We start from the raw sequence: 56,540 nt of genomic DNA, 5'->3' as shown, positions 1-56,540 counted from the left end.
GACGGATCGGGTAACCGGCGTTCGCCAGGGCGTCTTTGACCGCGCCGATGGTGGTCTTGCCAAAGTGGAAGATGGAGGCGGCCAGGACCGCGTCCGCGCCGGCGGCGACGGCCGGCGGGAAGTCCTCCGGCGCGCCCGCCCCGCCCGAGGCGATCACCGGCACGTTGACCGCGGCGCGCACGGCGGCGATGAGCTCGGTGTCGAAGCCGCCCTCGGTCCCGTCGCTGTCCATGGAGTTGAGCAGGATCTCGCCGACGCCCAGGTCGGCGGCGGTCCGGGCCCACTCCAGGGCATCGAGGCCGGCGGAGCGGGTGCCACCATGCGTGGTGACCTCGAAGCCCGACGGGGCCCAGTCCTGCTGCTGCGCGGTCCGGCGAGCGTCCAGGGAGAGCACGATGCACTGGGAACCGAAAATCTCCGCCAACTCCCGCAGCAGCTCGGGGCGGGCGATGGCCGCGGTGTTGACCGAGACCTTGTCCGCGCCGGCACGCAGCAGCGCGCGCACGTCCTCGGCGCTGCGCACTCCCCCGCCCACGGTCAGCGGGATGAAGACCTGCTCGGCCGTGCGGCGCACGACATCGATGAGGGTCCCGCGGCCTTCCTTCGACGCGGACACGTCGAGGAAGGTCAGTTCGTCGGCGCCGAGCTGGCCGTAGCGGGCGGCCAGCTCCACCGGGTCGCCGGCGTCGCGGAGGTTTTCAAAATTGACGCCCTTGACCACGCGGCCGTTATCGACGTCGAGGCAGGGAATGACCCGCACAGACAAGGTCACGGGAGCACACTCCTTCGGAATTTTTCTAACAGTGTGTTTTAACAGTGTGTTTACTGGTCTGGTGGCTGCTGTTTCAGTTGTCAGCCTGGTTGGCGCGGATGGAATCCAAGATGGTCGCGTGCACCTGCGGGGTGCCGACCACCATACCGGCCGAATGCACGGACCATTCCTCGCCGTAGGGGTCGGTGACCAGGCCGCCGGCCGAGCGCACAAACAGCGCGCCCGCGGCGTTGTCCCAGGCGTGCGGGGAGAAATTCACCGCGCCGTCGAAGACCCCCTGGGCCACGAAGGCACTGTCCAGCCCCACGGATCCCGTGATGCGCGGGCGCAGACCCTTGCGCTTGAGATCGTTGAAGATGGGCGTTTGCAGGTGCGACGAGCAGCCAACGTGCCCGCGGGCCTCGTCGAAGCCCAGGGCGTCTTCCCCGCCGCCGAAGCCGCTCGGCGGGCCCCCGACGGAACGCAGCGGCGCACCGTCAGCCGCCGCTACCCGCCGGCCCAGCAACGGGAAGTCCGCGACGGCCACGACGGGCTGGTGGTCCTGGACGAGCGCCACCAGGGTGCCGCACAGCGGGTTGCCCGCCGAGTAGTTGGCGGTGCCGTCGATAGGATCGACCACCCAGACGGTCTCGGCCAGCTTGCCGCCGGATTCTTCCCCGTAGACCGGGATGCCGGTCAGCTGGGTCAGGCGCTGGCGCAGGTTGGTCTCGATGGCGATGTCGACCTCGGTGGCGAAATCGCCCTGGCCCTTGAACTGGGCCGGCTTCGCGCCTAGCCCGGTGCGGAAACGATCGGTGGTCTCATCCACGATGGCCTCGGCGAAGGCCAGCAATTCCAGCGGCGATGTCATGACGTACTCACTCATCCTCGGTCGGGGTTTATCCTGCGGTGTTTTGTTTCGGGCTTATCCTCTGTCTTCCGAGGAATCAAGGAGGTCGATGGGGGTCTCTGCCGGCAGCGGTTCGACCTGGGCCACGGCCTTAAGGGCCTCGTCCAGGCGGAAGCGCCCCTCGTAGAGGGCCTTGCCGATGATCGCGGAGTCGATGCCGCGGTTGAAGAAGGTGGCCAGCTCCGTGACATCCTCCAACGCGGAGATGCCCCCGGAGGCCGTCACCGCGGCATCGGTAGCCATGGTCACGTCCTGGAGCAGCTCCAGGTTGGGGCCGGTTAAGGTGCCGTCCTTGGTGACGTCGGTGACCACGAAGCGCTGGCAGCCGGCGGCGTCGAGGCGCTCGAGGACCTCCCAGAGGTCTCCGCCGTCGGACTCCCAGCCGTTGCCGCGGGTGCGCCACTCGCCGGCCTCTTCCCGGACCGCCAGATCGACGGCGATCTTGTCGCCGTATTTGTCGATGACTCGGGCGATCCACTCCGGGTCTTCGAGCGCGGCCGTGCCGATGTTCAGGCGGCGCGCGCCGGTGGCCAGGGCGCGCTCTACCCCGGCGTCGTCGCGGATACCGCCGGTCAGCTCCACGGGGATGTCGAGCTTACCGACGACCTCGGCCATCATCTCGTGGTTGGACCCGCGGTTGAAGGCGGCGTCCAAGTCGACGAAGTGGAGCCACTGCGCGCCTTGCTCCTGCCACTGCAGGGCGGCCGCGAGCGGATCCCCATAAGACTTTTCGGTGCCGGCCTTGCCCTGCTCGAGGCGCACGGCCTGGCCGCCCACGACGTCGACGGCGGGCAGGAGGACGAAGGAATCTGTGTGCTGAGTCATCGTCTACATCCTACCTACAGGGTGCCCATCCAGTTGGACAAAAGCTTCAGCCCGGTCTCCCCCGATTTCTCCGGGTGGAATTGCGTGGCCCACAGGGCGCCGTTTTCTACCGCGGCGACGAAGCGGTCGCCGCCGTGGCTGGCCCACGCCACCGACGGCGGGGTGGTGATTTCGGTTTCCAGCTCCCAGGTTCGCGCGCCGTAGGAATGCACGAAATAAAAGCGCTCCTCCGGATCAATGCCGGCGAACATAGCGCCGTCGCTGTCCCGCTCCACCGTGTTCCACCCCATGTGCGGCAGCACGTCGGCCTGCAGGCGCGTGACCAGGCCGGGCCACTCCCCGCAGCCGGCGGTTTCGATGCCGTGCTCGTTGCCGCCGTCGAAGAGCACCTGCATGCCGACGCAGATGCCCAGCACCGGCCTGGACCCGGCCAACCGCTGGCCGATGATCCGCGGGCCCTGGATGGCACGCAGCCCCTCCATGCACGCGGCGAAGGCGCCCACGCCGGGCACGACGAGGCCGTCGGCTTCCGTGGCCACCTTCGGATCGGCGGTGACCTCGACCCGGGCCCCGGCTGCTTCCAATGCCCGCTGGGCCGACCGGAGGTTCCCGGCCCCGTAATCCAGCAGGGCTACCAATTTCTGCGCCACTAGTCCAGCTCCTTGTTGTTGGTGGTGCGGTTGTCGTTGTTAAGTTCTTCGGTCCTAGACACGGTTCGGCGTTGGTTCTGGGCCGGCGCCCTACGCAGGCGGCGCAGGCGCGTACGGATGTTGTCGAATTCGGCGACGCGGTGCCGGCCGAGGAAGGCATCCAGGCTCGTCATGAGGATGCCGGCCAGGATGATCGCGCCGCCGGCCCCGTACGCACCCGCGTAGCCGTAGCCGGTGACCAGGGCGGCGAGCACGACCGAGCCCAAGCCCGTGCCGGCGTCGTAGAAGATGTTCCACACCGCCGAGGCCTGCGAGATCTTCGAACGCGGCAGGCGGTTGAACATCGAGAGCAGGGCTTCGTTCTGCCCGATACCGAAGGCGATGCCGAAAAAGACCGAGGCCAGCACCATCCACCATACGGACCAGCCATTGACCATGGCGGCCGCCATGAGCAGCATGCCCACGCCGCCGATGAACTGGGCAGGGATGTAGAGGTGGCCGGGCTCGCCCAGCCGGTCGGCGACCACGCCCGCGAACAGGCGGGAGACCATGACGGAACCGCCCACGATGGACAGCATCAGCCCGCCGAGGACCGCGCCGGTGGCCGGGTCGATCTCGCGGACCGAGGCCGGCAGGAAGGAAGAGACCACACCGTAGCTCATCGACAGCGTGGTCAGCGCCAGGGCCGGGACGATGACCAGCTTCCAGGTGGAGGCCCGAGGCGCCTCGGTGGTCTCGGACTCGCCGCCGGTGCGCGGGTGAACGCTGGGCAGGCGCAGGCACATGACCACCGCCAGGCAGGCGATGGCCGCGGCCGTGTAATAGGTCGAGGCGAAGCTGATGTTTTCGGCCATCGCCAGGCCCACCGGCAGGAAGATCATCTGCGATAGACCAATGAACAGGCCCATGGTGCCGGTAGCCTTGCCCAAAAGGCGCAGCGGGACTAGCTCCGCGATGAGCGCGGATTCCGCCACCGTCAGCGCGCCGAAGCCGACGCCGCGCAGCGCCGAAAACAGCAGCACCTGCCAGATCTCCATGCCCAGCAGGTGGCCCAGGGCGGGGATGCCCAGCATGCCGGCGGCCACGGCCATGACCGGGCGGTAGCCGAAGCGGCTGAGCAGCCAAGGCGTAAACATCTGGGTGATGACGGTCGCGGCCATGAACGCACCCGTCGAGCCGCCGGCGAGCGTATTCGACCCGCCGGAATCAAGCACCGCCATGGGCAGCACCGGCAGCAGCAGCGACCACGCGCCGAAGGCAGCCGCCACCGCGACCATGGTCTCCGGGAACCCCGGGACCTTCCACAGACTAACCTTGCCCTGCGTTGCGCCTGCTTCTGCCATCTATTGCATCTCCCCAATCATCCAAATTAACGCGGTAATGGTCGTAATGCCGCCGAGTGCGGAGGCGACGATGGTCCAGAAACGTGAGCCGGATTGGTAGGCCGTCCAGGCCCCGCCCCAAAAGAGGCCACCCAGCAGGAAAAGGATCCAGACCATCATGTACATGCGGCTACAGCGCTCCCTTCGTCGATGGTATGCCGTCCACGCGCGGATCGGATTCTACCGCTTGGCGCAGTGCCCGGGCGACTGCCTTGTACTCGGCCTCCGTGATGTGGTGGGGGTCGCGGCCGTAGCGGACGTTGACGTGCAGGGTGGTCTTGCTGTGGGCGGCAAAGGTTTCAAAAAAGTGCCTATTGATAACCGTAGCGTAGTGGCCCCCAATGATTTGCCATTGGAGGTGCTCCGGCTCCCCGTGCATGACGAAGTAGGCGCGGCCCGACAGATCGACGACGGCCTCGACCAGGGTCTCGTCCATCGGCAAAAGCTGGGAGCCGAAGCGGCGGATGCCGCGCTTGTCCCCTACGGCCTCGGCGAAGGCTTGGCCGAAGACGATGGCGGTGTCCTCGACGGTGTGGTGCGCGTCGACGTCGATGTCGCCTTTCGCGCTCACCTCCAGGTCGAAGCCGCCGTGGGTGGCCACAGCGGTGAGCATGTGGTCGAAAAACGGCAGGCCGGTGTCAATCGTCGACTGGCCCGTGCCGTCGAGGTTCACGCTCACCGTGATGTCGGATTCCTTGGTGCGGCGGGTGACCTTCCCGCGGCGGGGTTCCGGCTGGTTCATGCGTCGCGTCCTTTCTCTGCGTCGGTCTGGTAGTCGGTCAGCTGTGCGGCCGCGGCGAGGAAGGCGTCGTTTTCTTCCGGCAGGCCCACGGTCGCCCGCAGGAAACCGGTCTGGCCCACGTCGCGGATGAGCACCTCGCGGTCGAGGAAGGCCTGCCAGGCGGCGGCCTGATCGCCAAACTCGCCAAAGAAGATGAAGTTCGACTGGCTGTCGACGACCCGGTAGCCCAGCTGGCGCAGGCCGGCGACGACGCGGTCGCGCTCGGCCGCGAGCTTCGCGACGGTCTCCAGGGTCGCCGCGCGGTGGCGCAGCGCCACCAGGGCCGCGGCCTGCGACAGGGCGGACAGGTGGTACGGCAGGCGCACCAGCATGACCGCCTCCACGAAGGCGGGGTCGGCCACGAAATAGCCCAGGCGGCCGCCGGCAAAATCGAAGGCCTTGGACATCGTGCGCGAGACGACCAGCTTCTCCGGGTAGTCGGCCAGCAGGCGCACGGCCGAAGGGCCCTCGGAAAATTCCGCGTAGGCCTCGTCCACGATGACGATGCCCGGCGCGGCCTGGACCAGCTTTTCAATGTCGCCGAGCTCCGTGACGTCGCCGGTCGGGTTGTTCGGCGTGGTCACGAATACCACGTCTGGCTGGTGCTCCGCGATGGCCTTCAGCGCCGCCTCCATATCGATGCGAAAGTCCGCGCCCCGCGGGCATTCCAGGAACTCGGTCTGGGTGCCGGCGGAGAGCACCGGGTGCATGGAATAGGACGGCGTGAAGCCAAGCGCGCTGCGGCCGGGGCCGGCAAAAGCCTGCAGCAGCTGCTGCAGGACCTCGTTGGAGCCGTTTGCCGCCCAGACCTGGGCGGCCGCCACCTGCACGCCGGTGCGCTCGGTGACGTAGTCGGCCAGGGCCTCGCGCAGCTCCACGGCGTCGCGGTCCGGGTAGCGGTTGAGCTGCGGCGCGATCCGGCGGACCTCGCTGACCAGCTCCTCGACCAGCTCGGCGGAGGGCGGGTACGGGTTTTCGTTGGTGTTGAGTTGGTTGGCCACCGTCAGCTGCGGGGCGCCATAGGCGCTGCGCCCGCGCAGCTCAGGGCGCAGGGGAAGGTTTTCCAGGGACAAGGACACGACAAGCCTTTCTGACAGGGTCGGTGTGGGTGGCAGTTGGCGGTTTAGCGTTCGGTGCGGGCGCGGATGGCCTCCCCGTGGGCGGGCAGGCGCTCGGCGTCGGCGAAGGCGATGACGTGGCTGGCTACCTCGCTCAGGCCCGTCTCGTCGTAGTCGATGAGGTTGACCGGGCGCAGGAAGGTGTGCGTGGACAGCCCGGCGCTGTACCGCGCGGTGCCGGAGGTCGGCAGGACGTGGTTGGAGCCGGCCGCGTAGTCGCCCAGCGGCACCGGCGAGAACTCGCCGACGAAGATCGCGCCGGCGTGCCGGATGCGCTCCGCGACGGTGCGGGCGTTGCGGGTGTGGACCTCCAGGTGCTCGGCGGCATAAGCGTCGGCCACGCGGATGCCGGCGTTGATGTCGTCGACCAGGATGATCCCGGACTGCTTCCCGCGCAGAGCCTCGGCGGCGCGCTCGGCGTTGGCCGTGGCGGTGTAGCGCGCCTCGATCTCCTCGTCGACGCGCTGGGCCAGAAACTCCGAGTCGGTAATCAGCACGCTGGCGGCCATCGGATCGTGCTCGGCCTGGGAAATCAGGTCATAGGCCACGAAGACGGGATCCGCGCTGTCGTCGGCCAGCACGGCGATCTCCGTCGGGCCGGCCTCCGCGTCCACCCCGACAAACGAGGAGACCTGGCGCTTGGCCGCGGCCACGAAGATATTGCCCGGGCCGGTAATCATGTCGACCGGCTCCAGGCCCGCCGCGTCGTCGCCGTAGGCCATCAGCGCGACGGCCTGGGCGCCGCCGACGGCCCAGACCTCCTTCACGCCCAGCAGGGCGCAGGTGGCCAGCACCGTCGGGTGCGGCAGTCCGTCGTGATCAGCCTGCGGCGGGGAGGCCACCACCAGAGATTCCACCCCGGCGGCCTGCGCCGGAACCACGTTCATCACCACGGACGAGGGGTAGACCGCCTGCCCGCCCGGCACGTAGAGGCCCACGCGCTCGATGGGGGCGAAAACCTCCGTGACGGTGGCGCCCTCGCCCAGCTGGGTGGTGTGCGGCTGCGGAACCTGCTCAACATGGACCTTGCGCACGCGCGCGATGGCCTCCTCGATCGCGGCGCGAACGTGCGGCTCCAGGACCTCAACGGCGGCATCGATAGCCGCGGCCGGGACCTTTACCGCCGCCGGGCGGACGTGGTCGAAGCGCTCGCCGTAGTCCAGCGCGGCGGACTCGCCGCCCTCCTTCACCGCCTCGACGACGGGGGCGACGGTGCCGGCCACCGATTCGACGTTGACGCCGCCGCGGGGCAAAACCTTCCGCAGCGCCGACGTCGTCAGCTCGGTATTCCGCAAATCAATGGTATTGAGCAATCTTATGCCTCCTCAAAGGGCCAAAACGGTAGTAGAGACCATCTTAGGAGCAATTTCGCAGTGCCGGGCCTGTATCACCAGATAGACTTGGAGCACGACCGATTTTTCGCCCCCACCCGGCCGGCGCCGCTGCCCCGGGCGCCAAACAGACCGAATAGAAAGCAGGTGTTAGGCGTTGACCACCTCCCCCCGCCCCGGTTACCCGGACTCGTTGGCGCCGGTCGATCTGCCGCGGGTCTACTCCTGCGCCCAGGAGATTGGACTGCCGCTGCGCTGGGCTGACGGGCCCCAGCCCCAGCTGGTCTACCACCACAGCCCGCACTGCCGGCTGACCTTTTCCCTCAACCCGGATAACCCCGCCGTCATCAACTGCCGGCTGGAATTCGACGGCCCCATTGCCTTTTCCGCCATCGATGCCCTAGCCCAGGCGCTCAACGAGTGGAACCACGACTGCTTCACCCCCACCATGGTCTTCGAGCACAGCGGCCTGGAAAACCTCACCCTCTCCGGGCACGGGGCGATCGTCAGCCACCAGGGCCTGACCACCGCGCAGCTGGAGTCCTGCCTCATCCGGGCCCTCTCCAACGCCGGCGCCGCCTTCGACTTCTTCATCGATCATTTCCCCGAGGTCGACCAGGCCCCCGGCCGCAGCGCGCACGCCAGCTGGGCCGGCTGGGTTCCGGAGTCGGCCGAAGGCGACAGCGAGCGTCCGACGCCCGTGAGCTACCCGCGGCTGCGGGAGCGCCTGCGCCAGATGGGGGTGGTCAACCAGCACGGCCTCGAAGACGGCCCCGTCCTGGCCTGGATCAACGAGGTCCTGGTCAGCTTCGCCATCGACTCCGGCCCCTCCGTGGTCATCAACGGCCGCTGGGAGCCGCAGCTGCCGGCCGCGGAATTCTCCAAGCTGTTTTTGACCTGCAACGACTGGAACCGCACCACGGAGGCATCGTCGGCGTTTTGCCACCTGAATTCGGCCGACGCGGAGGACGCGGACCCAGATGCCGAGAGCACCGTCGACGTCCACATCGACTATTCCGTCGTCACGGCCGAGGGGCTCACGGACGCGCAGCTGACCCAGCACATCGGCATCGGGCTGCACAACATCCTCTACGGGCTCGACTCGATTGCCCGCGACGTCGTGGGCGTCTCCCCCGTCAAGTGGCCCAACTAGGCCGCGTGGTGGTCGCCGGCCGTAGCCGGGGCCGCGGCCGGGGCTTCCTGGGCCGGCTGGGCCTCCCAGGCGTCGTCGCCGCTGACAAACGCCGCCGACCAGTAGCCGAACATCGCCATAAAGGGCGCGGCCAACAGGGCTACCCCGAGCGGGAAGGGCGGGACGAACTCCGCGCCGTCGACCATCGCGGGCGGCTCGGTGGGCGCCAGGAGGCCGGAAAAGACTACGAAGGCCGCGGCCCCGGCCAGCGCGCACACGCCCACCCACAGCAAGGTGCCTAAACCGCGGAAACGCGCGCCCCGCGTGAAGGCCAGCACCCCGGTGACCGTGCCGGCAACCCCGGTAATCACGGTGTAGCTGAGCATCGCCACCGCCGGCGCCGAGCCCAAGTCCACGCCGAAGCCGCCTTCGGGCAGCTCCGCGAGGGCAACGCGCGGGCGCCATAGCCCCCACAAGATGCCCGCGACGCCGAAGACCACGACTACGCAAGCGAATAACCCCGCAGCGAAACCGACGCTGCGGGGTGGAGTAAACGAGCGGCTCAACATAGCCTTCAAGGCTACCCTGCCGGGCGTTACTAGTTACAGAAGGTCCAGTTGCCGCCCTCGTTGGCAAAGCGCATGGTGGTGGTGTCCGGCCCCTGCGGGGTGGCTACCTCCACGGTGGCGGAGGCGGTGTTGTCCTTGACCTGGATGTCGCGGATGTCCTGGACGAAGGTGTTCTTCCACTGGCCGTTGCTGGCCTCGTCCATGGAGACCTGCGGGATCTGACTGTAATCGGCGTTGCGCAGCTCCGGCTGCGCGTCCAGCACGCGCTGGCAGGTGTGATCCGGCATGTAGCGCATGAACGAGCGCATGTCCTGCTGGTCGTACAGGCCGCGGACCAGGCCGTTGATCTCGCCGGAGACGGCGCCGTCGGCCGCCTGGCCGCTCTCGACCGGGGCGATGTCGGCCTGGCCCTGCAGCGGGTCGCCGCCCTCGAACGGGTCGACCAGGGACTCGGCCGCCGCGGCCTGGTCGCCGCCGCCGTTGCCGCCGTCCTGGTTGGCAGCGGAGCGCTCCTTGCCCTGCGCGGACTTCTCGGCGTCCTTATCCTTGTCCTTGTCCTTATCCTTGACCTCGGAGGACTTCTCGGCGTCCTTGTCCTTATCCTCGTCCTTGGCCTTGGAGCTCGGGGCCTCCTTGGTGGCGGTCTCGGTCGACGGAGCAGCCTCGGTGGAGTCTTCCTCGTCAGAACCGCAAGCCGTGAGGGTCAGTGGAACGACCAGCGCAAGCGCGGCAACGGACATCTTAGACGGGGTGAAAAGGGACAACGTTTCTCCTGACGATTTGAGGGACTACAGGCTTTCGGGGGGCGCTACCCTAACGCAGCGGCAGTACACCCTTAACGTCGAATATCATAACAACCTTTGTGTGGCAGGACAGTTACAGTTTGGTCATAGGAACCTGTGAACGCGGGGCTTCTGGCCCGCGCAGAGCCGGCCCGCTAGACTGGGTCACCGTGCAGTTATCCCGCGAGACCATCATCAAAGCCGCCCTTGACCTGCTAGATACCTACGGACTGGCAGACACCACCATGCGGCGCGTCGCGGGATCCTTGGGGGTAGCCCCAGGGGCGCTTTACTGGCATATTTCCAACAAACAGGGCCTGATTTCCGCGCTTTCCGATGCCATCCTGGCACCCCTGTCCGGTACCTCCCCCGCCGAACTCAGCCTGAGCCTGCGCGCTAGCCTGCTGGCCCACCGCGATGGCGCGGAGGTCGTCTCCGCGGCCCTGTCCCAGCCGCACTCGCTGGCCTGGGAGCAGCTCGTGGCGCGCTTCAAGGCCGCGCTGGGTAGCGCCGGCCACGGCGCTGACGATGCCACCCGCCAGCTCGGCGCCGAGTCGGTAGTCCACCTGGTCTTAGGCTCTACCACCCTGGAGCAGTCGCTGCTGCAATTCCAGGCGGCCACCGGTAGCGAGGACGCAGAGGACAGCGCAGATCTCCAGGCCGGGGCTGCCAAGCTCGCGCGGGCGGTGGACATCGTGCTGGCGGGCATCGATTCGCTCGACAGGTGAAAGCGCCCGGTTGGCATTAAGCTAAGCAGCCATGAGCGCAACTCACCGCCCCCAGATCACCCAAGTTTGGCCCGGCTCCCCCTCGCCGCTGGGCTCCACTTTCGACGGTTCCGGTACCAACTTCGCCCTCTTTTCCGAGGTAGCCGACAAGGTAGAGCTTTGCCTTATCGATGCCGCCGGCCAGGAAGAGCGCATCGAACTTACCGAGGTCAGCGCCCACGTCTGGCACTGCTACCTGCCGTATGTCTCGCCCGGCCAGCGCTACGGCTACCGCGTCCACGGCCCCTACGACCCCGAGGCCGGCCTGCGCTGCGATCCCTCCAAGCTGTTGGTGGACCCGTACGCCCGCGCCTTCACCGGGGAATTCGACCGGGACGCCGCGCTGTATTCCTACGACATCCACGCCGAGGATCCCGGCACCGGGCGCAACACCTCCGACTCGCTCGGCCACACCATGTACTCGGTGGTCATTAACCCCTTCTTCGACTGGCGCGGGGACCGCCGCCCGCACACGCCCGAAAACGAAACCGTCATCTACGAGACCCACGTCAAGGGCATGACCATGCAGCACCCCGGCGTCCCGGAGCACCTGCGCGGCACCTACGCTGGCATGGCGCACCCGGCGGTGACCGACTACCTGCGCAACCTCGGCGTGACCGCCGTGGAGCTCATGCCCGTCCACCAGTTCCTCCAGGACGACCGCCTGCGCGAGCTGGACCTGCGCAACTACTGGGGATACAACACCTTCGGCTTCTTCGCGCCCCACCAGGACTACGCCTTCGCCCGCAAGCCCGGCGAGGCCGTGGCCGAGTTCAAGACGATGGTGCGGGCCTTCCACGCCGCCGGCATCGAGGTCATTTTGGACGTGGTCTACAACCACACCGCCGAGGGCAACCATATGGGCCCGACCATTGCGTTTAGGGGCATCGATAACCAGGCCTACTACCGCCTGGACGATGACAACCCCGAGTACTACATGGACTACACCGGCACCGGGAACTCGCTGAGTGTGCGCCACCCGTCCTCGCTGCAGATGATCATGGACTCGCTGCGCTACTGGGTCACCGAGATGCGCGTCGACGGCTTCCGCTTCGACCTGGCGGCCACGCTCGCGCGCGAGCTCAACGACGTCGACAAGCTGGCCACCTTCTTCGACCTGGTCCAGCAGGATCCGGTGGTCAGCCAGGTCAAGCTCATTGCCGAGCCCTGGGACGTCGGCCATGACGGCTACCAGGTGGGCAACTTCCCGCCGATCTGGAGCGAGTGGAACGGCAAGTACCGCGACACCGTCCGCGACTTCTGGCGCGGCGAGCCGGCCACCCTCGGCGAATTCGCCTCCCGGCTGACCGGTTCTTCCGATCTCTATGGCAACAACGACCGTCGCCCGACCGCCTCCATCAACTTCATCACCGCCCACGACGGCTTCACCCTCGCCGACCTGGTCTCCTACAACGACAAGCACAACGAGGCCAACGGCGAGGACAACCAGGACGGCGAGTCCTTCAACCGCTCCTGGAACCACGGCGCCGAAGGCCCCACCGACGACCCGGACATCCAGCGCCTGCGCCGCCGCCAGCAGCGCAACTTCCTGACCACGCTGCTGCTGAGCCAGGGCACGCCGATGCTCAGCCACGGCGACGAATTCGGCCGCACCCAGTCCGGCAACAACAACGCCTACTGCCAGGACAATGAGATCGCCTGGATGGACTGGTCGCTGCTGGATCAAGAGAAAAACTCCGAGCTCTACGGCTTCACCAAGCGGCTCATCGGCATCCGCCACCGCCACCCGGTCTTCCGGCGCCGCCGCTTCCTGGCCGGCGGCCCGCTGGGCACCGACGCGCGCGACCGCGACATCGCCTGGCTCGTACCCTCGGGCAAGCTGATGACGCAGGACGACTGGGACCACGACTTCGGCAAATCCCTGATGGTCTATTTAAACGGCAACGCGATCAGCGAGCCCGATGCCCGCGGCCAGAAGATCGTCGACGACTCTTTCGTGATGATTTTCAACGCCCACCACGAGCAAATCGAGTTCACGCTGCCCACCCAGGATCTCGGCGCGAAGTGGAAACTGGTGGTCGACACCGCACACCCCGGCGGGTACCCCACCGAAGAAATCCTCATCCCGGCAGCGGGTACCATCGATGTGCAACCGCGCTCCACGCTGTTGCTCAAGCAGGTGGAGCCGCCCGTTCTCGATTAGTTCCTGCTTGGAAAGGCCCTGATTTTAGTGTCGGTTAAAGCCCACGGCGCCCTCGTCGATGTCACCGCTACCAGCGTGGAGATCCTCCACTCCGTACTGTCGCTGAGCCTGGGGAAGCCGGCCACCACCTCGGTCCCGCTCGCCGACATCAACGGGGTGAGCGTGCGCGAGCCCACCGCCACCGCGCAGGGCTGGGTGGCGCTGGAGGGCACGGACGTGACCATCCCCGTCGACCCGCACCAGGACGCCGAGGCCATCCGCGCGCTGATCGCCGCCGCCCAAAGCGGCGAGCACGACCCGGGCGTGCCGGGGCTGGATTTCACCGCCGTCGACGTCGAAACCGCCAACTGGCACTGGGGGTCTATCTGCCAGTTGGGTGCGGTCCGCTTCCGCGACGGCCGCGAGACCGAGTCCCGAACCTGGCTGTGCCAGCCGCCGGCTACCTGGCCCGACTTCGACGACGTCAACATCTCCATCCACGGCATCACGGCCGCCGATGTCGCCGATGCCGCCCCCTTTGCCACCGTCGCCGCCGAGCTGGTGGATTTTGTGGGCGGCGACGTCTTCGTCGCGCACAACGCGCAGTTCGATTCCAGCGCCCTGCACGCCGCCCTGCAGGCCACCTCCAGCGAGGTCCCCGACTGGCAGCTGGCCTGCTCCCTGGCGCTGGCGCGCTACTGCTCCGCCCGCGGGGTGCTCGACGTGGCCAACCACAAGCTGCCCACCGTCGCCGCGGCGTGCGGGATGGAGTCCTTTAGCCACCACGACGCCTGCGCCGACGCCCGCGCCGCCGGGGTCATCGTCGCCGGCCTGGCGCAGAAGCTGGGGCTGACCGGCGGCATCGCCGGCCTCTTCGACGAGTGCGGCTTCCGCCTGGGGGCGCTGTCTGCCGAGCAGGTCATGCCGGTCCTCCAGGACAACGTGGCGCCGACCTCGGCGGCCGACCTAGGCGCCGGCACGGATTTCCGCTCGCAGACCCGCGAGTCCGGCGCGCGCCGCCCCGCCCCCTGGAAGACCGTCGCCACGCCGGAGACCATCCCCGAGCCCAACGACGACGCCGACCCGCAAGGCCCGCTTTATGGTCAGCACGTCACGCTGACCGGCGACTTCGAGCCCTTCGACAAGGGCCAGCTGTGGTCCGCCATCGCCGAGCGCGGCGGCGTGATCGGCAAGAACGTCACGAAAAAGACCACCCTGCTGGTCGTCGGCACGTGGGCGAAGAAGACATCCAAGGAAAAGCGTGCCGAGGAGCTGCGCGACAAGGGCCAGGAGATCACCTTCTGGAGCGCCAACGAGCTCCTCGATGCCGTGGGGTTGAGCGAGGAACCTCCGTTCTAGGGAACCGTTGCGGCCGCGGCGCAGTCTAACTACTCGTCAGGGATTCCCGCCGACCCGTCAGGAGAGTAGTCGTGACCACCGCCATCCACCCCGCCACGCACCCGGAGCTGAGCCTAGACGGTCTCCTGCCCCGCTTGGTCCGCCAGCGCTGGACCAGTAACACCGGCCTGTCCGACGATGGCTTCTGCGACTCCGTGGCCACCCTGCCGCTGTCACAGAACTGGTCGATGACGCTGCGGTGCCAAACCTCCGACGGCGGCATCAACGTCAGCCAGCGCGGCTTGGACGAGCTGGGAGTGTCCATCCAACACGCATGGGATTTCGCCGCCATCAACCTGGCGGAGGCCTCCCGCTCCGAGTACGGCACCCAGTTCTGGATGCGGCCGGCCAGCGCGGTCCTCGGCCCCGGCTGCCCCAACGGTGTGCAGGTGGCCACCTCGCGCTACCCGATTAGCTCCTGGCTGGCCCACCCGCGCGCCTTCCTGCTGCTCGACGAGCACCTGTGCAACATCCTGGCCGCCGAGCGCCTGGTCTACCTCGTGCCCGACCCGGTCACGGTGCTTGCGCTGGCCGGGGTAAGCCACCAGGAGGCCACGGCCTGGGCGCGGCGGGCGCAGGAAACGCGGCCGCGGCATCGGGTGCAATTGTCGTCGGTGCCGTTACTATTGGTGCAGGGGTTTCCGCAGGACTACTGCCTCGACTTTTAAGCATTTAGGGAAAGGAGCCGCCCCGTGGCCCGCTTGGGCAACCGCTACCACGACTGGAACCGGCAGCACCCGCACGCCGCCGCGGACTTCCATGCCGCCATCGAAGAATTGCTCAACGATGCCGGCGTCATCTTCGATCACGTCTCCGCCCGCGTGAAGAGCTGGTCCTCGTTCAAGGCGAAGGCGAAAAAGCGCAACGCCGACGGCGAGCCGGTCTACCCGCACCCGTGGGAGGATATCCACGATCTGGTCGGCGTGCGCGCGACGGTCTTCCACTCCACCGCCATCCCGCAGGCCATCGACGTGTTGAGCGAGTCCTTCGAGGTCCTGCGCTCGGTCGACAAGGCGGCGCAGACGCGGATTTCCGGCGGCTTCGGCTACGGCTCGCACCACCTGGTGCTGCGGGTGACCGACGCCATTGAGGAGCTGGCCGCCTACCGCGGCTTCACCTTCGAGGTGCAGGTGCGCACCGTCCTGCAGCACGCCTGGGCCGAGTTCGAGCACGACATCCGCTACAAGCAGGGCCCGAACCCGCCCTCGCCGCAGGTGGACCGCCTGTTCACGCTGGCCGCCGGGCTGATCGAGCTCGCCGATCAGCAATTCGACGAGATCGCCGCGCTCAAGAGCCCGCGCACCGAGACCACCGAAGACGTCGTGGTCACCGCAGAGACGTTGCCGGGGATTCTCACCATGCTGCTGGGCTCGCGCTTCCCGCGGTCACGCTCGGATCACTACCGCTGGCTGGCGGAACTGCTCGAGCTCAACGGGGTCACCACCGTGCGCCAGCTCCAGGAGCTGCTCAACGACGAAGACATCGCCTCCCTGCAGGAGGCCTTCCAGTACCGTTTCCGCCCCGGCCATATCCGGCTGGTCGACGATCTCCTGCTCAACCGCTTCGGGCAGGCGCACATCGATGCCACCGCGCGCACCGGCAACCGCGCCGATCGCGCCAAGCGCCTGCGCGGGCGCTTAAAGCAGCTGCGCGGCTAGGCTAGCGGAAGCCGCCGCGGAATTTTTCCATCTGGCGGCGCTCCCGCTTGGTGGGCCGCCCCGCGCCTTTCGCGCGAACGGGCACCGACGGCTGGAACTGTCGCGGCGGGGGCGGCGGCGCGTGGTCGGTGTAGCAGGTGCGCGCGACCGGCGCCCCGACACGCTTGCGCACGGTGGCTAGCACCTCCAGGTCGTATTCGTGGTGGTCCTTCCACACGCGGACGCGGTCGCCGGGGACGACTTGTTGCGCGGGCTTGACGGCCTCGCCGTTGATTTTGACGTGGCCGGCTTTGACGGCATCGGCGGCCGCGGAACGGGTTTTAAACATGCGCACCGCCCAGACCCACGCGTCGATGCGAACCGGCCTACCAGCAGGCTGGTTATCCATGAATTAGTAGTTGTTGTAGTTCTGGTTGATGATCTTGCGCACCTTGAGGAAGTTGGCGGCGCCACCGACGACAGCCACCACCAGGCCGAGCACTAACCAAAAGCCCGGGTTGCCGAACAGGATAGTCATCAGAACGCCGCCGCCGACCCCGGCGCCCACGGAGATGAGGCCGTTGCGGGAGTGCTTGCGGACTGCTTGCTTGCGCGCTTCAATCGGATTGTTGGGACGTCGCTGCATGGTCATGGCTAGCTATTCTACCTCACGTACCAGGTAATTCCACCCAGGCTCGCCCGCCGGCCCGCGGGGCCACGCGCCCTTGCGTCAGCGCCGCTAGCTCGGCTTCCAGGCCGTCCCGGCTGCCGGGCGCGCAGGCCAAGGTGTAGGTCACCGCGGCGCCGTACTGGGTGTCGCGGACGTCGTAGCCGCGGGCTCGCAGCTCCGCCTCGAGGCGGCCGGCCTCGGCGTGCTCCACCTCGATCGTGTACAGCTCCCGCTGCGCGCGGGTCACGCGGTCTACCTGCGCGACGGCCTCGCTGAGCGTGCCTCCGTAGGCGTGCACCAGCCCGCCGGCGCCCAGCTTGATGCCGCCGAAGTAGCGGACCACCACCGCGCACACGTCCAGCATGCCGCTGCCCTTGAGCACGTCGAGCATGGGTTTGCCGGCGGTGCCGGACGGCTCGCCGTCGTCGGAGGAACGCTCCACCGGCTGCGCGCCGTCCTGGTAGTAGACGTAGGCGCTGCAATGGTGGCGGGCGTCCGGGAAGCGCTCGCGCACACTCGCGATGAAACCGCGCGCCTCGTCCTCATTCTGCGCCCGCGTAACTAGCGCGATGAAGCGGGAGCGCTTGATTTCTACTTCGTGCTCGGTGACCTTCCCGGCCGCGGGCAGCGGGTAGCGCTCCATTAAGACACCAGGAATTCGTACTCGGGCGTGCCCGGCTCCAGGCGCTGGCACTTAATCCGCGACTCCTCCATCCGGGCCAGCAAGCCCGGCAGGCCGACGGCCTCCCCGAGCTGGAGGCCGACCAGCGCCGCACCGGTCTCGCGGTTGTTGCGCTTGAGGTACTCGAACAGGGTGATGTCGTCGTGCGGCCCCAGGATCTCTTCCAAGAACGCGCGCAGCTGCCCGGGCTCCTGCGGGAAGTTGACCAAGAAGTAGTGCTTGAGCCCGCGGTGGACCAGGGAGCGTTCCATGATTTCGGCGTAGCGCAGCACGTCGTTGTTGCCGCCCGAGATGATGCAGACGACGGTGGAGCCGGCGGGGGCATCGACAAGCTGGAGGCCGGCCACGGACAGGGCGCCGGCGGGCTCGGCGATGATGCCTTCGTTCTGGTACAGCTCCAGCAGCTCCGTGCACACCGCGCCCTCGGAGACCGTGTCACAGCTGACCCGCTCGCGGTTATGGCTGACGATGTCGAAGGGCAGCGAACCAATGCGCCCGACGGCCGCGCCATCGACGAAGGGATCAATCTCGTCGAGGGTGACCGGCTCGCCCGCCCGCAGCGCCGCGGTCAGCGATGCCGCCCCTTGCGGCTCAATGCCGTAGACCTGCGTGCGCGGGGACATGTCCGCCAAGTAGCTCACGATGCCGCCCAGCAGTCCGCCGCCGCCCACCGGGACGACGACCGCGTCGAGGCTACGGCCCTGGGCGGACAGCTGCGAGACGATCTCCGCGGCGACGGTGCCTTGGCCGGTGATCGTGTCGCGGGCATCGAAGGGCTCGATCATGGTCGCACCGCGGGCTTCGGCGTCGGCGCGGGCTGCGGCTGCCGCCTCGTCGAAGTTGGCGCCCACGACGACCAGCTCGACCGCGTCGCCACCGTGGACCTTGATGCGGTCGCGCTTCTGCTTCGGGGTGGGGCCGGGCACGAAGATCTTGCCCTTGATGCCCATCGTGCGGCAGGCATAGGCCACGCCCTGGGCGTGATTGCCCGCCGATGCCGCCACTACCCCGCCGGCGCGCTGCTCCTCCGACAGGTTGGAAATCGCAAAATAGGACCCGCGAATCTTATAGGAGCGCACGTCTTGCTGGTCTTCCCGCTTGAGGTAGACCTCGTAGCCCGTAATCTGGGACAGACGCGGGCAGTAGTACAAGGGGGTGGGAGCGATCTCGGACGAAATGCGGGACTGGGCCAGCTGGACGTCGGATGCTCGGATGGGGTCGAAGTTTTGCGTCATGTCGGTTTATTCTAGCGGGCCGGTTGGCGGCCGTGGCGCAATACCTATAGTTTGACAGACAATCCCCAGCGCCTGGGTGCCCTGGCCCACTATTGAGACCGCAGGGGTAGACATCTCCAAACAACCTGATAAATTCATCTGAGGATATTTGTCATCGTTGCTCTCGTCTTGTTTTTAAGGAGTTTCCACCATGCGCCGCACTCGCCTTAGCACCACCCTTGTCGCTGCCGCTGCTGTCACCTTCGGGCTCGTCTCCCCGGTCGCCATGGCCGAAGAGGCCACCGACACCTCGGCCCCCACCTCGACCGCTACCGAAACCCCCGCTGAGGGCGACGGCACCGGCGAGGGCGAGGACACCGGCAACGCCGGCGACTCCGGGAACCCTGAGGACCCCGAGGCCAACGGCGACTCCGATAGCGGCGACCAGACGGGCGGCGATTCGGACGGCAAGGACGAGGAGCCCGATACCATGTTCGGCTCCAGCGTCGAGACGACCGCAAAGTTCAAGGAAGTCATGTCGTGGGTCTCTGTGGTGGGTGCGCTGCTGGCTGGCATCGTTCAGGCCACCGTGATGCTCGCCCAGATCAACCCGGCTATTCTCAACCCGCTCAAGGATCTCCTGAAGCAGGCCGGCGTTAAGTTCTAAGGACTTAAGGCACGCCGAGTAGGCGCTACGGACGTGGTCCGTGGCGCCTTTTCGCGTCTTTTGGCTGGGTTTGTCCCTTGGGGTGCCCTCTCGCAGCCTGGTCTCGTGGCGGGTCTAGGGGCCGCCACCCCAGGGCGGGTCCCATGTCACCTTGCCGTGTCTTCGGTTGACCCTCCCGTGTCTGGGGTAGGCCGGGTCGTCATCATTCCAGGAATTATGGAACTCACACAACAAGGTGAGGTTTTCTTGGTTGGTCTCACCGCCGTCTACCCAGGGGTGGATGTGGTGGACCTGGCACTCATCGGCCGGCTTGCGGCAGTTTGGCCAGGCACAGGTGGTGGTCTCCGCCTTCGCCATGTCATTCTGCTTGGGTGAAGCATGCCGTTGGTAGCGGTACTGGTTGACCGGCCCGCGCCTAGGATCCACCAACGTGGCCAGGCCCGCATCCAGCAAGCATTGGCGGACGTACTCGGCCCCAGTCATGGTGGTCCCGTTGCTCAGCCGCAGGGTGATATCGTCCCCATCACCGGACAGGATGCGCACCCAGTCGGGCAGGGAGATGACCACGTGCGTGGCCTTGGGCTGCTTCTCCAGTCCGCCGCTAAACAGTGCCTCGACATCCGGGATGGTCTTAATTGACGCCCAGAGGTATTCCACCAGCTCCGGGTCCCCGGTCACCGAAAACGTGCTGGGGCCGTCTTTGCGGCGGGTCACGCGCACACCTTCGGCCGGCGGTGCCGGGCGGTTGAGCTCCAGGACCTTCTTGTTGGCCAGGCGGCGGAGTTGTTTGGTGGTGCCAGGCGTGTTGCAGAGTTCGATGAGCATCGCCCAGGCGTGGTCCTTGTGGCGTACCCGGCGGAAGGCGTTATCCAACACCAGCAACGTGTCCAGGTGGTGTCCGGATTCCGCGGCGCCTTTCCTCGCGGCGGCCTGCTTCCTCGTATACGTAGTGTGCCCGAAGAAGGTTTGGCAGGCGCGATGGTGCGCGGCTGCGGCAACGTCCGACATGACAGCCTTCAGGGCAGGCAGGCTCAACTCGCGGCACAGGCCCAAATACTGGATCCCGTCCGCGAAGATTGAGTGCGCTGCTTTCAAAGTGTCCATGGCTGTCATTGCTGTCATGCCCCACACGCTAGAAGCACACGTCAACCCCGACAAGGCCCGAAAACCCAATCTGTGGATAACTCGGAACAAACTAACCATCCTGCACGCGGCCCGAAACAGCAGAAAACGCCCTTTTTCTCCGCGCCACCTGCCTAAGGGCCGAAAAATGGAGCAACGTGACCAGGTAGCCGCAGGGAGGCATCGTTAGGCACAAAAACAGCCCCCGCACCAGGCGGGGGCTGTGGATAACTTAGCTGCTAGAACAGCTCGCGCGAGGCGATTTCCGCGCCCTCGACCAGCGACTGCAGCTTCGCCCACGCGATCTGGTGGTGCAGGCGCCCGCCCAGGCCACAGTCGGTGGAGGCCACGACCTTGTCCGGGCCGACCTGCTCGGCGAACTTGATGATGCGGTCGGCCACCAAGCGCGGGTGCTCCACGGCATTGGTGGAGTGCGAGACCACGCCCGGGTAGATGACCGTGCCCTCGGGCAGCTCGTGGTCCTGCCAGACGCGCCACTCGTGGGCGTGGCGCGGGGACGCCCCCTCGAAGGAGAAGCCGCCAACCTTGGCCTGCAGGATCTCGTCGATGATGTCGGCGAACGGCACGTCGGTCACGTGCGGGCCGTGCCAGGAGCCCCAGCAGATGTGCAGGCGGGTCTTGTCGACGGGCAGATCGCGGATGGCATCGTTAAGCACGTTGATGCGATCCCGCACGAAGCCGCGGAAGTCCTCCACGGACGGCTCCGGGTTGATCTGGTCCCAGGCCTCGGCCAGGTCGGGAGCGTCGAACTGGACGGTGAAGCCGGCGTCGGTGATGGCCTTGTACTCGTGGCTCAGCGCCTCGCCGCAGGCGCGCACGACGTCGAAGTCGTCGTCGTAGTACTTGTTCTTCAGGCGGGCCGCGGACCCCGGGGACAGAGCGGCGACGAAGCCCTCGGTGGCGCCAGCCTTGTCCATGACCTGACGCAGCAGCTTCACGTCCGCGTCGACCTGGTCCTGGCCGATGTAGGTAATCGGGCCGGTGAACTCCGGGTTACCCACCTTGGAGCGGCCGGTGAAGATGCCGGACTCCGGATCCTCGTAGGCCTCGGAGAACAGCGCGCGGTCGCGGCGGTCCGGGAAGGAAGTCAGGCGCGGGTTGCCCGGGGTGGAGCGCACGACCTCGCCGTTGGCCCAGCGGTCGGTGTCGGTCATGGTGAGCCCGCCCAGGCGGGTAAAGGAGTAGTTCCACCAGGCGCCGTAGTCGACGGCGCCGGAGGTGATGTGCCCGTACTCCCCCTCGTTGATGATGTCGAGGCCCAGGTCGACCTGGCGCTTGACCACCTCGTCGACGGAGCGCTCGAGGATGGCGTGGAATTCCTCGTCGTTGATGGCGCCCTGGGCCCGCTTATGGTTGGCCTCCAGCAGTTCCGGGGTGCGCGGCAGCGAGCCGACGTGGGTGGTGCGAATTTTGTTGGCCATGGGAGGCTCTCCTTCGTTCCTAGTAGACTGTGCTGTCTACATTAACTGAGGAGGGCCTCCGCCCCGACGTTTATATTCACCCGCGCTGGCTAGCCGAGGATGCCCGCGCCCATCGTCGCCTTCAAATCCCCCATCAGGTTGCCGGAGCGCTCCACGCGCAGATCCTCGCCCAAAATCATCATGGTGGACTCGTCGCCGCACGTCAGCGTCAGGTAGACGTCGGACTCGCCGCGGTTGTTGGACAGCACCTGCTTGAGCTTGGCGATGTTGTCCATGGTGCACTGGTCGGTACGCATCGTCAGCCGCAGCGGCAGGCCGGCGCCGTTGCCGGGGCCGAGATCGGGCACGCGGATGTCGTTGCAGAACAGGGACATGCGCTCGTCGCGGATCTTGACCTGGACCTTGGCCAGGATGATGTTGTCCTCGACGATCTGCGGCGCGACCAGGGAGTAGACCTTGTTAAAGACCAGGATTTCCACCTGCGCGCCGTGGTGGTCCTCCACCGTGACGATGGCCCAGGGCGAGCCGTCCTTCTTGGAAAATCGCCGGTCCACGCCCGAGATGATGCCGCCGATGAGCAGCTCCTGCTTGTCGCGGACCTCGCCGGCCAGGATCTTGGGCAGCGGGGTGTCGGTCTGCGCGTCGAGGGCCTCCTCGAAGCCGTCCAGCGGGTGGCCGGAGACGTACAGGCCCAGCATCTCGCGCTCCAGCGCCAGCTCGTGCTTGCGCTCCCAGTGCTCGTCCGGGACCTCGATGGCAAAAGCGTTGGCGGTCTCGGAGTCGTCGCCGCCGAAGCCCGCGAACAGGTCGAACTGGCCCTTGTCCGCGGCCTTCTTGGTGGTCTGCACCGAGTCCACCGCGTCCTCCTGGATGAGCATCAGCCCCTTGCGGGGATGGCCCAGGGAGTCGAAGGCGCCGGCCTTGATGAGCGACTCGGTCACGCGCTTGGAGCACGCAGCCAGCTCGATCTTGTCGAGGTAGTCGGAGAAGCTGGTAAACGCGCCCTTCTCGCGGCGGGTAGAAATCAAAGACTCCACCACGTCCGCGCCGACGTTGCGGATGGCGCCCATGCCGAAGCGGATGTCCTCGCCGACGGCCTGAAAGTCGACGTCGGACTCGTTGACGTCCGGCGGCAGCACCTTGATGCCCAGGTGGCGGCAGTCGGACAGGTAGATGGCGGACTTGTCCTTCTTGTCGCCCACCGAGGTCAGCAGCGCGGCCATGTACTCCGGCGCGTAGTAGGCCTTCAGGTAGGCGGTCCAGAAGGAGACCAGCCCGTAGCCGGCGGCGTGGGACTTGTTGAACGCGTACGACGCAAACGGCTCGATGGTGCCCCAGAGGGCATCGACGGCGTCCTTGGAGTAGCCGTTGTCGAACATGCCGCCTGAGAACTTCTCGTACTGCTGGGCGAGCACCTCGGGCTTCTTCTTACCCATGGCCTTACGGAAGCCGTCGGCCTCGCCGGCCGTGTAGTTGGCTACCTTCTGGGAGATACGCATGATCTGCTCCTGGTAGACGATGAGGCCGTAGGTCTCGTCCAGGATTTCCTTCAGCGGTTCGGCCAGCTCGGGGTGGATCGGGGTGATTTCCTTGCGCCCGTTCTTGCGGTCGGCGTAGTCCCAGTGGGCGTTCACGCCCATCGGGCCCGGGCGGTAGAGCGCCAGCGATGCCACGATGTCCTTGAAGCCCGTCGGCTTCATGCGCTTGAGCAGCTCCTGCATGCCGCCGGAGTCCAGCTGGAACACGCCCAGGGTCTCGCCGCGGGAGAGCAGGTCGTAGACGCGGCTGACGGCCGGGTCGTCGGCGTGCAGGTCCTCCAGGTGGATCTCCTCGCCGCGGTTTTTGCGGATGTTTTCCAGGGCGTCGCCGACGACGGTGAGGTTACGCAGGCCCAGGAAGTCCATCTTCAGCAGGCCGATGGCCTCGCAGGCCGGGTAGTCCCAACCGGTGATGATGGCGCCGTCGGCCGGCCGCTTCCACATCGGGATGTGGTCCATCAGCCGCACCGAGGCCATAATCACCGCGCAGGCGTGGACGCCGGCCTGGCGGACCACGCCTTCCAGGCCGCGGGCGGTGTCGTAGATCTGGCGGACGGTCGGGTCGGATTCGACCATGTTGCGCACCTCGGCGGCCTCGGAGTAGCGCTCGTGCTCCGGGTCGGTGATGCCGGCCAGCGGGATGTCCTTGGCCATGATGGCCGGCGGCAGGGCCGCGTTGATGCGGTCGGCCATCTGGAAGCCTTCCTGCCCGAAGTGCACCTTCGCGGAGTCCTTGATGGCCTGCTTGGTCTTGACCGTGCCGAAGGTGATCACCTGGGCGATCTTGTCCTCGCCCCAGCGCTCGGCGGCGTAGGTGATCATCTCGCCGCGGCGGCGGTCGTCGAAGTCGATATCGATATCGGGCGCGGACGGGCGCTCCGGGTTGAGGAAGCGCTCGAAGAGCAGGTCGTGCTCGATGGGGTCGATATTGGTAATGGTCAGCGCGTAGGCGACCAGGGCGCCGGCGGCGGAACCACGGCCCGGCCCGACGCGGATGCCCACCGACCGGGCGTGCTTGATGAGCTCGGCCACGATGAGGAAGTAGGACGGGTAGCCCTTCATGTCGATGACCGAGATCTCGTACTCGGCGCGCTTGATGTACTCGTCGGGCACCTCGGAGTCGGGGAAGCGCGCCTTGAGCCCCTCCATGACCTCGTGGGTCAGCCAGGAGGTCGGGCTGTAGCCCTCCGGCACGTCCGCGATCGGCATGCGGTCGTGGGTGTGTTCCTCCCAGACCTTGCTGTAGTCGCCGACGCGCTCGGCGATCCACAGGGTGTTGTCGCAGCCGTCCGGGACCATCTCGTCCCAGATCTCGCGCATCTGCTGCGCGGACTTGATGTAGTAGCCCGAGCCGCCGAACTTGAAGCGATCCGGGTCGTTGAGCGTCTTGCCGGTCTGCACGCACAGCATGGCCTCGTGGTTGGGGGCCTGGGACTCCAGCACGTAGTGGCAGTCGTTGGTCACCAGCGGCGGCAGGTCCAGGCGGCGGCCGATTTCTAGCAGGGCGTCGCGGGTGCGCTTTTCGATGTCGAGCCCGTGATCCATCAGCTCCAGGAAGTAATTGTCCTTGCCGTAGATGTCCTGCCACATCGCGGCGGCTTCCAGGGCCTCGTCGAACTGGCCCAGGCGCAGGCGCGTCTGCACGTCGCCCGAGGGGCAGCCGGTGGTGGCGATGATGCCGTCAGCGTGCTCGGCGATAAGCTCGGCGTCCATGCGCGGCCACTTGCCCAGCTGGCCCTCGTAGGAGGCCAGCGAGGACAGCTTGAACAGGTTCTGCAGGCCGGTGGCGTTTTCCGCCAGCATGGTCTGGTGGAGGTAGGCGCCGGAGGCGGAAACGTCGTCGCGCTTCTGGTCCGGGTTGCCCCACAGCTGGCGCTTCTTGTTGAAGCGGGAGCCCGGCGCCATGTAGGCCTCGATGCCGATGATCGGCTTGATGCCTGCGCCGGTCATGCGGCGGTAGAAGGCGTCGGAGCCGAACATGTTGCCGTGGTCGGTCATGCCCACCGCCGGCATTTGCTGCCGGCCGACCTCCTCTGCCAGCAGATCCACCTTGGCCATGCCGTCCAGCATGGAAAACTCGGTGTGGTTATGCAGGTGGACGAAGGAGGAGTTTTTGACCATGCCGGCTATTCTAGCCGGTGCGTCAAGACGGCCCGTCCGGCGCGGGAGGAGTACCTTTTAAGCCAATGCTGTATACACTCGCCGCCTACCTGATGTGGGGATTTTTCCCCGCCTTCTTCCCGCTCCTGCTGCCCGCCGACCCGCTGGAGATCCTCGCCCACCGCGTGGTGTGGACCGCCGTGCTCGTCGGCGCCTACCTGCTGGCCACCGGCGGCTGGCGGGAGCTCAAAGCCTTCAGCCTGCGCACCTGGGGCTGGATGGCCGCCTGCGGCGTGGCGATCACCATCAACTGGGGCGTGTACGTCGTGGCGATTAACACCAACCACGTCGCCGACGCCGCCCTGGGTTATTTCATCAACCCGCTGGTGGCGGTCTGCTTAGGCATCATCTTCTTGAAGGAACAGCTGCGCCGCGGCCAGCTGGCGGCGGTCATCATCGCCGCGGTGGCGGTGCTCTGGCTGACCTTCATGACGGGCCAGACCCCGTATATCTCGCTGGCGCTGGCGTTCAGCTTCGGCATCTACGGGCTGCTCAAGAAGAAGATTTCGGTCTCCTCGACCGGCTCCGTGGCGGCGGAGACCCTGGTCATGGTCCCGCTGGCGCTGGGCTACCTCATCTACCTCGAGGCCGGCGGCCAGGGCACCTTCTTCAACCAGGGCCCGCTGCACCCGCTGCTTCTTATCAGCGCCGGCTTGGTCACCGCGCTGCCGCTTTTGTGCTTCGCCCAGGGCGCCAAGCACCTGCCGCTGGCGACCATCGGCATGCTCCAGTACATCACCCCGACCATGCAGATGCTCTGGGCGCTGTTCGTCACCCAGGAGCACATGCCCCCGGAGCGCTGGGTCGGATTCATCATCATCTGGGTGGCCGTGGCGGTCTACCTCATCGACCTGCTGCGCCACCGGCCGCGCAGGGCGAGCCGGGTTACAGGGCGCCCGGCGGGCGAATAGCGAAGCTGCCCCAGGCGGCATCGTCGGGCGCGGGCTCCACGGCGGCCACCTCCGGCGCCGCGGCGACGGCCCGCAGGACCTCGCCCGTGTCCCAGACCACCACGGCGCTGAGCTCGCGGGGCACCTCGACGCGCCCGACCCCGTCCAGCCCGGCCTGCGTCTGGTCCAGCGCGGCGTCGAAGACGTCCGCCCGGTCCGCCCCGGCGACCGGTTCGGGCAGGGCGATGGGCTCGGACGCGCCCACCAGCATCGCGTTGACGCGCCCGGCCGGCTCCACGACATCGGCGGCGTCCTGGACAGATAGCGCGGACTGGAAGGTCACGAGCGCGTAGGTCGGGGTGGCATCGTCGGCTTCTGCCAGGAGGCCGTCGGCGCGGGTGATGTAGGCGCCGGGGTCCTCGCCCGCCTGGGGGCCGAGCTGGTCGCCCTGCAGCGGCGCGGTAGGCTGCGCGCCGAAGGCGCCGGCCGCCCAGACCACCCCGACCGCGGCGACGCCGACGACTGCCCAGCCGCGGCCATTCATCCGCGCACCACGTCGAGGGCGTGGGCCAGATCGTCCGGGTAGGGCGCGGTGATTTCCATCCAGCGGCCGCTGACCGGGTGATAAAAGCCCAGCTTGACCGCGTGCAGCCACTGGCGGATAAGCCCCAGGCGTTGCGCGAGGTTGGGATCGGAGCCGTACATCGGATCCCCGCAGCACGGATGCCCGGTGGCGGACATGTGCACGCGGATCTGGTGCGTGCGGCCGGTCTCCAGGTGGACCTCCAGCAGGCTGGCCTCCCGGAAGGCCTCCATGAGCTGGTAGTGGGTCACGGCCGGCTTGCCGTCCTCGGTGACGGCGAATTTCCAGCCGGCGGACGGGTGGCGGCCGATGGGGGCACCGATGGTGCCCTCGATGGGATCGGGCAGGCCCTGGACCAGCGCGTGGTAGGTCTTTTCCACCGTGCGCTCCTTGAAGGCGCGTTTTAACACCGAGTAGCCGCGCTCGCTGGCGGCGACCACCATCACGCCGGAGGTGCCCACGTCCAGGCGCTGGACGATGCCCTTGCGCTCCGGCGGGCCCGAGGTAGAAATGCGGAACCCGGCGGCAGCCAGGCCCCCGACGACGGTGGGGCCCTCCCAGCCGACGGTGGGGTGGGCGGCCACACCGACGGGCTTGTGCACGGCGATGACGTCGTCGTCGGAATACAGAATGTCCATGCCTTCGACCAGCTCCTCGGTCGGCATGAGCGGCTTGGGCGGCTCCGGCATGGTCACGTCCAGCCAGCCACCCTCCAGCAGGCGGTCGGACTTGCTCTGCGGCTTGCCGTCGACGGTGACGTCGCCGTCCGCGCACAGCTGGGCCGCGGTGGCCCGGGAGAAGCCGAGCAGCTTGGATAGGGCGGCATCGACCCGCATACCGGCGAGTCCTTCGGGGACGGGCAGTGCTCTACTCTCCCTGTGCACGGGCTTGGCTCCTTTCCTCTAAGAACATGGCGACGATGAAGACGACCACCCCGACGGTGATGGCCGCGTCGGCGATGTTGAACACGGCGAAGGATCCCACGGAGATAAAATCCACGACGTGACCGAACCAGAAGCCCGGCTCGCGGGCGATGCGGTCGATGAAATTGCCCAGGGCCCCGCCGGCGATCATCGCCAGCCCGACGGCCTGGCCGGGGTCTTTAATCCGCGGCGCGGCGATGGCCACGCCCACCACGAAGGCCAGCTGGATGGTGGTGAACAGCCAGGTCGACCCCTCCCCTCCCATGGAGAAGGCGGCCCCGGGGTTGAAGACGAGGAAGAACCGGAACCAGTCCCCGATGACGGCGACGGCTTCGCCTTCGTCGAGCCACGCCAGCATGATCGCCTTGGTCACCTGGTCGAGGACTGCCACCGCCACCACAATGGTGGCCATTAATCCGAGATTTCTCCTTTTAGTTGGGCTCACCCGGTCCATTGTAAACGTATCGATCCGGTAATTTGGAATACGTGTTTCGTGTTAAAGCTATCCCCGCTGTCCTAGTTACCTCCCTGCTGCTGGCCGGCTGCAATTACCAAGCCCCCGGCCCGGCTGTGGAGCAGCCCGTGGGCATGGCTGTCGATGCCCCACGGGTCACCGTCGAATCCACCGGCCAGGGCGACAAGCAGCTGCTGACCTTCGCCGATATCGACTCCGAGCAGGAGCTCAACCTGGATATCACGGAAGGCTTCCAGCAGGACGTGCTGCAGGCCGATGCCGCGGCCGACTTCCGCGCCGAGGACATCGACACCGCCACCACGCACCTGCCGCTGACCGGCTCCGTGGAGGAGGCCTCCGAGGCCACCGAGGGCCAGGCGCCGGCTACCCGCAACGCTTTCTTCACCGTGGGCGAGCCCGGCTTCGACGGCGACGCCGACATCTCCTCGGCCGAGGGGTTCCAGTTTGGCTGGCGGGCCGAGGACAACGGCCAGATGACCTCGCTGCGCCTGGCCGCCCCGCAGGAATCCACGGATAACGCGCGGGCGATTACGGAGCAGGCCATCACCAAGCTGACGGCCCTGCCCGTGGTGTTCCCGGACGAGGAGATCGGCCCCGGCGCGACCTGGACCGTGGAATCGCGCGTTCCGGGCGAGGCCGTCTTGCTGCAGGAGACGACCTTCACGCTGGAATCGCTGGCGGATGGCCGCGCGGAGCTGGGCGTGGAGATCCACCAGCGCCCGTCGCTGGGCGCGCTGTCGCTGGAGGGCCAGGCGGAGGGCACCGACCTGGAGGGGCAGGAGCTGAAGGTGCTGGACTCGAGCACCAACAGCGAGGGCTCGCTGACCGTGGACCTGGGCAAGCCCCTGCCGGTTGCCGGCAACGTCAGCATGCACACCAAGATCACCTACGGCACGCCGGAATCCGACGTGCGCGTCATCCAGACCTCGGCTACCGCGCTGGACTTTTCCTAAAACGCCCTGCCCGCAGGCAGCGAAAGACCCTCCCGGCCGCTATGGCGGGGGGTCTTCGGCTGCGTCGTTGCGCGGTAGCGGGCGGGCTTACTGCTCGCTGACTGCGCCGTCGTTGTTTTCGACGGTGCCGTCGGTGCACATGGCCGGAACCTGCTCCGGGGCGACGGTGTTGGTGATCAGGGTGCAGGCCCAGGACTGGGACAGCTTCCACTTGCCGTCTTCGTAGACGAACTCGACGTTGTCGGCAGTCTGGCCGGGCTCTTCCGGAACGCTGAAGTTCACGGTGGCCAGCACGGACTGCGGGGCGTAGCCCGGCAGGACCGGGTCGACGACCTCGAAGGTGGCGCCGGTTTCCGCCTTGGAGGCGGCCATGGTCTCGAAGAGCTCGGGGGCGGTCTCGCCGCCCTGGACGGTGGCGACCTTATCCTCCTCGGAGGCGGCCGGATCCGTGGCGGTGGCCAACACGGCGTTCAGGTCCGCGGCGGTCGGCTGCTCCGGGGTCGCGCTGTCCCCGCCCTCGGACCCCTCAGTGGATTCCGCCTGGGTGGTCGCGGCGGAGTCGGGGGCGTTGTTCTCTTCCTCGTCGGAAGAGCAGGCGGCCAGCGCCAGCCCGGCGGCCGTGGCGAGTGCCGCGGCGGAAATCCGACGACCAAGTTGAGCGTTAATCACGAAATAGATCTCCTTGCATAGGGTCCAGCGCGCGGTCATCTCGAGCGCGCCTGTCAACTTTATTTATGCTACCGGCTATCTCGCCACCGGCGAAACACGCGCGCCGGAGCTATCAGCCAATTCACAAACTCCGCCCGCTCGCAGCGGCCGCTCAAGGTTATGCTGGAGCGCATGAATTCCACTTCCGCGTCCCCTTCCATCGTCGTCCTGGCCACCGGCGGGACCATCGCGTGTACGCAGGATGATTCCGGCGCGCTGGTGCCCACCCGCCAAGCCGCCGACCTGGTGCGGGGCCTGGACAGCCCGCACCCGGTCCGAGCCGTGGACTACCTGCAGCTGGATTCCTCGGCCATCACCCCGGCCGACCTGGACGGGCTGCTGGACGAGGTCCGCGGACTGCTGGCCGATCCCGCCACCGCCGGCGTGGTGGTAACCCACGGCACCGATTCGCTGGAAGAAACGGCCATGGCCCTGGCCTGCCAGCTCTCCCCCGCCCGGCCCGTGGTGCTCACCGGCGCCCAGCGCGCCGCCGACCACCCGGATCCCGACGGGCCGGGCAACCTGCAGCTGGCCCTGGACACCGTAGACCGCCACGCCGCCGAGGGCACGGGCGGGGCGTGGGTGTGCTTCGGCGGGAAGGTCCTGCCGGCGGCAGGCGTGCGCAAGCGGCATACCAGCGAGCTGGAGGCCTTTGAGTCGCTGGCGGTCCCGGACGCGCTCCCGGCGCGCTTCCCCTTGCCGGCCGGCGCCCTGGCCGACGCCCCGGTGACCACCCTCGCGGCGTACCCGGGCGCCGGGCGCGAGCTGGTCGATGCCGCCTGTGCCGCCGGCGCCCGCGGCATCGTCGTCGCGGCCATGGGCTCAGGCAACATGTCCCCGGCGATAGGCCAGGCCTTGAGCGAGGCGGCGCGCGGCGGGGTCAGCGTGGTCATTTCGACGCGCTCGCCCTACGGCGCGGTGCGCCTGGCCTACGGCGGCGACGGCGGGGGCGCATCGTTAGGCGCGGCCGGCGCCTTGGGCGCGGGGCCGCTGCGCCCGGGGCAGGCGCGCATCCTGTTGGCGGCCTGCTTGGCCGGGGGCGTGGACCCGGCGGAGGTCTTTAACTTCTAGTCCTCGCCTAGCCCGCCGAGGCCGTCCTCGCGGGAGGCGAACCACTCGTCCCAGGCCAGCGAGTCCAGCGGGTCGGCCGGTACCAGGTCCGGGTCGTCGGCGGCCAGCGACTTGGTGCGCCCGGGCCCGGTCGCGCGCGTTTCGAAGCGTACGCTGACCACCCCGTGGCCGGCGCCCTGGATCCAGCCGTGCCCGTACTCGGGGTGGTAGACGTCCTGGGTGGCCACCCACTGGCTGTCGGGGGTATCGGCGACATCGACGGCCACGGGGCCGGTGTCGACCGTGTGGTCGGCCACGCCGGTCTCGAAGTCGCTATCCGGCGGGACGGGCCGCACGATCTCGCGGTCCAGCTCCGGAAAGAGCACGTCCTGGCGGGCGGTCTCCAGCCCGGAATACCCCACGCCGACCAGGCGGATGGGGCCGAGCTCCGCAGGGTAGCGCGCCAGCTTGAACGCCGCGGCGCGCAGGGTCTCGAAGTCGTCGGTGGCGTACGGCAAGGTCGCCGAGCGCGACTCGATGTGGAAGTCCGCCATCCGCAGCTTGACCGTCACCGTGCGCGCTCCCCGCCCGTCCTTGAGCAGGCGGACATGCGCGCCCTCGGCGGCGCGGTCGATGGCCGCGTCCACCTCCGCCTCCGTGACCAGATCCTTCGGGTAGGTGTGCTCGGCGGAAATCGACTTGGAAATGGCGCGCGGGGCGACCTCGCGCGGGTCGATGCCGCGGGCCATCTCCCACAGCTGGCCGCCGACAATGGAGCCGACCGAGATTTCCACCTCGCGCTTGCTCAGCCCCGCCAAGTCGCCGATGGTCTTAATCCCAATCGAGTGCAGCTTCTGCGCGGTTACGGGCCCCACTCCCCAGAGCTTGGCCACGTCCAGCGGGTGCAGGAAGTCCAGCTGCTTGTCCGCGGGGATGACGAAGGTGCCGTCCGGCTTGGCCTCGCCCGAGCCGATCTTGGCGAACTGCTTGCCCGTGCCCGCCCCGATGGAGCACGGCAGGCCGGTCTCCTCGCGGATGGCCGCGCGCAGTTCCTCGGACCAGTCGAAGACGGTCTCGGCGCTCGCGCCCTGCAGCTGGGCCGGTTCCATGAAGCCCTCGTCGATGGACAGCTGCTCGATGAGCCCGACGCGGGAGGAAATCAGTTCGAAGACGCGCCGGGAGGCGGCCTGATAGACCACGCGCCGGGGGCGGACCACGACGGCGCGGGCGCTGACCAGTTGCTGGGCCCGGTACATGGGCATCGCCGAGTGGGCCCCGAAGGCGCGGGCCTCGTAGCTGGCCCCGGCGACCACGCCGCGGCCTCCCAGGCCGCCGACGAGGACGGGGCGGCCGCGCAGGGTGGGCCGGGTCAGCTGCTCGACGGAGGCGAAAAACGCGTCCATGTCGATGTGGAGAACCCAGCGCTGCATACCCCCGATCTTAACCGAGCACTTGCCCCGCACCCCAACTTGGATCCATGATGTATCCATGTTGCATACAAAGACCGAGCACCCCTCCCCGCCCGCGGCGGAACGCGCCTACGCCTACCTCAAGGAACGAATTATCGATGGCACCGTGCCCGGGTCAACCATGCTGAGCGAGGGCGAAGTTGCCCAGGAGCTCGGCTGCAGCCGGACCCCCGTCCGCGAGGCCTTTCTTCGCCTCGAAGTCGAGGGCTTCTTGCAGCTCTACCCCAAGCGCGGCGCCCTAGTGGAGCCGCTGACCGCCCGGGATATCCGCGAGGTCTACGAGGCCCGCGAGCTGATCGATCGCTTCTCCGCCGAGCACATCTGCGGCCTGTCGGACAGCGAGCGACACGTCATCGGCGGCGTGCTAGAGGCCATCATCGCCGAGCAGGACGAGGCCCTAGCGGCTGAGGATCTGGCCGAATACACCCGCCTGGACGCCAAGTTCCACCAGACCATCATGGACAACGGCGGCAACCGCTTCCTCTCCCAGCTCGGCCACAGCCTGCGCGAGCAGCAGCAGCGCTTCACCGCCACCGCGGTGGGGCGCAGCCCGGCGCGCGCCCGCCGCTTCGTCGACGGCCACCGCCAGCTGACCCGCGCCCTCATCGCGGGCGACTTCGACGCCTACCGCCACGCCTTATCCGAACACCTCACGAATTCCCGAAATCAGTTATGACCACTACCGTTACCGAACGCATCCCCTTTGTTAAGTCCTATCCCGCCCACGCCTGGTGGCCGGTGGCCGGCACCATGGTCGCCGTCGCCTGGGGCGGCAACGAATTCACCCCGCTGCTGGTGATGTACCGCGAGGTCTCCAGCTTCAGCCAGGTCACCGTCAACGGCCTGCTCGCCGCCTACGTGGTGGGCATCATCCCCGCCCTGCTCATCGGCGGTCCGCTGTCCGATCTCATCGGCCGCAAGCCCACGCTGCTGCCGGCCGCCCCCTTGTCCCTGTTCGGTTCCTTCCTGCTGTCGGTGGCCCCGAACGAGCCGCTGATTATCGCCGGCGGCCGCGTGCTCTGCGGCATGGCGCTGGGCCTAGTCATGGCGGTCGGTTCTACCTGGATCACCGAGCTCGAGCCCCGCGGCGGCGCCCGCAAGGCCTCGCTGTGCCTGACCGTCGGATTCCTCGTCGGCGCCGGGCTCGCCTCGGTGCTCGCGCAGTGGGGACCGTGGCCCACCCACCTGGCCTATGTCATCCACATCGTGCTCACCCTGGCCACCGGCTGGTGGCTGGGCCACGCCCCGGAGACCCGCCAGCCCATGCGCGGGTCGATTAAGCGCACGGTGCTGGAGCTGACCATCGGCGACATGCTGGCCATGCTGCGCATCCCGGCCGCCGCCCACCGCCGCTTTTTGCGCGTGGTGGTTCCGGTCGCCCCGTGGGTCTTCGGCTGCGCGGGCGCGGCCTACGCCCTCCTGCCCCAGCTGCTGTCCCGTTCGGCTGGCGACGTCCCCATCGCCTTCTCCGGTCTGATGACGGTCATCACCCTGGGCTGCGGCGTGGGCGTGCAGATGCTCGGCCAGGTCATTGACACCAACCGCTCGGCGCGCGCCTCGGCGATTGCCATGGCGGTCATCACCTGCGGCACGCTGCTGGGCGCGGCCGCCGCGCACACCCTGTCACTGCCGCTGGGCATCCTCGCCGCGGCCACGATGGGCGCCGGCTACGGCCTGGCCCTGGTGGCCGGCCTGTCCGAGGTGCAGCGGATCGCCGGCGAGCGGGAGCTGGCCGGCCTGACCGCCGTCTACTACTGCATCGCCTACCTCGGGTTCTTTATCCCGATGGCGTTCTCGGCGCTAGCGCCGTATATCGGCTTTACTAGCCTGTTTTCCGTCGGCGCGGTGCTTGCGCTGTTCTGCCTGGGCAACGTGTCCCTGGCCTGGCGCAAGCACCTGCCGGGCGCGAATTAATTCTTCGCGACGGTGGCGGTAACTCCCGCCACCACTTGGTGCACGCCCTCGCTATCGGCGGGGGCGTTTGTGCTGACCGCAAAGTCCGTGGCCAGCACCTCGGCCGCGATGTGCTCGGCGTGGCGCCGGGCCCATTCTTCCTTCTCCGCCGGCACGTAGAGCACCGCGGAGATGCGGTCGCTGACCTCGAACCCGGAGGCCTTGCGGGCGTCCTGCAGGCCGCGGATAACATCCGCGGCCCAGCCCTCGGCCTCCAGCTCCTCGGTGACGTTGGTGTCCAGCACCACCAGGCCGTCGACGCCGTCGATGCGGGCCGTCGAGTCCGGATCCGCCGCCTGCAGGCGCTCGGTGTACTCGTCGGCGTGCAGGGTGATGTCGCCGTCGACGACGACTTCCTCGCCCTGACGCTCGTAGTTACCCGCCTTCAGGTTCTTGATCGCGCGCTGGACGTCCTTGCCTAGGCGCGGGCCGGCGACCTTCGCGTTGCAGACCACCTCGAAGCGGCCGGCGGAGTCCACGTCCTCGGTCAGCTCGACCTCCTTGACGTTGACCTCGTCGCGGATGATGTCCGCGAAGTCAGCCAGCTTGTCCGCGCCCGCCATGGCCACGGTCAGCTTCGGCAGCGGCAGGCGGTTGCGCAGCTTGTTGGACTTGCGCACCGAGGACGCCGCCGAGGCCACCGCGCGGGTGGCGTCCATGGCGGCGACCAGGGCATCGTCAGCCGGGTAGTCCGCCGGATCCGGGAAGCTGGTCAGGTGGACGGAGCGCTCGCCGGTCAGGCCGCGGTAGATGACCTCGCTGATGTGCGGCAGCAGCGGGGCGAAGACGCGGGCCACGGTCTCCAGCACCGTGTAGAGGGTGTTGAAGGCCTCCGGGTGCTCCGCGTCGCCGGACCAGAAACGGTCGCGGGAACGGCGCACGTACCAGTTGGTCAGCACGTCCGCGAACAGGCGTGCCTCCTCGGTGGCGGTGGCGATATCGGTATTCGCCAGGGCGGAGTCGACGTTCTTGACTAGGTCGTGGGTCTTGGCCAGGATGTAGCGGTCCAACACGTTGGTCGAGGAGGTGTCGAAATGCGCCTCCTGGCCCGCGTAGAGCTGCAGGAAGGAGTAGGCGTTCCAGATGGGCAGCAACGCCTGGCGCACGCCGTCGCGGATGCCCTGCTCGGTCACGATGAGGTTACCGCCGCGCAGGATGGGGCTGGACATGAGGAACCAGCGCATGGCATCCGAGCCATCGCGGTCGAAGACCTCGTTAACGTCCGGGTAGTTGCCCTTGGACTTGGACATCTTCAGCCCGTCGTTGCCCAGGACGATGCCGTGGGCGACGACCTTCTTGTACGCCGGGCGGTCGAACAGCGCGGTGGACAGCACGTGCATGACGTAGAACCAGCCGCGGGTCTGGCCAGAGTACTCGACGATGAAGTCCGACGGCGAGTGGGTCTCGAACCACTCCTTGTTCTCGAACGGGTAGTGCTTCTGCGCGAAGGGCATGGAGCCGGACTCGAACCAGCAGTCCAGCACGTCCGGCACGCGGCGCATGGTGGACTTGCCCGTCGGGTCGTCCGGGTTCGGGCGGGTCAGCTCATCGATGTACGGGCGGTGCAGCGAGGTCGGGCGCACGCCGAAGTCGCGCTCCAGCTCGTCCAGCGAGCCGTAGACGTCCATGCGCGGGTATTCCTCGGAGTCGGAGACCCACACCGGGATCGGCGCACCCCAGTAGCGCGAGCGGGAGATGTTCCAGTCGCGGGCGCCTTCCAGCCACTTGCCGAACTGGCCGTCGCGGATGTGGCCCGGCATCCACTCGATCTCGTTGTGGTTGAGCTCGACCATGCGATCGCGGAACTCGGTGACCTTGACGAACCAGGACGGCATCGCCTTGTAGATGAGCGGCTCGCCGGAACGCCAGGAGTGCGGGTAGGAGTGCTCGATGGTCTGGTGGCGCACCACCCGGCCGGCGGCCTTCAGGTCGCGGATGATTTCCTTGTTCGCGTCGAAGACCAGCTGGCCCTCGTAGTCCGGCGCCTGGGAGGTGAACTTGCCGTCGTCGTCGACCGGGATGACCAGCTCGATGTCGTGGGCGGCACAGGTGTTCATATCGTCCTCACCGAAGGCCGGGGCCTGGTGGACAACGCCGGTGCCGTCCTCGGTGGTCACGTAGTCGGCGGACAGCACCTGGAAGCCGTTGCGCATATCGGCAAAGTAGTCGAAGATCGGCTGGTAGTTGAAGCCGGTCAGCTCAGCGCCGGTAAAGGTCTTGACGACCTCGGCGTCCTCGCCCAGCTCCTTGGCATACGCCGCGCGCAGCCCGTCGGCGAGCACGAACAGCCGGCCGGCAAATTCGCCTTCGCCGCCGACGCGCACCAGGGCATAAGTGACCTCGGGGTGCACGGCCAGGGCCGAGTTCGACGGCAGGGTCCACGGGGTGGTGGTCCAGGCCAGGAAGGAGGCATCGGCCAGCTCCGGGTTGGCCTGCAGCGTCTCCTCCGCGGCCGAGCCGGCCAGCGCACCGGTGACCGGGAAGGTCACGGTCAGCGTCGGGTCCTGGCGCATCTTGTAAGAGTCGTCCAGGCGGGTCTCCTGGTTCGACAGCGGGGTGTGCTCGGCCCAGGAGTACGGCAGCACGCGGAAGCCCTGGTAGATAAGGCCCTTGTCGTAGAGTTCCTTGAACGCCCACATGACCGATTCCATGAAGTCCAAGTCCATGGTCTTGTAGCCGTGGTCGAAATCCACCCAGCGGGCCTGGCGGGTGACGTAGTCCTTCCACTCCCCTGCGTAGCGCAGCACGGAGGACGCGCAGTACTCGTTGAAGCGCTCGAGGCCCATTTCCTCGATCTGGCCCTTGTCGGTGATGCCCAGCTGCTTTTCGGCTTCCAGCTCCGCCGGCAGGCCGTGGCAGTCCCAGCCGAACACGCGCGGGACGTAGTTACCCGCCATGGTCCGGTAGCGCGGGACGATGTCCTTGACGTAGCCGGTCAGCAGGTGGCCATAGTGCGGCAGGCCGTTAGCAAAAGGCGGGCCGTCGTAGAAGATGTACTCCGGCTTATCCTCAGTCTGCTCCAACGAGGCCTTAAAGGTCTCGTCCTTCTTCCAGTAGTCCTGGACGACCTCTTCCATGTCCGGGAAGCGGCTGGAACCGCCGGTCATATCGACCTTGGGGTACACGCCGCCAACATTGGGGCTGTGGTGGTTCACGGTTTACTCCATCCTTCACGCGCGGTAATTCAATCAAACCGCGGGGACGCCTGTAATAGACGCGGTACCACCCCGCTTGGAGCCCTAAAATTAGCGCTCCCGCTTCGTTGGTCGTGAAGGAGTTGACGGTCCCACCCGCCCGGTTCTAATAAGCGCTGCTCAGATAACGCAAAAGCAGCGCCGTTCTTCCGGAATACTCCCCGGTGATGGCCGGATCATCGTATATAAGCCCTTAGTATAGCCGCCCGAGCGCCGGCTGAGCCAGTCCCCGCGGGTTTCCTTTCGACTCGCCCGGCGGAAACGGGAAAACAGCTAGGACCGGTGTTCCGCGTCCTCTGGCTGCGAGTGCGGCGACGTCCGGTCCCCGCGGTGCTTGGCGAAGGCGTCAATTAAAACCAGGATGATGCCGGCGGCCGCCGCGACGAAAACCACCACGAGCGACCAGGTGGCCGCGGACAACAGGTAGTTAACGAAGGCGATGAAAGCGATAAACGCTAAGACCAAGGCAGCAATCAGCATGGAAGATGACGCCCTTTCTCGCAGATGCGGTTCTCACGATGGCTTATGCATTAAACCTACACCAAAGCCCCCGCCGCGCACGGTTATGACCGTGGGCGTGCGGGGGCGTGAGGCGGTACGGGAAAGATGTTCTTCCCCGGCGCAGCCTTAGGAGTTGGACTCGCCGTTCGGGGCGGCAGAGCCGCGGGTCTCGAGTTCTTCCAGCTGGGACTCCAGCAGGGTCTTCAGGCGGGTGCGGTACTCGCGCTCGAAGGTGCGCAGCTCGGAGATGCGGGTCTCCAGGGCGGTCTGCTGCTGCTTGACCGTGTTCATGATTTCGGTGTGCTTCTTCTCAGCGTCAGCCTGCAGGGCCGCTGCCTTCTCCTCGGCCTGGCGGATCTGGGCCTCGGCGCGGGAGTTAGCCTCGGACTCGGTCTGCTTGGCGCGCTGCTGAGCCTCGGCAACCTGGGCGTCGGCCTTCTTCTGGGCCTCGTCCAGCTGGGTGCGGGACTTGGTGTCGGCGTCGGACAGCTGCTTCTCGGCGGCGGTGCGGGCGTCGGTCAGCATGGACTCGGACTCGGCCTTGGCCTCGTTGGTCAGGCGGTCGGCCATCTCCTGGGCCAGGCCCAGCACGCGGGCGGCCTGCATGTGGGTCTCCGGGGTGGCCAGGCCGTTGGCATCCGCGGTGGCGGCAGCGGCCGGGGCCTCCTTGGCGGAGGAAGCGGAGACGTCCGCGACCTTCTTCTGCAGCTCCTGGTTTTCCTTCTTGGCAGCCTCGAGGTCGCGGCGAGCCTTGTCCAGGTCCTGCTTGGCCTTGGTGGCCTCGTCCTGGGCGGCCTTCAGCTCCTTGGAGTCGGCGCTGGACTTGCCAGCGGCAGCGGAAGCCTGCTCCTTCTTAGCGTTCTGCGCAGCCTCAGCCTTGGCGTCGGCCAGCTTCTTTTCGTATTCCTTGTCGAGCTGGGAGCGCAGGTCTGCCTCAATCTCCTTGCGGAGGGCGGCCTCATCGACCGAAGAGGTAGCGGACGCCGCGGAAGCGGTGGCGGCGCCGGAGCCGGACTGCAGGCTGTTGACCTGCGACTGCAGCTCGTCGTTCTCGTCCTGCAGCTGGGCAAGGGCGTCTTCAACCAGGTCGAGGAACTGGTCGACCTCGTCCTCGTTGTAGCCACGCTTGCCAATCGGCGGCTTGCTGAACGCGACGTTGTGTACATCAGCTGGTGACAGCGGCATTGACTTCTCTTCCCCTTCAAGTCGGTGCAACCCCGGAGGTTTCCGGAGTCAATAGAAGATATGAATCAAGCTACGAGCCTACACTCGTCGCCCGACCCAAGGTTTTCTAATCGGACAATAATACGATTCTTCGTTTCATTGTAACCAAAAAGACACAGTAACGGACGATTACTCAAGTCTCAATATTAAGCCGAGGTTGACGATTTTGCACTTTCGTTTACTTCTACCCCGCCGGACCCCGCCCGTTTACGGATTGGCCCAACCCGCCGGAGGCCGGCTAGACCGTGGCAGCTAGACCATCGTGGCGATGACGATATTCATCAGGACGGCCAGGATGATGAACAAGACGATGATGGACATGTCCAGCGCTACCCCGCCCAACCGCAGCGGCGGGATGACCTTGCGCAGGGCTTTTACGGGCGGATCCGTGACCGCGAACAGCGGCTCCGCGCACATCATGAACCAGCGCGGCGGGTTGAACTGCCGGGAAAAGGACTGGATCATCTCGATGATGATGCGCACGATTAGCGCCAGGGAAAAGATCCGGAGCACGGCGTACAGAATAATTCCTAATTGACTCACCCTTCCGACCCTATCCGAACTACCCCCACCTTCGGGGAATTACCCCGCAATGCGCAAAAATCCCCGGGTGCCCTCGCCGGGTTTAACCGGCGGGCAGGGCCCGGGGATTTAACGTCGTGGCGTTCTTAGCGCAGCTGGGCTGCGCGCTCCAGCTCCAGGGTGGAGATGTTGGCGCGCTCCGGCACGATGGCGAAGACGCGGCGGTCGGTGTCCAAGCCCTTGGTCAGGTCGACCATGCGGCCGCGCAGTGCGAAGCAAAGGCCGGCGGCGAAGTCGATGAAGCGCTTGGCAGCGGACTTCTCGGCGTCGGTCAGCTCGAAGACGACGGCGTCGCCATCGCGGAAGGGCTCACCGATCTTCGGGGCGTCGTTGTAGGTGGTCAGGGAAATCGGCACGATGGTCGGCGCGAACTCCGGCTCGGCCGGAGCGCGCTCGTAGCTCGGGCGCGGCTGGTAGGCCGCGGAACCCGCGGTGGCGTAGCGAGCGTCATCCTCGTAGTAGGCGTCGTCGTGCTCCATGTCCATCGGCTGGAGGCCGAAGAACTCCTTCGTGCGATCAATAAATGACATATGTGGTCTCCCTCTGACCCGAAATGTACAAGTGCGGTCTGATATGCGTCTTTGCGTTGGTTTTTAACCTACTGGCCGCGTGCCCATGATGCCGGTTCCGACACGCACGATATCCGTGCCCGCGAAAACTGCCTCGCGCAGATCCGCGCTCATCCCGGCCGACAGCTCTAGGGCGTGGCCGAGCTTCTCCCCCAGCTCATCGGCCAGCTGGCGCGCGGCGGAAAAGACCTCGGCCGCGTCCGCTTCCACGGGCGGGACGACCATGATGCCGCGCAGCTCCAGGTTGGCAAGCTCCTCGACGTAGCGCAGCAGGTCTTCGGCCGTGTCCCAGGCCGCCCCGCCGCGGGACGGGTCCGAGTCGTAGGACAGTTGCACGTAGACCGGTAGGTTCTCGGTGCGCTGGCCGCGCTCCCGGGCCAGTTCTACCCCGCGGTCGAGAGCGGCGGCGAGTTTCTCCGAGTCCAGCGAATGGACGCTGTGCGCCCAGCGGGCCACGTGGTTGGCCTTCTTGGTCTGGATCTGGCCGATCATGTGGAAGTGCATCTCGGGCAGCTGCTCGGCCTTGGCGCGGGCTTCCTGCTCGCGGTTTTCCGCGACGTCGGTGACCCCCAGCTGGCCGAGCAGCGCGATGTCCTCGGCCGGGTGAAACTTGGTTACCGGCAGCAGGCGCGGCTCCGGGCGGCCGGCCTCGGCGGCTAAGGCAGCTATCTGCTCGCGGGTGTTAGCCAGGCCGCGCTCCAGTTCGGCTAGCCGGGCCTGGTCGCTACTTTGGGCTGCCGGGTCCTGCGGGGTGGTTTTATCGGTCATTGTCGGTCTCCTCCTCCAACCAGATGAGTCCTGCCTGCCGGCCGGTGGTGCCCTCCCGGCGGTAGGAAAAGAAAGTGCTGTCTTCGATGGTGCACCGCGGATCCGCCTGGATGGCGGTCACGCCCAAGCTCATCAGCTGCCGGATCAGTCCGGCCCGCACATCGATACCTGGGGTCCCCTTCTCCGTGGTCGTGCGCGATCCGGGTAGGTGGGCCTCGACGTCGGCGGCCATGTCTGCGGGCACCTCGTAGTGGCGGCCGCTGGCGGCTGGGCCCAGCAGCACCTGCAGGCGTTCGGGGCGGGCGCCGAGATCGCACATCGCCTCGACGGTCGCCGGCACGATCCCGTTGCGCGCGCCTAAGCGCCCGGCGTGGGCCGCGGCGACCACGCGGGCCTCCGGGTCGGCTAGCAGCACCGGGGTGCAGTCAGCCACCAGCACGCCCAGGGCCAGACCCTCGGTGGCCGTAACCAGTGCATCGGTGGCCTCCACTGGTGTAGAACGCGGGCCGTCGACGACGGTGACGTTGTTGGTGTGGAGCTGCTCCATCCAGACGATGTCATCAAGGCGGAGTAGCTCCTGCAGGCGCTGCCGGTTTGCCGCTACCGCCGCCGGGTCGTCGCCGACGTGCTCGGCCAGGTTGAACGACTCGTACGGAGACGCCGAAGCCCCTCCCGAGCGGGCCGTAAAGACCATCCGGAAGGGGCGTTTCAGGCGGGCGGGGCGGGTGGTGCGTGCTTCCTCGTTTACTGGCATGCACTCCAGACTAGCGCGCGCTATGGATCAATTAGCGCAAGAAGTCCGGCACGTCCAAGTCGTCGTCGCCGCGGTTGTCGCGCTCGTCGCGGTAGCTCGGGCGGTAGTCCTCGCGCGGGGCCTCGCGCTCGAAGCGCTCGCGGGTGGTGAACAGGCCGCCGTCGCCGCGGGTATCGCCGGCGCGGCGCTGCGGCTCCGACTCGCGCGGGCTGTAGCCCTCGCGCTCGTCGTGGCGCAGCTGGTGGCGCGGCTCGTAGCCGCCGCGCGGCTCCTCGGCCGGCTCCGGCTCGGTGGCGCGGTCGCGGTTTTCGAACAGCGAACCGGAACGCTGCTGGGACTGCTGCGGGCGGGCCTCGCCAGCCGGCTTATCCGTGGCGTTCTTCTCGGCGTCGAAACCGGTAGCGATGATGGTCACGCGGACCTCGTCGCCCAGGTTGTCGTCGATGATGGTGCCGAAAATTAGGTTGACGTCCGGGTCGGCTTTCTCCTCGACCATGGAGGAGGCCTCGTAGACCTCCTGCAGGCCCAGATCGGAGCCGCCAGCCACGGACAGCAGCACGCCCTTGGCGCCTTCCATGGTGGACTCCAGCAGCGGGGAGTTGATGGCCTGCTCGGCCGCGGTCATGACTCGGTTGTCGCCGCGGGCGGAGCCCACGCCCATCAGGGCGGAGCCGGCGTCGGCCATCACGGAGCGAACGTCGGCAAAGTCAACGTTGATCATGCCCGGGATCAGGATCAGGTTGGAAATGCCCTGGACACCGTTGTGGAGGACCTCATCGGCGGCGCGGAAGGCTTCCATCATGGACAGGTTCTCGTCGCCCAGCTGCAGCAAGCGGTCGTTCGGGATGACGATCAGGGTGTCACAGACCTCGCGGAGCTGCTCGATACCTTCCAGGGCTTGGCGGGTACGGCGGGCGCCCTCGAACTTGAAGGGCTTGGTGACAACACCGACGGTCAGCGCGCCCTGCTTCTTGGCGATGGAGGCCACGACCGGGGCGGCGCCGGTGCCGGTGCCGCCGCCTTCGCCGGCGGTGACGAAGACCATGTCGGCGCCGTTGAGGGCGTCCTCGATCTCGGACTTGTTGTCCTCGGCGGAGGTGCGGCCGACCTCCGGGTTGGCGCCGGCGCCCAGGCCGCGGGTGGCCTCGCGGCCGATGTCGAGCTTGAAGTCAGCGTCGGAGAAGATCAACGCCTGGGAGTCCGTGTTGATAGCCACGAACTCGACGCCCTTGAGGCCTTCTTCGATCATGCGGTTGACGGCGTTGACGCCGCCGCCGCCGACGCCGACGACCTTGATTTCCGCCAAATTGTTGTTCGGTGTGCTCATGAGAGGTGGTCAAACCTTTCGGGATTTGTTGGTAAATAAACGAGGAATTGCGCGCCTGTGACGCGGTTGCTTTCCATCTTCACTGACACACGTGTAATTTACGTGTTCATTTGCCCGCGTGTCGGTACCCTCAACCTCTACTTTAGGGTTGCTGACATGGGCTTTTATGCAGTTCGCGCCCCCACCACACGGCAATCTGGCAGGGGCGCGATGTTGCGAATTTTTTCCGGCGCTAATCGCGCTTGGTCACCAACTCGGGGTTAGTGATATTCCAATGGGTGCCGTCCATCTGCAGCACGGTGGAAAACGCGCGGGCCTTGTCCGCGTTGTCGTCGTTCGCGCCCCAGACTACCGTGCGCCCGGACGCCAGGTGCAACGTCGCCGAGTACTTCTCGTCCATGCTGAGCTTTTCGACCTGCGCGCGCTGATCCTGCGACAGGGCCGCCAGGATTTCTACGGCGTCGACCAAGCCGGCCTCCTCGTTGCTATCGATCTCCACGGCGCCTTCCGGCGGCTCGGCGACGACGAACTCCTTGCCCGCCGAGTCGATGAGGTGGGTGCCATCGCCCTCGCGCAGGAAGGCCACGGCTTCCCGCTCGGTGATGTCGACCTGCACCGTGCTGGGCAGGGAGCGGCCCACCGTCGCGGATTTCACCCACGGCAGCGTGGCCACGCCCTCGGCGGCCGCATGCGCGTCCAGGCGCATCAGGTTGCTGCCCTCGGCGATCCCGGAGGCCTCGCGGACCTCTTCCTCCGTGACCTGGCTGGCGCCGTTGAGCTCGAAATCCTGGGCCTTGAACACGGGGAAGAACCAGACCACGGCGGCGGCGATGGCCACCACCGCCACCAGGGCGCCTGCCACCGAAAGTACTAGCTTGCCCCTCATCGGAAACGCTGCTCCAGCTCAGTCAGGATCTCCGCGGCCACCAGGGTGACCGAGCCAGCGCCCATGGTCAGGACCAGGTCGCCCGGTTGCACGGCCGCGACCACGCTGGCCGCCGCCGCGGAGAAGTCCGGCTCGTAGAAGACCTCGGTGCCCGCGGGGATCTTGTCGGTGATAATCCGGGAGGTGATCCCTTCTACCGGTTGCTCGCGGGCGCCGTAGATATCCAGCACCACCGCCACGTCCGCCAGGCTCAGCGCGTCGGCGAATTCCTGCTGGAATTTCATGGTGCGCGAGTACAGGTGCGGCTGGAAACAGACCACCACGCGGCCAGAGCGGGTGGTCGCCTCCACCCGCTCGCGGGCGGCGCGCAGGACCGCGGCGACCTCCGTCGGGTGGTGCGCGTAGTCGTCGAAGACCTCGACCGGCTCCTGGCCCTTAAGCCCCGCCGGGACGGACCCGCGGTACTCAAACCGCCGGCGCACGCCCGTGAAGTCGCTGAGCCCGTCGGCCAGCTTGTGCGGGTCCGCGCCCGCCAGCGTGCCGGCCACCAGGGCCGCCGCCGAGTTGAGCACCATGTGGTGCCCGGGGACCTGCAGCAGGTAGTCCAGGCCCACCGAGTGCCCCGCAACGTCCAGGTGCACGGTCACGCGGGTGCCCTCCGCGGTGGCTTCCTCGGTGGAGATGACCGCGCCCGCCGGGATCTCCGGGTAGCGCTCCACGGCGGCGGGGGTGCCGTAGCCGAGCACGTCGATGCCGCGCTGTGCGGCGCGCTGCCCCATCTGGGCGGCGTGCTCGTCCTCCAAGCAGACCACCAGGTGGCCGGTGGGGGTGATCCGATCGGCGAAGTCCTCGAAGACCTGGAAATAGGCCTCCGGGGTGCCGAAGTAGTCCAGGTGGTCGGGCTCGATGTTGGTCACCACGGCCACGTCCGGGCGGTAGCGCAGTAGGGACGCGTCCGACTCGTCGGCTTCGGCCACGAAGGCCATTCCGGTGCCGTGGTGCGCGTTGGTGCCGGCCCGGTTGAGCTGGCCGCCGATGGCAAAGGACGGGTCCTCGCCGGCCTGCTGTAGCGCGTTGACCGTCATCGAGGTCGTCGAGGTTTTGCCGTGGGTGCCGGCCAGCAGCACCTGGGTGTAGCCCTCCATGAGCTCGCCCAGCAGGTCGGAGCGGCGGATGACCGGGATCCCGGCCTCCCGCGCGGCGACCAGCTCCGGGTTGTCCTGCGGGATAGCGGCGAAGGAGGTGACCACGGCGGTCGGCTCGGCGCCGGAAAGCCGCAGGTTCTCCGCCGCGTGGCCGACCGAGATTTTCGCGCCGAGGGTGCGCAGGACCTCCACGGCGGTGGACTCCTTTTGGTCCGAGCCGGACACGGCGCTGCCACGGGCCAGGAGGATCCGGGCCAGGCCGGACATGCCCGCGCCGCCGATGCCCACGAGGTGGACCCGGTCGAGGTTAACTGCGTCGGGGGTGGATTCGGGGCCCACTAGGATTCCTCCTTGGCTTCTCGGATAGCGGTAGCGATGTGGTCAGCCAGGCGCTGGGCCGCGCCGCCGGCCGCGCTGTCGGCGACCGCCGCGCGCATGGCCTTTAGGCGATCCTCGTCGCCCAGGATGGCGCGGACCTCGCGGTCGAGGCGGGCACCGTCCAGCTCGGCATCGGGGACCTGGACGGCCGCGCCGGCGGCCACCACGTCCTTCGAGTTGAGCGCCTGCTCGCCGTTGCCGTGCGGCAGCGGCACGTAGATGGCCGGCACGCCGGCGGCGGAAACCTCCGCGACCGTCATCGCCCCGGAGCGGCAGACCGCCAGATCCGCCACGGCCAGGGCCGCGGACATATCGTCGATATAGGGCACCGGCACGTAGTTGTCGGTCTGAGCCGGCAGCTCGTTCTTCTTGCCGACCGCGTGCAGGACCTGGAACTCCCCGGCCCAGCCGGGGTGTGCTTCGGCGACGGCCCGGTTGATGCTGGCCGCGCCCTGGGAGCCGCCGGTGACCAAGATGGTGGGAATACGCTCGCGCAGGCCCCACAGCTCGCGCCCGCGGGCGGCGGCCTCCGGATCCTGGCCGAGCTCCGGGCGCACCGGGATGCCGACCTGCTCGCCCGGCATGCCCGAATTCGGGTGGGCGTTGAAGCCGATGCCGCCCAGCTTGACGCCCAGCTTATTGGCCAGGCCCGCCAACGCGTTGGTCTCGAGCACGTAGAAGGGCAGGTGGTGGCTGGCCGCGGCCAGGTAGGCCGGCGCGGCGACGTAGCCGCCGGTGCCGAAGACGGCATCCGCGTCCACCTTCTTGAGAACCTTGCGCGCTTCCAGCACAGAACGCACCAGGCGGTACGGCAGCTTCAGCAGGTCCAGGCTGAGCTTGCGCGGGATCGGGACCGGGGTGATCATTTCCAGGTCCACCCCGCGGGCGGGAATAAGGTCGCTCTCCAGCCCCTTCTGGGTGCCCAGAGCGGTAATACGGGCGCCGTAGTCACGCTGCAGGACAGCGGCCACAGCCAGCGCCGGCTCGATGTGGCCGGCAGTGCCGCCACCAGCGACGACGACGGATAAAGGCTTTGAATTCATGAACTACAGGCTACCAGCGCCGGCGCGGGTTCCTGTCCCCGCCGCGCCCGGCGGAATCCTGCCCGCGCGGCGTGGAGCGCACCGGGCGGGTCCGCCCGGTCACCGGCGAGCCAAAACGCTCCTCCCGCTGCGCCTGGCGGCGGGCGCTGCCCCGCTTTTGGGGGTTAGCGCTCGGGCGCTCGGGCCGGCGGTCCCGGGGCGCGCCCGAACCGTCGGCACGACGGCGACCGCCGCGCGGGGCGGCATCGGCCGGCTCCGGTTCCGCGATGAAGAACAGCCGGTCGAAGAGGGGACGCCCGTAGTTGCGCATCGCCGAGACCGCCTCCGGCTCGTGCCGGGCCACGTTGCACAGAAGGCCCATGGAGCCAATGGTGATAATCGCCGCGGTGCCGCCGGCCGAGATCATCGGCAGCTGGATGCCGGTCACCGGCAGGAGGCCGACGACGTAGCCGATGTTGAAGTAGGCCTGCGCAACGACGCCGGTGGTCAGGGTCGCGGCCATGAGGGCGTGGAACTGGTTCTGCGCGCGCAGCGCGGTGCGGATGCCGAAGAACCCGAGCAGGGCGAAGAGCACGATGACCAGCGCGCCGCCCCACAGGCCGAGCTCCTCGCCCACCACGGCGAAGATGAAGTCGTTTTTCGCCTCCGGCAGGTAGAACCACTTGGCGCGGGACTGGCCGATGCCCACGCCGGCGATGCCGCCGTCGGCCAGCGAGAGGAAGCCCTGGTAGGCCTGGAAGCCGGTGCCCTGGGTGTCCTGGATGTTGCCCACCAACGCGTCGAAGTAGGTGTGGAAACGGTGCGAGCGGAAGCCGCCCGACAGGAAGACGAAGATCACGCCCGCCACGGCCAGCCCGATAATGGAGGCGACCACGCGCCAGTCCACGCCGGCGAAGAACAGGGTAAACACGACGACCACGGCAAACGACATGGCCATACCCAGGTCGCCCTGCAGGATAATCAGCAGGAACATCAGGCCCGCGATGGCCGAGTAGACCATGAACGGATCCAGCAGGTCCTTCGGGCGGTGCTGCTTATTGGCCAGCGCCGAGGCGCCGAAGAGGCCGATGGCTACGCGGGCGAGCTCCGAGGGCTGCAGGGAAATCGGGCCCAAGATGATCCACGACTGGGAGCCAACCTCCGCGCGGCCGGTACCAACCCCCGGGATGAGCACCAGGATCAGCAGCACGATGGACAGCAAGAGGATCCACGGGATGGCCCAGCGCATGGCGCGCGGCGGGATCTTCAGCGCCAACCAAAAGGCCAGCAGGCCGACCAGGACCATCGCGGACTGGCGCAGCGCCTGGCCCCAGACCAGGCCGGATTCCACAAGGGACTCGGCCATGGAGGAGGAAAAGACCATCGTCACGCCGATACCGACGAGCAGGAAGATGATGATCCGCAACATCAGATAGTCCAGCCCCGACCACTTGTTCATCTGCTCGTGGCGGCGCTCGAGGAAATTGGCCACCCGCTGCCCGGGCTTGGCTGACTTCTGCGTTGTGGAGGTCATTGCGCTGGCTTCTCCTCGTTATCTTCTCCGGCATCCGGCGCGGGACGGTGATCCGATTTTTCCGTGACCGCACGCGCCGCCGCGGCGAAGAAATCGCCGCGCTGTGCCATCCCGGTGTACATGTCTAACGATGCCGCAGCCGGGGCCAAAAGTACGGTATCCCCCGCTTCGGCGTGTTGCCAGGCCGCGGCCACCGCGGTCTCCATGGCCGCCTGCGGATCCTGCTCGTCTAGGACGGTTACGGGAACCTGCGGGGCGTGGGCTTGGAGCGCCTGAGCCACCAGCTCCCGGTCCTTGCCCAGCACGACCGCGGCCTTGAGCTGGTCGGCGTGGGTGGCAACCAGCTCGCTGACATCTGCTCCCTTGAGCTGCCCGCCGGCCAGCCAGATGACCCGGTCGAGGCCTTCCAGGGCGGCGTCCGCGGCGTGCGGGTTGGTGGCCTTGGAGTTGTCGATGAAGCTGACCCCGCCGTGGCGGTGGACGACCGCGCCGCGGTGTCCGGCGACGTGGTAGGCCGCCAGGCCCGCCTGGACGGCCTCGCGGCTCGCCCCGGCGGCCAGCCCGGCCGCGGCGGCAGCACAAGCGTCCAGGACGCCGGCCAGACCGGCCGGCTCTACCCCATCGGCCGAGACCAGGTCGAGGTCCTCGCCGTCCAGGCGGGCAATGATCCGCCCGCCTTCCACGCCGACCTGCCCGGCCTGCGGGGTCTGGGAGCTAAAGGAATAGACCTGCGGCGCCAGGTCCCCGGCTTGGCGGGCCCGGGAGACCAGTTCCATCACGTGCGCGTCGTCCGTGCCGGCAATGGCGATGCCGCCGTGCATGACCTTGGCCTTATCGGCGGCGTAATTGTCGAAGCTGCCGTGCCAGTCGAGGTGGTCCTCGGCCAGGTTGAGCAAAACGCCCACCTCCGGGCGCAGCTGGCTGGCCCAGTGCAGCTGGAAGGAAGACAGCTCGGCGACCAGCACGTCGACGCGATCGTTGTCCTGGATGGCGTCGAAGACGGAGACGCCGATGTTGCCCACCGGCACCGCGCGGCGCCCGGTGCGGTTAGTATCTGCCTGCATGATGGCCGCCAGCATGCCGGTGGTCGTGGTCTTGCCGTTAGTGCCGGTGATGACCAGCCACTGGCGGGCCGGCCCGAAGGTGCCGGCCGCGTCCAGGCGGTAGGCCAGCTCGACGTCCCCGATGACCTCGACGCCGGCGGCCCGGTAGGCCTCCAGCAGCGGTGAGTCCGGTCGCCAGCCCGGGGAGGTTACCACCAGGTCGATCTGGCCGTCGCCGGCGACGGCCATGGCCTGCTCGGTGCTGAGCCCGGCCGCCCTCGCCCCGCAATCGTCCAGCGCGGTCTGTCGCGCCTGCGGATTGTCGTCGGCGATTGTGACCGCGAAGTTCAGGCGGTCCAGGACTCGGGCGCACCCGCGCCCGGATACGCCCGCGCCCGCTACCAGCACCCGGCGGGCCTGGGCCAGGTCCGCGGGCAGACTACGCGCCGTGTGCTCAGTCATGGTGTTGTCGAAGACTCCTACTCTTTGCTGTCTTAGTCGCTAGATTCCGATGCCCGCGGCGGTCAGCCAGTCCGCGTAGAACAGGGCCACGCCGAGCATGGCGGCCATGCCGGCCAGCAGCCAGAAGCGGATGACCACGGAGGTCTCCGGCCAGCCGCCGTTTTCGAAGTGGTGGTGGATGGGCGCCATGCGGAAAAAGCGCTTGCCGGTGGTCTTGAAGACGGCGACCTGGATGACCACGGAGGCCGCCTCCACGACGAACAGGGAGCCGATGATGATCATCAGCAGCTCGGTGTGGGTGGTTACGGAAATACCCGCGACCAGGCCGCCGAGCGCCAGGGAGCCGGTGTCACCCATGAAGATCTTGGCCGGCGCCGCGTTCCACCACAGGAAACCCAGGCAGCCGCCCAGCCCGGCCGCGGCCAAGATGGCCAGGTCCAGCGGGTCGCGGACCTCGTAGCAGCCGGCGGCGTGTTCGGCACCGCAGGCGTTGCGGAACTGCCAGAAGGTGATCAGGCTGTAGGCGCCCATCACGAAGGCGGTCGTGCCGGCCGCGAGCCCGTCCAGACCGTCGGTCAGGTTGACCGCGTTCGACCAGGCCGCGATGAGGATATACATGAAGACCAGGAAGACGATGGTGCCGATGACGGCGCCGCCGACGGCGATATCGAAGGTGTCGATCTCGCGGAACATCGACAGCTTCGTCGACGCCGGGGTCAGCCCGTTCTCGTTCGGGAACTGCAGCGCCAGGAAGCCGAAGGCCAGGGCCAGTGCGAGCTGCCCGATGAGCTTGGCCTTCTTGTTCAGGCCCAGGTTGCGGGCCTTGAACAGTTTGATGAAGTCATCCGCGAAGCCCAGGCCGCCCAGCCCCAGGGTCAAGCCCAGGACCAAGACTCCGGAGACAGTGAACCCGCCCTTGCCGGAGATGAGCCCGTAGAGGCCCGTGGTCAGGTAGGCCACGACGATGCCGGCCAGGATCGCCAGCCCGCCCATGGTCGGGGTCCCGCGTTTGCGCAGGTGCGACTTGGGGCCGTCTTCGCGGATCTCCTGCCCCTTGCCGGCGTGGGAGAAATACCGAATCAGCCAGGGGGTGAAGAAAATCGCGACGATAAAGCTAATTACGCCGGAGACAATAATCTGGGTCACTGTGAACGTGGTCCTTCTAATACAACAAAGAGCAGTCTGAAGAAATTCTGCGCGAGCTTATTTTAGCGAGGCGGTTCTAGCCCTCGCCCTTTAAGGTTGCGGCTACCCGCCACAGCTGCTGGGCGTTCGAGGCCTTGATGAGCACCACGTCCTTCGCCGCGCGCTGCGACCACTGCTCCACCCCGGCGGGCGGGGTCCGCAGGGTTTCCTCGACCAGCTGGGCGGCCTGCGCGTGGTCCGCCCCGACGGTCGTGGTGATCCCGCGGTCGGCAGCCGCGGCGGCCAGGGCCCGGCAGGCCGGGGTGTCGCCGACGACGATGAGCCGGTCGACGTTGTACTTCGCCAGCTCCGCGCCCAACTGCTGGTGGGCCTGCTCGGCTTCCGCGCCGAGCTCGCCCATCTCGCCGAGCACCGCGATGGCCCGCGCGTCCGGCCGGGCGGCCGTGGTGTAGCCCAGCGCCGCGATGGCCGCGCGCATGGAGTCCGGGTTGGCGTTGTAGGAGTCGTTGATGATGGTGACCCCGTCCGGGCGGCTATAGACGTCCATCCGGTTCGCCGAGGCATTCCGGTGCCCACTCAGGGCCGCGGCTACCTTTTCTGCCGGGATCCCCGACTCGATGGCCGAGGCGGCGGCCGCCAGAGCGTTGGAGACCTGGTGGACGCCGAAGACCTGCAGCTTGATTCGCTGCGGGGCGGCGTTCGGCGAGTGGAGGGTAAAAGCGGCGCGCGCGACATCGTCCAGCTCTACGTCGGTGGCGGTGTAGTCCGCCTCCGGCGCCGGCGGGTTGGCCGCGGAGTAGTAGACGACCTTGGCCACGGTGCGCGAAGCCATCGCGGCGACGAAGGAGTCGTCGGCGTTGAGCACCGCTACCCCGCCCTCGGCGGCGGCCGGCAGGGCCTCGACCAGCTCGCCCTTGGCCTGCGCGATGTTCTCCCGGGAGCCGAATTCTCCCAGGTGGGCCGAGCCGACGTTAAGCACCGCGCCGATGGTCGGCCGGGCGATGTCGGCCAGGTGGCGGATGTGGCCGATGCCGCGCGCCGACATCTCCGCGACCAGGTACTTGGTCTGCCAGTCGCACCGCAGCGCGGTGTAGGGGTGGCCGACCTCGTTGTTGAAGGAGCCGGGCGGGGCGACGGTCTCGCCCGCGCAGTGGAAGATGGCCGCCATCAGGTCCTTGGTCGAGGTCTTGCCGGCGGAACCGGTGACCCCGACGATGGTCAGGTTGCCGTTGTCGGCCAGCCGGCGAGTGACCGCCTGCGCCAGCGCCGAGAGGGCGCGGACGACGGCGGCGGCGGAACCGTCGGAGTCGTGGGCGTAGATATCGGCGTTGGCGCCGTCGCCCTCGACGCGGTCGGTGGGTTCGACGACGATCGCCGGAACGCCCACCGGGCGGGCGGCCAGCACGGCCACCGCGCCCTGGTCGACGGCCGCGCGGGCGTAATCGTGCCCATCGACGCGGGCGCCGGGCAGGGCCAAAAACAGCCCGCCCGGGGTGATCTTGCGCGAATCGAATTCGACGAAGCTGGTGACCTGAGCCTGCGGGTCATCGACCTCGTCCAGGTAGCCGCCGGTTATCTCGGCTATCTCTTTTAGCGTTAGCTCAATCATGCTTCTTCCTTCCCCGCCGGCCTGCTGCCGGAGGTCTTAGTTTCCAGTGCGCGCTGTACCTCTTCCCGGTCGTCAAAGTGGTGGACCGTGTCCCCCACGATCTGGCCGACTTCGTGGCCTTTGCCTACCACGATAATCGCATCGCCCGGCTGTGCCCACTGGATGGCCGCGTCGATGGCCGCGGCGCGGGAGGGGTATTCGGCCAGGGTGACTTCGTCGTCGCGCTCGGCGGCGGCCTCCCGGGCGCCAGCCAGCACGGCCGCGCGGATGGGGGCCGGGTCCTCGGTGCGGGGGTTGTCGTCGGTGACCGCCACGTAGTCGGCGCGGCTGGCCGCCGCCTGCCCCATCAGCGGGCGCTTCGAGGAGTCGCGGTCGCCACCGGCGCCGATGACGATGCCGATGCGCCCCTCCGGGCGCTCGGAGGTCCGGATCTGCTCACGCAGGGTGTCCAAGACCGCGGCCACGGCCGCCGGCTTGTGGGCGTAGTCGACCACGGCGACGAAATCCTGCCCGCAGTCCACGCGCTGCATGCGGCCGGGTACCGCGACGCCGGCCACGCCTTCCAGGAAGGTTTCCACGTCCACCCCGGCCGCGGCGGCCATCCCGGCCGCCAGCGCGGCGTTGGCCACGTTGAACTTGCCGGGCAGCGGGACCGTGAATTCGTAGTCCTTGCCCTCCAGGCTCAGCACGCCGTGTTGCTCGCCCGTCGGCTCGACCGCGGTGTGGTGGGCGGTGACGATTTTCCCGGCGTTGGTCGTTACGGCCGACTCGGCCGTCGCGACCTCCGCGGTGGGCGTGCCCGCCGCCCGCGACAGTTCCACCAGGCGCTGGCCCCAGGAGTCGTCGACGCAGATGACGGCGGACGCGGCGGCCTCGGGCCCGTTAAACAGGCGCGCCTTGGTCAGGAAATAGTCTTCCATCGTCGGGTGGAAGTCCAGGTGGTCCTGCGACAGGTTGGTGAACCCGCCGACTGCGAACTGGGTGCCTTGGACGCGGCCCAAGGCCAGGGCGTGGGAGGAGACCTCCATGACGACGTGGGTAACACCCTGGTCGCGCATCTGCGCGAAAAGTTCTTGAAGCTTAGGAGCCTCCGGGGTGGTCAGGGACGTCGGCACCGGGGTGCGGTTGATGCGCGTGCCGGTCGTTCCGATAAGGCCTACCTGGTAGCCGGCCGCCAGCAGCCCGGCCTCCAGCAGGTAGCTGGTGGTGGTCTTGCCGGAGGTGCCGGTAACTCCCAGGATGGTCAGGTCGGCCGAGGGGTGGTCGTAGATCTCGGCGGAGATAGTTCCCAGCACCGCGCGGATGTCCTCGACCACCAGGCGGGGGCGCGTGTCGCCGGCCGCGTCGAGGATCTCCGCGCCGGCGGCATCGGTAAGCACGGCCGCGGCTGGGGTGTCGGCGGCGAAACGGGCGCCGTGGGCGTGCAGGCCGGGCAGGGCCGCGAACATCCCGCCCGGGGCGATGGAGCGCGAGTCCAGTCCGATGCTGCTAACTTCCGTCTCCGGCGAGCCGCTCAGGTTCCCGCCGGCCAACTGCGCCAGTCGCGCTAGCGTACGTGCCATGGTGTTGTTCTCCTATTCCGCCCGCAGTTTAAGGTTCTTGCCCTCCGGAGAGGTGGGTATGTTGTCTCGGTTCAGCAGCCAGCTGGCGATGTCGCTAAACACCGGCGCGGCAGACTGCCCGCCGGAGCCGTCGTCGTTGACGCCGGATTTCGGCTCGTCCAGCATGATGGCGACCACGAAGCGCGGATCGTCCGCCGGGGCCACGCCCGCGAAGGTAATCCAGTAGGCGGAATTAGAATACGCCCCCGTATTAGGGTCGACCTTCTGAGCCGTGCCGGTCTTGCCCGACAGCTGGTAGCCGTCGATGCCCGCGCCCTGCGCCGTGCCGGACTGCACGCCCGCCGGGTCCTCCTGGAAGACCGCCCGGAACATGTCCAGGGTGGTCTTCGCCGCGGCCGGGCTGATGACCTGGGTCTTCTCCGGCTCGGAGTGGATGCGGTCCTCGCCGGCTTCGCCCTCGATGTCCTGGATAATGCGCGGGGTAATGCGCTCGCCCTCGTTGGCGATGGTCTGGTAGACGCTGGCCATCTGCAGCGTCGTCCAGGACATGCCCTGGCCGATCGGCAGGTTGGCGAAGGTACCGCCGGACCACTGCTCGAAGGCCGGTACCAGGCCGCCGGACTCGTTCGGCAGCTCGATGCCGCTGGTGTTGCCCAGCCCGAAGGCCTCGAGGTACTTCGAGAAGGTCTTGTCCCCCAGCTTCTCCGCGAGCATCAGCGTGCCGACGTTCGAGGACTTACCGAAGATGCCGGCCGTGGTGTACGGCTCGACGCCGTGCTGCCAGGCGTCGTTGACCGTCACGCCGGCCATGTCGATGGAGCCGGGGACCTGGTGGACTTCCTCCGGGGTGGTTACGCCCTCCTCGATCGCCGCGGCGGCGGTGACAATCTTGGCCACCGAGCCCGGCTCGTAGGGGTGCGAGATCGACGGGTTTTCGAAGCCCTTGCCGGCCTTGACCTGCTTTTCGATGTCCTCGTTCGGGTCGATGGTGTCCGTGTTCGCCATGGCGAGCACCTCGCCGGTGGCCGAATCCAGCACCACGGCCTCGGCGGACTTGGCCTGCGAATTGGCCTTGGCCTTCTCCAGCTTCTGCTGCACGAAGGTCTGCAGGTCCAGATCCAGCGTCAGGTGGACGTTGGCGCCGTCGACGGCGTTGACCTCATCGCGCAGGGTGCCCGGGATGGGCTGCCCGTCGGTGGACACGTCCTCGGTCTTGCGCCCGTCGATGCCCGTGAGCGTCGAGTCCCCGGACGCCTCCAGGCCGAACTGGCCCTGGCCGTCCATGGAAACCTTGCCGATCACGTTCTCGGCGATGGCCCCGTTCGGGTACTGGCGGATGTCCTGGTGGTCGGCGGCCACACCGTGGTATTCCTCGGCGATTTCGACGGCCACGTCCGGATCGACGTTGCGCACCAGCACCTCGTACTGGGTGTCCGCCTTCAGTTTGTCGAGGATCTCCTTGTCGTCGACGCTGCCGACCTCCGCGCCGGCGTCCTTGATCATCTTCGGGATGCCCTTGGACATCTCCTTCAGCCGGTTATCGACGGCCTCGCCGGCCTTCTTCTCCAGGTCCTCGCCGCTGGCGCCTTCGGCGCTCAGCTCGTTGGTGAACTGCTCTTCCAGCTCCTTGCGCAGGCGCGTCGGCGAGACCGTCAGGGAGCGGGCCTGCATGGTATAGGCCAGGCGCTGCCCGACGCTATCGGTGATCTCGCCGCGGCGGGCCGGCTCCACGTAGACGCGGGAGCGCTGCTCCATGGCCTTGGCCGACAGATCCGGCCCCCAGACCACCTGCACCCATGCCAGGCGCCCCACCAGCAACAGCATGCCTACCAACAGGAAAGCCATGATGAGCCGCAGGCGCTTGGACATCATGTGCGAATTCTTGTAGAGCTTCTTTACCTGCGGTTGGGTGCTAGCCGGCCGCGTGTTCTCCGCGGCGGTAGCGTAGCTGCGACCGCCAGCGCGCGGCTGACGGCCCGATTGCCCCACCCGCGCGCCGGTATCGCGATACCGCCGGTGCGGGCGCGATCCCGGATTCCGTGACGTCACGGTGGTAAGTCACCTGCCTTATTCATTTCCTTTGGGGCAACCACCCGGCTGCCCAAAGCAACTGCTAATTCCCGGCTCCAGAATACGGGGCGCGGACCGGCAGATCCGGT

52 protein-coding genes and 1 pseudogene (1 of these 53 only partly in view) are annotated in these 56,540 nt (G+C 67.6%); 12 read left to right on the top strand and 41 right to left on the bottom strand.

What is annotated here, in order from left to right; all coding sequences use genetic code 11:
* Position 1: 1 nt before the first annotated feature.
* The 9 genes and pseudogenes from hisF to hisD all read right to left on the bottom strand — a co-directional run.
* Positions 2-772 (bottom strand): annotated as a pseudogene (gene hisF / locus VVR85_RS00775) (imidazole glycerol phosphate synthase subunit HisF); the annotation flags it as partial.
* A gap of 73 nt (positions 773-845) precedes the next feature.
* On the bottom strand, positions 846-1,622 hold the full coding sequence (locus VVR85_RS00770) for an inositol monophosphatase (RefSeq protein ID WP_368519410.1): 777 nt from the start codon (positions 1,620-1,622) through the stop codon (positions 846-848).
* A gap of 54 nt (positions 1,623-1,676) precedes the next feature.
* Complete coding sequence (gene priA / locus VVR85_RS00765; RefSeq protein ID WP_368519071.1) at positions 1,677-2,486, bottom strand: bifunctional 1-(5-phosphoribosyl)-5-((5-phosphoribosylamino)methylideneamino)imidazole-4-carboxamide isomerase/phosphoribosylanthranilate isomerase PriA; 810 nt, start codon at positions 2,484-2,486, stop codon at positions 1,677-1,679.
* 14 nt (positions 2,487-2,500) lie between these two features.
* Entirely contained in the window at positions 2,501-3,136 is a 636-nt protein-coding gene (gene hisH / locus VVR85_RS00760) for an imidazole glycerol phosphate synthase subunit HisH (protein WP_368519070.1), read from the bottom strand.
* Positions 3,136-4,479, bottom strand: a complete 1,344-nt coding sequence (locus VVR85_RS00755; protein WP_368519069.1) for an MFS transporter — start codon at positions 4,477-4,479, stop codon at positions 3,136-3,138. The genes hisH and VVR85_RS00755 overlap by 1 nt, the downstream gene beginning before the upstream one ends.
* A complete protein-coding gene (locus VVR85_RS00750; RefSeq protein ID WP_368519068.1) occupies positions 4,480-4,644 on the bottom strand; it encodes a hypothetical protein in 165 nt (54 codons plus the stop codon).
* Between the two features lie 4 nt (positions 4,645-4,648).
* Entirely contained in the window at positions 4,649-5,260 is a 612-nt protein-coding gene (gene hisB, locus VVR85_RS00745) for an imidazoleglycerol-phosphate dehydratase HisB (RefSeq protein WP_368519067.1), read from the bottom strand.
* Entirely contained in the window at positions 5,257-6,378 is a 1,122-nt protein-coding gene (locus VVR85_RS00740) for a histidinol-phosphate transaminase (RefSeq protein ID WP_409338164.1), read from the bottom strand. The genes hisB and VVR85_RS00740 overlap by 4 nt, the downstream gene beginning before the upstream one ends.
* A 44-nt stretch (positions 6,379-6,422) precedes the next feature.
* Positions 6,423-7,730: a histidinol dehydrogenase gene (hisD, locus tag VVR85_RS00735; RefSeq protein WP_368519066.1), complete on the bottom strand. Its 1,308-nt coding sequence runs from the start codon at positions 7,728-7,730 to the stop codon at positions 6,423-6,425.
* Between the two features lie 175 nt (positions 7,731-7,905).
* Between hisD and VVR85_RS00730 the strand changes: the two genes are divergently transcribed.
* Positions 7,906-8,901: a hypothetical protein gene (locus tag VVR85_RS00730; RefSeq protein WP_368519065.1), complete on the top strand. Its 996-nt coding sequence runs from the start codon at positions 7,906-7,908 to the stop codon at positions 8,899-8,901.
* Here the strand turns inward: VVR85_RS00730 and VVR85_RS00725 are convergent.
* Both VVR85_RS00725 and VVR85_RS00720 read right to left on the bottom strand, forming a co-directional pair.
* Complete coding sequence (locus VVR85_RS00725) at positions 8,898-9,449, bottom strand: hypothetical protein (protein ID WP_368519064.1); 552 nt, start codon at positions 9,447-9,449, stop codon at positions 8,898-8,900. The two genes, VVR85_RS00730 and VVR85_RS00725, sit on opposite strands and share 4 nt — an antisense overlap.
* 29 nt (positions 9,450-9,478) lie before the next feature.
* A complete protein-coding gene (locus tag VVR85_RS00720; RefSeq protein ID WP_368519063.1) occupies positions 9,479-10,189 on the bottom strand; it encodes a hypothetical protein in 711 nt (236 codons plus the stop codon).
* 212 nt (positions 10,190-10,401) lie between these two features.
* Between VVR85_RS00720 and VVR85_RS00715 the strand changes: the two genes are divergently transcribed.
* The 5 genes from VVR85_RS00715 to VVR85_RS00695 all read left to right on the top strand — a co-directional run bounded on the left by VVR85_RS00715 (position 10,402) and on the right by VVR85_RS00695 (position 16,197).
* Complete coding sequence (locus VVR85_RS00715; protein ID WP_368519062.1) at positions 10,402-10,959, top strand: TetR family transcriptional regulator; 558 nt, start codon at positions 10,402-10,404, stop codon at positions 10,957-10,959.
* 31 nt (positions 10,960-10,990) lie between these two features.
* Positions 10,991-13,162: a glycogen debranching protein GlgX gene (glgX, locus tag VVR85_RS00710; protein ID WP_368519061.1), complete on the top strand. Its 2,172-nt coding sequence runs from the start codon at positions 10,991-10,993 to the stop codon at positions 13,160-13,162.
* A gap of 27 nt (positions 13,163-13,189) precedes the next feature.
* Positions 13,190-14,500, top strand: a complete 1,311-nt coding sequence (locus VVR85_RS00705) for an exonuclease domain-containing protein (RefSeq protein ID WP_368519060.1) — start codon at positions 13,190-13,192, stop codon at positions 14,498-14,500.
* 71 nt (positions 14,501-14,571) lie between these two features.
* On the top strand, positions 14,572-15,207 hold the full coding sequence (locus VVR85_RS00700; RefSeq protein ID WP_368519059.1) for a hypothetical protein: 636 nt from the start codon (positions 14,572-14,574) through the stop codon (positions 15,205-15,207).
* Positions 15,208-15,231: 24 nt separating this feature from the next.
* The gene (locus tag VVR85_RS00695; RefSeq protein WP_368519058.1) at positions 15,232-16,197 is read left to right on the top strand and encodes a GTP pyrophosphokinase family protein; all 966 of its coding nucleotides are present in this window, start codon (positions 15,232-15,234) and stop codon (positions 16,195-16,197) included.
* Position 16,198: 1 nt separating this feature from the next.
* Here VVR85_RS00695 and VVR85_RS00690 read toward each other — a convergent pair whose 3' ends face one another.
* Genes VVR85_RS00690 through ilvA form a run of 4 tightly spaced genes read right to left on the bottom strand, consistent with a single transcriptional unit; the run spans position 16,199 to position 18,763 of the window.
* Positions 16,199-16,585 (bottom strand): RNA-binding S4 domain-containing protein, encoded by a 387-nt coding sequence (locus VVR85_RS00690; protein ID WP_290222382.1) that lies wholly within the window; start codon positions 16,583-16,585, stop codon positions 16,199-16,201.
* Positions 16,586-16,588: 3 nt separating this feature from the next.
* Positions 16,589-16,828: a hypothetical protein gene (locus VVR85_RS00685; protein ID WP_070769540.1), complete on the bottom strand. Its 240-nt coding sequence runs from the start codon at positions 16,826-16,828 to the stop codon at positions 16,589-16,591.
* A 16-nt stretch (positions 16,829-16,844) separates the two neighbouring features.
* Positions 16,845-17,489 carry a YigZ family protein gene (locus VVR85_RS00680; RefSeq protein ID WP_368519057.1) on the bottom strand — a complete coding sequence of 215 codons (645 nt, stop codon included), beginning with the start codon at positions 17,487-17,489 and terminating at the stop codon, positions 16,845-16,847.
* Entirely contained in the window at positions 17,489-18,763 is a 1,275-nt protein-coding gene (gene ilvA, locus VVR85_RS00675) for a threonine ammonia-lyase IlvA (protein ID WP_368519056.1), read from the bottom strand. Before ilvA ends, VVR85_RS00680 begins: the two co-directional genes overlap by 1 nt.
* 190 nt (positions 18,764-18,953) lie before the next feature.
* Between ilvA and VVR85_RS00670 the strand changes: the two genes are divergently transcribed.
* Positions 18,954-19,409, top strand: coding sequence for a hypothetical protein (locus VVR85_RS00670; RefSeq protein ID WP_368519055.1), 456 nt, complete (start codon positions 18,954-18,956; stop codon positions 19,407-19,409).
* 114 nt (positions 19,410-19,523) lie between these two features.
* Here the strand turns inward: VVR85_RS00670 and VVR85_RS00665 are convergent, their stop codons facing one another.
* From VVR85_RS00665 to dnaE, 3 genes are all read right to left on the bottom strand, one after another.
* Positions 19,524-20,531 carry an HNH endonuclease signature motif containing protein gene (locus VVR85_RS00665; protein ID WP_368519054.1) on the bottom strand — a complete coding sequence of 336 codons (1,008 nt, stop codon included), beginning with the start codon at positions 20,529-20,531 and terminating at the stop codon, positions 19,524-19,526.
* 239 nt (positions 20,532-20,770) lie between these two features.
* Positions 20,771-21,973: a cobalamin-independent methionine synthase II family protein gene (locus VVR85_RS00660; protein WP_368519053.1), complete on the bottom strand. Its 1,203-nt coding sequence runs from the start codon at positions 21,971-21,973 to the stop codon at positions 20,771-20,773.
* A gap of 89 nt (positions 21,974-22,062) precedes the next feature.
* Positions 22,063-25,632, bottom strand: a complete 3,570-nt coding sequence (gene dnaE, locus VVR85_RS00655) for a DNA polymerase III subunit alpha (RefSeq protein WP_368519052.1) — start codon at positions 25,630-25,632, stop codon at positions 22,063-22,065.
* A 65-nt stretch (positions 25,633-25,697) separates the two neighbouring features.
* On the opposite strand from dnaE, the gene rarD reads away from it, so the two are divergent.
* Positions 25,698-26,582, top strand: coding sequence for an EamA family transporter RarD (gene rarD, locus VVR85_RS00650; RefSeq protein WP_368519051.1), 885 nt, complete (start codon positions 25,698-25,700; stop codon positions 26,580-26,582).
* Here the strand turns inward: rarD and VVR85_RS00645 are convergent.
* Genes VVR85_RS00645 through lspA form a run of 3 tightly spaced genes read right to left on the bottom strand, consistent with a single transcriptional unit; the run spans position 26,557 to position 28,521 of the window.
* Positions 26,557-27,105, bottom strand: coding sequence for a hypothetical protein (locus VVR85_RS00645; RefSeq protein WP_368519050.1), 549 nt, complete (start codon positions 27,103-27,105; stop codon positions 26,557-26,559). The two genes, rarD and VVR85_RS00645, sit on opposite strands and share 26 nt — an antisense overlap.
* On the bottom strand, positions 27,102-27,980 hold the full coding sequence (locus VVR85_RS00640) for an RluA family pseudouridine synthase (RefSeq protein ID WP_368519049.1): 879 nt from the start codon (positions 27,978-27,980) through the stop codon (positions 27,102-27,104). The genes VVR85_RS00645 and VVR85_RS00640 overlap by 4 nt, the downstream gene beginning before the upstream one ends.
* A 31-nt stretch (positions 27,981-28,011) precedes the next feature.
* On the bottom strand, positions 28,012-28,521 hold the full coding sequence (lspA, locus tag VVR85_RS00635; RefSeq protein ID WP_409338165.1) for a signal peptidase II: 510 nt from the start codon (positions 28,519-28,521) through the stop codon (positions 28,012-28,014).
* Positions 28,522-28,553: 32 nt separating this feature from the next.
* On the opposite strand from lspA, the gene VVR85_RS00630 reads away from it, so the two are divergent.
* On the top strand, positions 28,554-29,495 hold the full coding sequence (locus VVR85_RS00630; protein WP_368519047.1) for a hypothetical protein: 942 nt from the start codon (positions 28,554-28,556) through the stop codon (positions 29,493-29,495).
* Between the two features lie 87 nt (positions 29,496-29,582).
* Here VVR85_RS00630 and VVR85_RS00625 read toward each other — a convergent pair whose 3' ends face one another.
* On the bottom strand, positions 29,583-30,164 hold the full coding sequence (locus VVR85_RS00625; protein WP_368519046.1) for a hypothetical protein: 582 nt from the start codon (positions 30,162-30,164) through the stop codon (positions 29,583-29,585).
* A 171-nt stretch (positions 30,165-30,335) separates the two neighbouring features.
* On the opposite strand from VVR85_RS00625, the gene VVR85_RS00620 reads away from it, so the two are divergent.
* The gene (locus tag VVR85_RS00620; protein WP_368519045.1) at positions 30,336-31,274 is read left to right on the top strand and encodes an asparaginase; all 939 of its coding nucleotides are present in this window, start codon (positions 30,336-30,338) and stop codon (positions 31,272-31,274) included.
* On the opposite strand, the gene VVR85_RS00615 is transcribed toward VVR85_RS00620, so the two are convergent.
* Positions 31,271-32,683 carry a DNA polymerase IV gene (locus tag VVR85_RS00615; protein ID WP_368519044.1) on the bottom strand — a complete coding sequence of 471 codons (1,413 nt, stop codon included), beginning with the start codon at positions 32,681-32,683 and terminating at the stop codon, positions 31,271-31,273. The genes VVR85_RS00620 and VVR85_RS00615 overlap by 4 nt on opposite strands.
* 58 nt (positions 32,684-32,741) lie before the next feature.
* Between VVR85_RS00615 and VVR85_RS00610 the strand changes: the two genes are divergently transcribed.
* Positions 32,742-33,398: a GntR family transcriptional regulator gene (locus VVR85_RS00610; RefSeq protein WP_368519043.1), complete on the top strand. Its 657-nt coding sequence runs from the start codon at positions 32,742-32,744 to the stop codon at positions 33,396-33,398.
* Positions 33,395-34,636 (top strand): MFS transporter, encoded by a 1,242-nt coding sequence (locus VVR85_RS00605; protein WP_368519042.1) that lies wholly within the window; start codon positions 33,395-33,397, stop codon positions 34,634-34,636. The genes VVR85_RS00610 and VVR85_RS00605 overlap by 4 nt, the downstream gene beginning before the upstream one ends.
* On the opposite strand, the gene ileS is transcribed toward VVR85_RS00605, so the two are convergent.
* From ileS to VVR85_RS00515, 18 genes are all read right to left on the bottom strand, one after another.
* Positions 34,633-37,782, bottom strand: coding sequence for an isoleucine--tRNA ligase (ileS, locus tag VVR85_RS00600; protein WP_368519408.1), 3,150 nt, complete (start codon positions 37,780-37,782; stop codon positions 34,633-34,635). The genes VVR85_RS00605 and ileS overlap by 4 nt on opposite strands.
* 360 nt (positions 37,783-38,142) lie before the next feature.
* Entirely contained in the window at positions 38,143-38,349 is a 207-nt protein-coding gene (locus VVR85_RS00595) for a hypothetical protein (RefSeq protein ID WP_368519041.1), read from the bottom strand.
* 147 nt (positions 38,350-38,496) lie between these two features.
* Complete coding sequence (locus VVR85_RS00590; RefSeq protein WP_368519040.1) at positions 38,497-39,555, bottom strand: DivIVA domain-containing protein; 1,059 nt, start codon at positions 39,553-39,555, stop codon at positions 38,497-38,499.
* Between the two features lie 291 nt (positions 39,556-39,846).
* The gene (locus VVR85_RS00585) at positions 39,847-40,137 is read right to left on the bottom strand and encodes a YggT family protein (protein WP_368519039.1); all 291 of its coding nucleotides are present in this window, start codon (positions 40,135-40,137) and stop codon (positions 39,847-39,849) included.
* A 125-nt stretch (positions 40,138-40,262) separates the two neighbouring features.
* Positions 40,263-40,706 (bottom strand): cell division protein SepF, encoded by a 444-nt coding sequence (locus VVR85_RS00580; protein WP_368519038.1) that lies wholly within the window; start codon positions 40,704-40,706, stop codon positions 40,263-40,265.
* A gap of 63 nt (positions 40,707-40,769) precedes the next feature.
* Complete coding sequence (locus VVR85_RS00575; protein ID WP_368519037.1) at positions 40,770-41,513, bottom strand: YggS family pyridoxal phosphate-dependent enzyme; 744 nt, start codon at positions 41,511-41,513, stop codon at positions 40,770-40,772.
* Positions 41,503-42,267 (bottom strand): peptidoglycan editing factor PgeF, encoded by a 765-nt coding sequence (pgeF, locus tag VVR85_RS00570; protein WP_368519036.1) that lies wholly within the window; start codon positions 42,265-42,267, stop codon positions 41,503-41,505. The genes VVR85_RS00575 and pgeF overlap by 11 nt, the downstream gene beginning before the upstream one ends.
* Before the next feature lie 31 nt (positions 42,268-42,298).
* Positions 42,299-43,594 (bottom strand): cell division protein FtsZ, encoded by a 1,296-nt coding sequence (gene ftsZ / locus VVR85_RS00565; protein ID WP_368519035.1) that lies wholly within the window; start codon positions 43,592-43,594, stop codon positions 42,299-42,301.
* Between the two features lie 232 nt (positions 43,595-43,826).
* Positions 43,827-44,480, bottom strand: a complete 654-nt coding sequence (locus tag VVR85_RS00560; protein WP_368519034.1) for a cell division protein FtsQ/DivIB — start codon at positions 44,478-44,480, stop codon at positions 43,827-43,829.
* A complete protein-coding gene (gene murC / locus VVR85_RS00555; RefSeq protein ID WP_409338170.1) occupies positions 44,477-45,892 on the bottom strand; it encodes a UDP-N-acetylmuramate--L-alanine ligase in 1,416 nt (471 codons plus the stop codon). The genes VVR85_RS00560 and murC overlap by 4 nt, the downstream gene beginning before the upstream one ends.
* Positions 45,893-45,963: 71 nt before the next feature.
* A complete protein-coding gene (gene murG / locus VVR85_RS00550) occupies positions 45,964-47,046 on the bottom strand; it encodes an undecaprenyldiphospho-muramoylpentapeptide beta-N-acetylglucosaminyltransferase (protein ID WP_368519032.1) in 1,083 nt (360 codons plus the stop codon).
* 10 nt (positions 47,047-47,056) lie between these two features.
* A complete protein-coding gene (locus VVR85_RS00545) occupies positions 47,057-48,559 on the bottom strand; it encodes an FtsW/RodA/SpoVE family cell cycle protein (protein ID WP_368519031.1) in 1,503 nt (500 codons plus the stop codon).
* Positions 48,556-50,064 (bottom strand): UDP-N-acetylmuramoyl-L-alanine--D-glutamate ligase, encoded by a 1,509-nt coding sequence (murD, locus tag VVR85_RS00540; RefSeq protein ID WP_368519030.1) that lies wholly within the window; start codon positions 50,062-50,064, stop codon positions 48,556-48,558. The genes VVR85_RS00545 and murD overlap by 4 nt, the downstream gene beginning before the upstream one ends.
* A 39-nt stretch (positions 50,065-50,103) precedes the next feature.
* Positions 50,104-51,210, bottom strand: a complete 1,107-nt coding sequence (mraY, locus tag VVR85_RS00535; RefSeq protein WP_368519029.1) for a phospho-N-acetylmuramoyl-pentapeptide-transferase — start codon at positions 51,208-51,210, stop codon at positions 50,104-50,106.
* A gap of 76 nt (positions 51,211-51,286) precedes the next feature.
* Entirely contained in the window at positions 51,287-52,819 is a 1,533-nt protein-coding gene (murF, locus tag VVR85_RS00530) for a UDP-N-acetylmuramoyl-tripeptide--D-alanyl-D-alanine ligase (protein ID WP_368519028.1), read from the bottom strand.
* Complete coding sequence (locus VVR85_RS00525; RefSeq protein ID WP_368519027.1) at positions 52,816-54,381, bottom strand: UDP-N-acetylmuramoyl-L-alanyl-D-glutamate--2,6-diaminopimelate ligase; 1,566 nt, start codon at positions 54,379-54,381, stop codon at positions 52,816-52,818. Before VVR85_RS00525 ends, murF begins: the two co-directional genes overlap by 4 nt.
* 12 nt (positions 54,382-54,393) lie before the next feature.
* On the bottom strand, positions 54,394-56,250 hold the full coding sequence (locus tag VVR85_RS00520; RefSeq protein WP_368519407.1) for a peptidoglycan D,D-transpeptidase FtsI family protein: 1,857 nt from the start codon (positions 56,248-56,250) through the stop codon (positions 54,394-54,396).
* 244 nt (positions 56,251-56,494) lie between these two features.
* Positions 56,495-56,540 carry the 3' end of a hypothetical protein gene (locus tag VVR85_RS00515; RefSeq protein WP_368519026.1) on the bottom strand. 797 nt of this gene lie beyond the right edge of the window, so the window shows 46 of its 843 coding nt (coding positions 798-843); its start codon lies off the right edge, out of view; it ends in the stop codon at positions 56,495-56,497.

The sequence above is a fragment of the Corynebacterium sp. LK2590 genome, from assembly GCF_040946105.1.
Lineage (GTDB): Bacteria > Actinomycetota > Actinomycetes > Mycobacteriales > Mycobacteriaceae > Corynebacterium.
This window is presented reverse-complemented; position numbering and strand designations above follow the sequence as displayed.

Excerpts from the sequence above, each read along its gene's own strand:
- VVR85_RS00770 (WP_368519410.1), bottom strand. The coding sequence starts at position 1,622 with ATGACATCGCCGCTGGAATTGCTGGCCTTCGCCGAGGCCATCGTGGAT.
- priA (WP_368519071.1), bottom strand. The coding sequence starts at position 2,486 with ATGACTCAGCACACAGATTCCTTCGTCCTCCTGCCCGCCGTCGACGTC.
- VVR85_RS00755 (WP_368519069.1), bottom strand. The coding sequence starts at position 4,479 with ATGGCAGAAGCAGGCGCAACGCAGGGCAAGGTTAGTCTGTGGAAGGTC.
- VVR85_RS00750 (WP_368519068.1), bottom strand. The coding sequence starts at position 4,644 with ATGTACATGATGGTCTGGATCCTTTTCCTGCTGGGTGGCCTCTTTTGG.
- hisB (WP_368519067.1), bottom strand. The coding sequence starts at position 5,260 with ATGAACCAGCCGGAACCCCGCCGCGGGAAGGTCACCCGCCGCACCAAG.
- VVR85_RS00725 (WP_368519064.1), bottom strand. The coding sequence starts at position 9,449 with ATGTTGAGCCGCTCGTTTACTCCACCCCGCAGCGTCGGTTTCGCTGCG.
- VVR85_RS00720 (WP_368519063.1), bottom strand. The coding sequence starts at position 10,189 with ATGTCCGTTGCCGCGCTTGCGCTGGTCGTTCCACTGACCCTCACGGCT.
- glgX (WP_368519061.1), top strand. The coding sequence starts at position 10,991 with ATGAGCGCAACTCACCGCCCCCAGATCACCCAAGTTTGGCCCGGCTCC.
- VVR85_RS00690 (WP_290222382.1), bottom strand. The coding sequence starts at position 16,585 with ATGGATAACCAGCCTGCTGGTAGGCCGGTTCGCATCGACGCGTGGGTC.
- VVR85_RS00685 (WP_070769540.1), bottom strand. The coding sequence starts at position 16,828 with ATGACCATGCAGCGACGTCCCAACAATCCGATTGAAGCGCGCAAGCAA.
- VVR85_RS00680 (WP_368519057.1), bottom strand. The coding sequence starts at position 17,489 with ATGGAGCGCTACCCGCTGCCCGCGGCCGGGAAGGTCACCGAGCACGAA.
- ilvA (WP_368519056.1), bottom strand. The coding sequence starts at position 18,763 with ATGACGCAAAACTTCGACCCCATCCGAGCATCCGACGTCCAGCTGGCC.
- VVR85_RS00670 (WP_368519055.1), top strand. The coding sequence starts at position 18,954 with ATGCGCCGCACTCGCCTTAGCACCACCCTTGTCGCTGCCGCTGCTGTC.
- VVR85_RS00665 (WP_368519054.1), bottom strand. The coding sequence starts at position 20,531 with ATGACAGCAATGACAGCCATGGACACTTTGAAAGCAGCGCACTCAATC.
- VVR85_RS00660 (WP_368519053.1), bottom strand. The coding sequence starts at position 21,973 with ATGGCCAACAAAATTCGCACCACCCACGTCGGCTCGCTGCCGCGCACC.
- dnaE (WP_368519052.1), bottom strand. The coding sequence starts at position 25,632 with ATGGTCAAAAACTCCTCCTTCGTCCACCTGCATAACCACACCGAGTTT.
- rarD (WP_368519051.1), top strand. The coding sequence starts at position 25,698 with ATGCTGTATACACTCGCCGCCTACCTGATGTGGGGATTTTTCCCCGCC.
- VVR85_RS00645 (WP_368519050.1), bottom strand. The coding sequence starts at position 27,105 with ATGAATGGCCGCGGCTGGGCAGTCGTCGGCGTCGCCGCGGTCGGGGTG.
- VVR85_RS00640 (WP_368519049.1), bottom strand. The coding sequence starts at position 27,980 with ATGCGGGTCGATGCCGCCCTATCCAAGCTGCTCGGCTTCTCCCGGGCC.
- lspA (WP_409338165.1), bottom strand. The coding sequence starts at position 28,521 with ATGGACCGGGTGAGCCCAACTAAAAGGAGAAATCTCGGATTAATGGCC.
- VVR85_RS00620 (WP_368519045.1), top strand. The coding sequence starts at position 30,336 with ATGAATTCCACTTCCGCGTCCCCTTCCATCGTCGTCCTGGCCACCGGC.
- VVR85_RS00615 (WP_368519044.1), bottom strand. The coding sequence starts at position 32,683 with ATGCAGCGCTGGGTTCTCCACATCGACATGGACGCGTTTTTCGCCTCC.
- VVR85_RS00610 (WP_368519043.1), top strand. The coding sequence starts at position 32,742 with ATGTTGCATACAAAGACCGAGCACCCCTCCCCGCCCGCGGCGGAACGC.
- VVR85_RS00605 (WP_368519042.1), top strand. The coding sequence starts at position 33,395 with ATGACCACTACCGTTACCGAACGCATCCCCTTTGTTAAGTCCTATCCC.
- ileS (WP_368519408.1), bottom strand. The coding sequence starts at position 37,782 with ATGACCGGCGGTTCCAGCCGCTTCCCGGACATGGAAGAGGTCGTCCAG.
- VVR85_RS00595 (WP_368519041.1), bottom strand. The coding sequence starts at position 38,349 with ATGCTGATTGCTGCCTTGGTCTTAGCGTTTATCGCTTTCATCGCCTTC.
- VVR85_RS00590 (WP_368519040.1), bottom strand. The coding sequence starts at position 39,555 with ATGCCGCTGTCACCAGCTGATGTACACAACGTCGCGTTCAGCAAGCCG.
- VVR85_RS00580 (WP_368519038.1), bottom strand. The coding sequence starts at position 40,706 with ATGTCATTTATTGATCGCACGAAGGAGTTCTTCGGCCTCCAGCCGATG.
- VVR85_RS00575 (WP_368519037.1), bottom strand. The coding sequence starts at position 41,513 with ATGACCGATAAAACCACCCCGCAGGACCCGGCAGCCCAAAGTAGCGAC.
- pgeF (WP_368519036.1), bottom strand. The coding sequence starts at position 42,267 with ATGCCAGTAAACGAGGAAGCACGCACCACCCGCCCCGCCCGCCTGAAA.
- ftsZ (WP_368519035.1), bottom strand. The coding sequence starts at position 43,594 with ATGAGCACACCGAACAACAATTTGGCGGAAATCAAGGTCGTCGGCGTC.
- VVR85_RS00560 (WP_368519034.1), bottom strand. The coding sequence starts at position 44,480 with ATGAGGGGCAAGCTAGTACTTTCGGTGGCAGGCGCCCTGGTGGCGGTG.
- murC (WP_409338170.1), bottom strand. The coding sequence starts at position 45,892 with ATGTCCGGCCTGGCCCGGATCCTCCTGGCCCGTGGCAGCGCCGTGTCC.
- murG (WP_368519032.1), bottom strand. The coding sequence starts at position 47,046 with ATGAATTCAAAGCCTTTATCCGTCGTCGTCGCTGGTGGCGGCACTGCC.
- VVR85_RS00545 (WP_368519031.1), bottom strand. The coding sequence starts at position 48,559 with ATGACCTCCACAACGCAGAAGTCAGCCAAGCCCGGGCAGCGGGTGGCC.
- murD (WP_368519030.1), bottom strand. The coding sequence starts at position 50,064 with ATGACTGAGCACACGGCGCGTAGTCTGCCCGCGGACCTGGCCCAGGCC.
- murF (WP_368519028.1), bottom strand. The coding sequence starts at position 52,819 with ATGATTGAGCTAACGCTAAAAGAGATAGCCGAGATAACCGGCGGCTAC.
- VVR85_RS00525 (WP_368519027.1), bottom strand. The coding sequence starts at position 54,381 with ATGGCACGTACGCTAGCGCGACTGGCGCAGTTGGCCGGCGGGAACCTG.
- VVR85_RS00520 (WP_368519407.1), bottom strand. The coding sequence starts at position 56,250 with ATGTCCAAGCGCCTGCGGCTCATCATGGCTTTCCTGTTGGTAGGCATG.